Origin of the sequence: Candidatus Nitrotoga sp. BS, from assembly GCF_927797785.1 — a bacterium.
Lineage (GTDB): Bacteria > Pseudomonadota > Gammaproteobacteria > Burkholderiales > Gallionellaceae > Nitrotoga.
Genome location: NZ_CAKMLL010000069.1, coordinates 1 through 45823, shown reverse-complemented (window position 1 = coordinate 45823; position 45823 = coordinate 1). Strand labels below are relative to the sequence as shown.

Annotated in this window: 41 protein-coding genes and 1 pseudogene; 24 read left to right on the top strand and 18 right to left on the bottom strand. The window is 47.1% G+C overall.

Annotation, left to right across the window (positions count from 1 at the left end; genetic code table 11):
- Positions 1-447 precede the first annotated feature (447 nt).
- A complete protein-coding gene (locus MJ769_RS09015) occupies positions 448-1704 on the top strand; it encodes a putative Na+/H+ antiporter (protein WP_239236525.1) in 1257 nt (418 codons plus the stop codon).
- A gap of 164 nt (positions 1705-1868) precedes the next feature.
- On the opposite strand, the gene MJ769_RS09010 is transcribed toward MJ769_RS09015, so the two are convergent.
- The 3 genes from MJ769_RS09010 to MJ769_RS09000 form a co-directional block, all read right to left on the bottom strand.
- Complete coding sequence (locus MJ769_RS09010; RefSeq protein WP_445083083.1) at positions 1869-3005, bottom strand: cation:proton antiporter; 1137 nt, start codon at positions 3003-3005, stop codon at positions 1869-1871.
- Positions 3006-3500: 495 nt separating this feature from the next.
- Positions 3501-4490 (bottom strand): transposase, encoded by a 990-nt coding sequence (locus MJ769_RS09005; RefSeq protein ID WP_239236523.1) that lies wholly within the window; start codon positions 4488-4490, stop codon positions 3501-3503.
- Positions 4491-4846: 356 nt separating this feature from the next.
- Complete coding sequence (locus MJ769_RS09000; RefSeq protein ID WP_239236522.1) at positions 4847-5707, bottom strand: MBL fold metallo-hydrolase; 861 nt, start codon at positions 5705-5707, stop codon at positions 4847-4849.
- A gap of 178 nt (positions 5708-5885) precedes the next feature.
- On the opposite strand from MJ769_RS09000, the gene MJ769_RS08995 reads away from it, so the two are divergent.
- The 4 genes from MJ769_RS08995 to MJ769_RS08980 all read left to right on the top strand — a co-directional run bounded on the left by MJ769_RS08995 (position 5886) and on the right by MJ769_RS08980 (position 9722).
- Complete coding sequence (locus MJ769_RS08995) at positions 5886-6140, top strand: metalloregulator ArsR/SmtB family transcription factor (protein ID WP_320412157.1); 255 nt, start codon at positions 5886-5888, stop codon at positions 6138-6140.
- A 9-nt stretch (positions 6141-6149) separates the two neighbouring features.
- The gene (locus tag MJ769_RS08990; protein ID WP_239236518.1) at positions 6150-7751 is read left to right on the top strand and encodes a bifunctional protein tyrosine phosphatase family protein/NAD(P)/FAD-dependent oxidoreductase; all 1602 of its coding nucleotides are present in this window, start codon (positions 6150-6152) and stop codon (positions 7749-7751) included.
- A 5-nt stretch (positions 7752-7756) separates the two neighbouring features.
- Positions 7757-8569: a sulfite exporter TauE/SafE family protein gene (locus MJ769_RS08985; protein ID WP_239236516.1), complete on the top strand. Its 813-nt coding sequence runs from the start codon at positions 7757-7759 to the stop codon at positions 8567-8569.
- Between the two features lie 316 nt (positions 8570-8885).
- Positions 8886-9722: a sulfite exporter TauE/SafE family protein gene (locus MJ769_RS08980; RefSeq protein WP_239236506.1), complete on the top strand. Its 837-nt coding sequence runs from the start codon at positions 8886-8888 to the stop codon at positions 9720-9722.
- A gap of 11 nt (positions 9723-9733) precedes the next feature.
- Here MJ769_RS08980 and MJ769_RS08975 read toward each other — a convergent pair whose 3' ends face one another.
- On the bottom strand, positions 9734-9892 hold the full coding sequence (locus MJ769_RS08975) for a hypothetical protein (protein ID WP_239236504.1): 159 nt from the start codon (positions 9890-9892) through the stop codon (positions 9734-9736).
- 444 nt (positions 9893-10336) lie between these two features.
- Between MJ769_RS08975 and MJ769_RS08970 the strand changes: the two genes are divergently transcribed.
- A complete protein-coding gene (locus MJ769_RS08970; protein WP_239236502.1) occupies positions 10337-11599 on the top strand; it encodes an AI-2E family transporter in 1263 nt (420 codons plus the stop codon).
- Positions 11600-12069: 470 nt separating this feature from the next.
- On the opposite strand, the gene MJ769_RS08965 is transcribed toward MJ769_RS08970, so the two are convergent.
- Together MJ769_RS08965 and MJ769_RS08960 are read right to left on the bottom strand one after the other, a co-directional pair.
- On the bottom strand, positions 12070-12618 hold the full coding sequence (locus MJ769_RS08965; protein ID WP_239236500.1) for a cytochrome b: 549 nt from the start codon (positions 12616-12618) through the stop codon (positions 12070-12072).
- 283 nt (positions 12619-12901) lie between these two features.
- On the bottom strand, positions 12902-13807 hold the full coding sequence (locus MJ769_RS08960) for a LysR family transcriptional regulator (protein WP_239236498.1): 906 nt from the start codon (positions 13805-13807) through the stop codon (positions 12902-12904).
- A gap of 90 nt (positions 13808-13897) precedes the next feature.
- Here MJ769_RS08960 and MJ769_RS08955 point away from each other — a divergent pair, with 90 nt between their 5' ends.
- From MJ769_RS08955 to MJ769_RS08940, 4 genes and pseudogenes are all read left to right on the top strand, one after another.
- Positions 13898-14764 (top strand): pirin family protein, encoded by an 867-nt coding sequence (locus tag MJ769_RS08955; RefSeq protein ID WP_239236496.1) that lies wholly within the window; start codon positions 13898-13900, stop codon positions 14762-14764.
- Between the two features lie 33 nt (positions 14765-14797).
- A complete protein-coding gene (locus MJ769_RS08950) occupies positions 14798-15241 on the top strand; it encodes a DoxX family protein (RefSeq protein WP_239236494.1) in 444 nt (147 codons plus the stop codon).
- A 66-nt stretch (positions 15242-15307) separates the two neighbouring features.
- Positions 15308-16375 (top strand): alkene reductase, encoded by a 1068-nt coding sequence (locus MJ769_RS08945; RefSeq protein ID WP_239236492.1) that lies wholly within the window; start codon positions 15308-15310, stop codon positions 16373-16375.
- A 536-nt stretch (positions 16376-16911) separates the two neighbouring features.
- A pseudogene (locus MJ769_RS08940) lies at positions 16912-17867 on the top strand (IS1595 family transposase).
- Positions 17868-17877: 10 nt separating this feature from the next.
- Here MJ769_RS08940 and MJ769_RS08935 read toward each other — a convergent pair.
- Positions 17878-18132 carry a hypothetical protein gene (locus MJ769_RS08935; protein ID WP_239236490.1) on the bottom strand — a complete coding sequence of 85 codons (255 nt, stop codon included), beginning with the start codon at positions 18130-18132 and terminating at the stop codon, positions 17878-17880.
- Between the two features lie 282 nt (positions 18133-18414).
- The gene (locus MJ769_RS08930) at positions 18415-19053 is read right to left on the bottom strand and encodes a hypothetical protein (protein WP_239236488.1); all 639 of its coding nucleotides are present in this window, start codon (positions 19051-19053) and stop codon (positions 18415-18417) included.
- A gap of 510 nt (positions 19054-19563) precedes the next feature.
- On the opposite strand from MJ769_RS08930, the gene rmuC reads away from it, so the two are divergent.
- The 11 genes from rmuC to MJ769_RS08875 all read left to right on the top strand — a co-directional run bounded on the left by rmuC (position 19564) and on the right by MJ769_RS08875 (position 31873).
- Positions 19564-21189: a DNA recombination protein RmuC gene (rmuC, locus tag MJ769_RS08925; protein ID WP_239236486.1), complete on the top strand. Its 1626-nt coding sequence runs from the start codon at positions 19564-19566 to the stop codon at positions 21187-21189.
- A gap of 301 nt (positions 21190-21490) precedes the next feature.
- Positions 21491-21670, top strand: a complete 180-nt coding sequence (locus MJ769_RS08920; RefSeq protein ID WP_239236484.1) for a hypothetical protein — start codon at positions 21491-21493, stop codon at positions 21668-21670.
- Positions 21667-23367, top strand: coding sequence for a DUF3696 domain-containing protein (locus MJ769_RS08915; protein ID WP_239236482.1), 1701 nt, complete (start codon positions 21667-21669; stop codon positions 23365-23367). Before MJ769_RS08920 ends, MJ769_RS08915 begins: the two co-directional genes overlap by 4 nt.
- The gene (locus MJ769_RS08910; protein ID WP_239236480.1) at positions 23367-24227 is read left to right on the top strand and encodes a hypothetical protein; all 861 of its coding nucleotides are present in this window, start codon (positions 23367-23369) and stop codon (positions 24225-24227) included. Before MJ769_RS08915 ends, MJ769_RS08910 begins: the two co-directional genes overlap by 1 nt.
- 105 nt (positions 24228-24332) lie before the next feature.
- A complete protein-coding gene (locus tag MJ769_RS08905; protein WP_256445705.1) occupies positions 24333-26288 on the top strand; it encodes a bifunctional 3-phosphoshikimate 1-carboxyvinyltransferase/cytidylate kinase in 1956 nt (651 codons plus the stop codon).
- Between the two features lie 124 nt (positions 26289-26412).
- Positions 26413-28143 carry a 30S ribosomal protein S1 gene (rpsA, locus tag MJ769_RS08900; RefSeq protein ID WP_239236478.1) on the top strand — a complete coding sequence of 577 codons (1731 nt, stop codon included), beginning with the start codon at positions 26413-26415 and terminating at the stop codon, positions 28141-28143.
- Positions 28144-28155: 12 nt separating this feature from the next.
- On the top strand, positions 28156-28443 hold the full coding sequence (locus MJ769_RS08895) for an integration host factor subunit beta (RefSeq protein ID WP_239236476.1): 288 nt from the start codon (positions 28156-28158) through the stop codon (positions 28441-28443).
- Between the two features lie 139 nt (positions 28444-28582).
- Entirely contained in the window at positions 28583-28870 is a 288-nt protein-coding gene (locus tag MJ769_RS08890; RefSeq protein ID WP_239236475.1) for a LapA family protein, read from the top strand.
- 237 nt (positions 28871-29107) lie between these two features.
- On the top strand, positions 29108-30283 hold the full coding sequence (gene lapB / locus MJ769_RS08885; protein ID WP_239236473.1) for a lipopolysaccharide assembly protein LapB: 1176 nt from the start codon (positions 29108-29110) through the stop codon (positions 30281-30283).
- Complete coding sequence (gene pyrF, locus MJ769_RS08880; RefSeq protein ID WP_239236471.1) at positions 30280-30981, top strand: orotidine-5'-phosphate decarboxylase; 702 nt, start codon at positions 30280-30282, stop codon at positions 30979-30981. Before lapB ends, pyrF begins: the two co-directional genes overlap by 4 nt.
- A gap of 118 nt (positions 30982-31099) precedes the next feature.
- Entirely contained in the window at positions 31100-31873 is a 774-nt protein-coding gene (locus MJ769_RS08875) for a hypothetical protein (protein WP_239236464.1), read from the top strand.
- 101 nt (positions 31874-31974) lie between these two features.
- On the opposite strand, the gene MJ769_RS08870 is transcribed toward MJ769_RS08875, so the two are convergent.
- From MJ769_RS08870 to MJ769_RS08840, 7 genes are all read right to left on the bottom strand, one after another.
- Positions 31975-32790, bottom strand: a complete 816-nt coding sequence (locus tag MJ769_RS08870; RefSeq protein WP_239236462.1) for a ferritin-like domain-containing protein — start codon at positions 32788-32790, stop codon at positions 31975-31977.
- A 3-nt stretch (positions 32791-32793) separates the two neighbouring features.
- On the bottom strand, positions 32794-34119 hold the full coding sequence (rlmD, locus tag MJ769_RS08865) for a 23S rRNA (uracil(1939)-C(5))-methyltransferase RlmD (protein WP_239236460.1): 1326 nt from the start codon (positions 34117-34119) through the stop codon (positions 32794-32796).
- 1 nt (position 34120) lies between these two features.
- Positions 34121-34507, bottom strand: coding sequence for a VanZ family protein (locus MJ769_RS08860; protein WP_239236451.1), 387 nt, complete (start codon positions 34505-34507; stop codon positions 34121-34123).
- Between the two features lie 2 nt (positions 34508-34509).
- The gene (locus tag MJ769_RS08855) at positions 34510-35295 is read right to left on the bottom strand and encodes a 3'-5' exonuclease (protein ID WP_239236449.1); all 786 of its coding nucleotides are present in this window, start codon (positions 35293-35295) and stop codon (positions 34510-34512) included.
- A gap of 147 nt (positions 35296-35442) precedes the next feature.
- The gene (locus tag MJ769_RS08850) at positions 35443-35859 is read right to left on the bottom strand and encodes a YdbL family protein (RefSeq protein ID WP_239236447.1); all 417 of its coding nucleotides are present in this window, start codon (positions 35857-35859) and stop codon (positions 35443-35445) included.
- On the bottom strand, positions 35856-36065 hold the full coding sequence (locus MJ769_RS08845) for a hypothetical protein (RefSeq protein ID WP_239236445.1): 210 nt from the start codon (positions 36063-36065) through the stop codon (positions 35856-35858). The genes MJ769_RS08850 and MJ769_RS08845 overlap by 4 nt, the downstream gene beginning before the upstream one ends.
- A 12-nt stretch (positions 36066-36077) precedes the next feature.
- Complete coding sequence (locus tag MJ769_RS08840) at positions 36078-38093, bottom strand: hypothetical protein (protein WP_239236443.1); 2016 nt, start codon at positions 38091-38093, stop codon at positions 36078-36080.
- 75 nt (positions 38094-38168) lie between these two features.
- Here MJ769_RS08840 and MJ769_RS08835 point away from each other — a divergent pair, with 75 nt between their 5' ends.
- The gene (locus MJ769_RS08835; RefSeq protein ID WP_239236441.1) at positions 38169-38600 is read left to right on the top strand and encodes a DUF192 domain-containing protein; all 432 of its coding nucleotides are present in this window, start codon (positions 38169-38171) and stop codon (positions 38598-38600) included.
- A 60-nt stretch (positions 38601-38660) separates the two neighbouring features.
- Here the strand turns inward: MJ769_RS08835 and sodB are convergent, their stop codons facing one another.
- The 3 genes from sodB to ettA all read right to left on the bottom strand — a co-directional run bounded on the left by sodB (position 38661) and on the right by ettA (position 43390).
- Positions 38661-39239: a superoxide dismutase gene (gene sodB, locus MJ769_RS08830; RefSeq protein ID WP_239236439.1), complete on the bottom strand. Its 579-nt coding sequence runs from the start codon at positions 39237-39239 to the stop codon at positions 38661-38663.
- Between the two features lie 275 nt (positions 39240-39514).
- A complete protein-coding gene (locus tag MJ769_RS08825) occupies positions 39515-40849 on the bottom strand; it encodes a lipase family protein (RefSeq protein WP_239236438.1) in 1335 nt (444 codons plus the stop codon).
- Positions 40850-41725: 876 nt separating this feature from the next.
- Entirely contained in the window at positions 41726-43390 is a 1665-nt protein-coding gene (gene ettA / locus MJ769_RS08820; RefSeq protein WP_239236436.1) for an energy-dependent translational throttle protein EttA, read from the bottom strand.
- A gap of 603 nt (positions 43391-43993) precedes the next feature.
- Between ettA and MJ769_RS08815 the strand changes: the two genes are divergently transcribed.
- Both MJ769_RS08815 and MJ769_RS08810 read left to right on the top strand, forming a co-directional pair.
- Entirely contained in the window at positions 43994-44746 is a 753-nt protein-coding gene (locus tag MJ769_RS08815; protein ID WP_239236435.1) for a hypothetical protein, read from the top strand.
- 123 nt (positions 44747-44869) lie between these two features.
- Positions 44870-45262 (top strand): hypothetical protein, encoded by a 393-nt coding sequence (locus MJ769_RS08810; RefSeq protein ID WP_239236433.1) that lies wholly within the window; start codon positions 44870-44872, stop codon positions 45260-45262.
- The last annotated feature ends 561 nt before the right edge of the window (positions 45263-45823 follow it).

Here is a 45823-nt window from a genome sequence, read left to right as displayed (position 1 = left end):
CCGTCAATCATGGCTTCCAGCGATTTGACCATTCATTTAACCGGACAGCAGTGAAGTAAAACAGACTCTTGAGATTCTCTCTCAATATTGACATTAGGCACCTAAGACTATTTTGGAATATCTGTTTCCCGCACCTGTGTCTGGGCAGACAAGCGTGCATTTGCTGCAACATTGGCAGTATTGGACTTGTCGGCTTTAGCCAGTTACCACTCGCGGTACAAAGAAATTGGCATGATCATTATGCTGGGTCACTCACTTCCGACACTTCGCATTCCACATCGCCGCCTCCGCACTGATATTCGCATGGGAATATGCTAAGCACATTGAAAACCATAGACGCGTTAGCTGAATACTAAAACAGACTGCAATATCCTCCTTCATATTGCCGATAACAAGCCGGGTTGCTTTATGATGGTCGCACAATCGACAATGAACTAAGGGATCTACATGGAAATTAATACCATGCAAGTAATCGGGGCAGGACTTTTTGCCCTCGCGTTGCTGCATACATTTGCCGCAAAATCATTTGAACGTCTCGCCCACCGTTACCCTCGACATGCAGGCATGTACCATCTATTGGGCGAAGTTGAGGTGGTTTTCGGGTTCTGGGCATTTGTTCTGATTGTCGTGATGGCGCTGGTGTCGGGTGGCGCGGCAGCAATTGATTACGCTGAGTCACGCCAGTATACGGAACCTCTGTTTGTGTTTGTCGTGATGGTGGTTGCCGCCTCACGGCCAATATTGGAGATCGTCAGACAATTATTATTGCTAATTGCACGCCTGACACCGGTGCGTACTAGTCTTGCGTTAGCTTGGCTAGGCTTGGCTGCAGTGCCGTTGATGGGTTCGCTGATTACCGAACCCGCTGCCATGACGCTTGCCGCATTGATGCTGGCGCCACAGATTTTTCGGCAAGGGATTCCAGAATGGCTTAAATATGGAGCTCTGGGCGTGCTTTTTGTTAATATTTCAATTGGTGGCACGCTGACGTCTTACGCTGCACCACCGGTACTTATGGTTGCTTCGGCATGGAATTGGGATACTGCGTTCATGGCGTCAACTTTTGGCTGGAAGTCATGTCTTTCCGTGCTGATCAATGCGACGGGAATCATATTCTTGCTGCGTTCCCATATACACGACAAGCAGTCATCCGAAATGGATGCTCCCGCGCTCCAAGTTCCCATACTGGTCAGCGCAATCCACTTGGCATTTTTGGCCGCTGTAGTCACTTTGGCCCATCATCCTGTGTTGTTCTTGGGAATATTCCTGTTGTTTCTCGGCTATACGCAAGCATATGATCGACATCAAAGCCCACTGATTCTCAAAGAGGGATTGCTGGTCGGTTTTTTTCTGGCTGGATTGGTCGTATTGGGCGGCATGCAGCAATGGTGGCTGCAACCCATCGTCTCCAGTCTCGGGCCGACTGCCTTATTCTTTGGCGCTCTCGGACTGACCGCTATTTCAGACAATGCGGCGCTCACCTATCTGGGCTCGTTGATTGTTGGTATGTCAGATCAGGAAAAGTATATGCTGGTTGCAGGCGCAGTGGCCGGAGGTGGCCTGACCGTGATTGCCAATGCGCCTAATCCGGCTGGCGTGTCACTACTGAGACGTGGCTTTAGCGACGAATCAATTGGGGCCGTTGGTTTGCTGCTAGGCGCGTTGCCGCCGACTGCTATTGCAGCGTTATTTTTTTTGTTGTAAAAACTTAATGGTGTTTGTAAAACGCTGACGCAAACAATTTAATTGTCCAATATATTTGAAGCACGAACACTAGCAACTCCATGGAGTTGCTAGTGTTCGGTCTGAGAGAAACTGCACCCATATTGATGCAGCTTAACATTAACAATTTATTGCAGGATCAATCGTTATTCTTCTTTTTTACGCACTTCTTTACCCACTTCCCCGGAATATTTGAAAGCCCAAACTGCAATCAGTGGGCCTATGGTTTCAAATATGGCAACGGCTCCAAATACTAATGCCGATACTGTAGCAATTTCCTGTGGGAATAATTGGCCTGTAGTTTGTACCAAGCCGATTGCGAGGCCAGCCATAGGCACCAACAATAACCCTGTTGAAACCGCTGCTTGAGGCGGCATTCGATATGACTTGGCTGCAACAAATACCCCAAACCATTTAGATAACCCTCTGGCAAACGACAGTGCGATTGCAACGGGGGCATATTGCATGAGTTCATCTATATGCAAATTTGCCCCTGCAAAAACAAAAAGCACAATGAAAAAAAGTTCAAATGTTTCACCAAACTCAATGTTGGAAATAACATTTTCATGCTCAATGTTGCGAACGATAATGCCCAGCGCAAGCGGCGCAAACAAAATGGATAGCACGAGTGCATTTGCCAAACCCAGGGCAAGCATGGTGGCACCTACGACTAATGCAAGGCGATACTGTTTGGCTTTTCTTGTGGCCAGGATTAAATAGTGCAGTCCATAGGCAATAACGACTGCCAGCAGAAAAGAGCCAAGAAGTCGATAAAGCGGCTCGAATACAATCACCGTCCATGAAGCTTCTGCTTCCATATGTGCAATGGGTAATAAGGCTGAAAATACCAGAAAAGAAATGACATTATTCAAGGCCACCAATGAACCAGCGGCATCTGTCACAGGCCCCTTGGCGCCAAGCTCATGTCCGACGTGAATCAATACTGCTGGAGAGGACGAAGTGCAGATGGCAGCAACAATGGCAGCCGTTAAAGCTGAAACATCAAAAAATCGCAAAACAAAATAAACAGCCAGAAACGTTGCAACCGTCTCCAAAACCGTGGCCAGAAGCAGATATTGGCTTCTTAGGACTGCCTTGATATCAAGAGACAATCCTAACCTGTAGAGAATCAGGCCAAGTGCAATGTCAATAATAACGTGAGCCGAAGATAATGCATCCGCACTTAATACATCCATTCCGCTTGGCCCTGCGATGTAACCAAATAGCATGAAGCCCGTAATACTGGGTAACCACCGCATCGTATGAGCCAGATACCCCCCCATAGCGCCAGCAACCAGCAAAATGCTGAAAGAGGTCATCGTATTAAATTCAAGTGGCCATGTTGGCAAGAAATCCATTTAACTCCTATCTGACGTTAGGGGGCCTTTAAAAATCCAAGTTTCCAAGCAATACAAGGCACGAGTAAAAAATTTGAGCGCGGCATATATGTGATATGTAAGCGATAATTTTTTTCGAGTAACGCTGTATCGTGACGAAACGCGGTAAGCAAGCAAACCGCAACGCGGCTGCTCGGAAATTGCGATTTTTAGAGAGCCCTTTATTATTTAAATGCTGCTAGATAAAACCATTAAGCCAAAGTGACGGAGAACAGGTCTGACATCTTATATCCGCTGTGTAATTTGTAGACACACATGGCTTCTGTTCTAGCCAATAATTATTGATGTACTTTTCGCCCTTGTCGCATAAAAATATGACGACATGTTCGACCTTGTGTCGCTCGCGTAATTTTCGTGCAGCGACCAGGTGAACATAATGGATCAAGTTACTTGATTAACAATAAACTTACAGACTTCTGCGACTTCATTCGTCAATTCGATATCTTTGCTTAATTGATTTCTCACCAAACAGGTGATATGACTAACGGAGCCTGAATGTCCAAGCCCAAAGTAGTCAGCAATTGCATTTAATCGGTGATCACCTAGATGTTGACACAAATAAATAGCTATTTTCCGTTCTGTAGATTGACTATTTCGCCCCTTCTTTAATTGTCTTAGTAACGTTACTGGTTTTTGATAATAGGCGGCAGTATTTTTGACAATCTGTTCAATCGACAAGCCAAACGGGATAATTAAATTCGCTTTTTTGTTTTCTTTCAGTTTTGGTATTTTGTTCTCGCTTAACCATTTAACGAATTCTTTTTCACCAATAACCGAAGCGGTGTTACCTCGGTTATAAAATCGAGTCAGCTGCTCGTTATTACCTTGCGCAACATACCTGGCATATTCTGAATACTTTTGCTTTGAACCCAGCAAACCATATATTTCGTCACACATTAGCCAAGCAGGTTTGTCGGCTTGATTGATGTAAGCAGGAAAACTCGACCAGGGATAATCTGCCAGGTTATCAACCAGCGGTTTCTTGCCTTCAATTGGATTGAGATGGATGTAGCGCGACAATTGCAACAAATACACATCCTGGTCAACAAGGATGGATTTAAAGCGCCCCCGAAAAATTGGGCCATCAGATTTGGCGAGCTGGTTATAGCGTTGAGTGTATACGCCATTAATATGACGCATCGCACGGCTGAGATTCGCGTGAGGAGTTTGAATCAATAGATGGTAATGGTTGGTCATCAAACAATAACCATGAATCACGATTCCAAATCTTTCAGCGGCTTCTTTGAGAGTACGCAAAAATGCTTCAAAGTATTCAGGAGAGCGGAATATCTTGATTCGACCTCGGTCTTTACCACGATTCATTACGTGATAATAAGCATTTTCATATTCGATTCGTTCGGGACGGGGCATAGAAACACGATAACATATCAATCATGGCTTGATCAAGCGACTTGACCCGTTACAATAGCAGCATACCGTACTCGTACATCCAGTCTGTACGTATCCTGCACGGCAATCCCGTATAGTCATCAGTCCAAAACAGAGATGTCTCAGCTTCGCTATCATCAAGCATTTTGGCTACGCCCGCATGATTGAAAACGCTTCCCCCCAATGCCAAGTGATGTTGGGCCTCGCAAGTTCAGCGCCAACCTACGTTAGGCCAGGCTACGCTTGCTTTAGCCCACGTTACCGCGTTTGATTTTGTCAATTAATTTCAAGAATAACGAAGCTGGCTGAGCCAATACTGCTCACGGGTTATCCATCTTCTAAATTACATTAATGGGTATTTTAAAATAGGCAGTACCATTTTCTTCAGCAGGTGGCATTTCACCCGCCCGAATATTGGTCTGAATCGAAGGCAATAACAGAGTAGGGGCTTCTAACGTCTTATCACGTGCAGTACGCATCGCAACGAATTCATCTTCACTGATACCGTCATGCACATGAATATTGTACTTCCGTTGTTCTGCCACCGTACTTTCCCATTGAACCGCTCGATCGGTCGGTGGATAATCGTGGCACATCAATAATCTGGTTTCAGGCGGGAATTCAAGTAATTTGCGTATGGATTGGAACAATCGATGCGCATCACCACCCGGAAAATCTGCACGTGCAGTACCCACATCGGGCATGAACAAGGTATCGCCGATAAATATTGCATCACCAAATTGGTAAGCCAAATCTGCTGGCGTATGACCTGGCACTAAAATAGCTTTAGCACTTAATTTACCTACTTTAAACATTTCACCATCAGCTAATAAATAATCAAAATGGCTGCCATTGGGTACAAACTCATCTCCGATATTAAATAGTTTCTTAAAGGTTTTTTGTACCGTAGGAATTCCATTGCCAATGGCGATTTTTCCTCCTAATTTACTTTGGAGATAGTGCGCAGATGAAAGATGATCGGCGTGTGCATGGGTTTCAAGAATCCATTCAACTGTCAATCGTTGACTTTTTATAAATTGAATTTGTTTATCGGCAAACTGGGTACTTGTTCGACCTGATTTTGCATCGTAGTCAAGAACGGGATCTATGATGGCGCAGCTTCCACCCGCTTCATCAAAAACGACATAACTAACAGTGCTTGTAGCAGGCTCGAAAAATGTTTCTATGTTTGCTTTCATCTAAATTTTCCTTTGGTATCAAATTCTGTTGTTCATTTTCATTAACGTTGACAATAATATATTTATTAATATAATATTTGTCAATATTATATTTAATATTTAAATAACTATTATGCAAACACAATCAAATTTTCCAGACATTTCAACCATTCGTGGATCCGCCGCAATGGCGTGCAGGATGTTGAAAGTACTGGCGAATGAAGATCGACTACTCATTTTGTGCCAACTTAGCCAAGGGGATAAAAATGTAGGGGAGTTACAAGAATTGCTGGAAATGCAACAACCCACACTTTCGCAACAGCTAACGGTCTTACGTGAAGAGAGACTGGTTACTACTGAGCGCAATGGGAAATACATTACTTATAGTTTGGCAAGTAAGGAAGCCACCGAAATCATGGGAACTTTATTTCAACTTTATTGCAAAGACCACTAGGAGACAATAATGGGTATCGACGTAACTAAATTAGATGACAAATTATCGGTAACCGGTCAAATAAGTTTGAATGATCTACGTGAGATTGCGAAATCTGGCTATAAGGCGGTTATTTGTAATCGGCCTGACTATGAAGGGGGGGATGACCAGCCAACTAGCAAACAATTAGAAGAATTAGCCAAATCTCTGGGAATGGCTTTTGTGTATTTACCCGTTGAAATAGGTGCAGTGTCTACCGAACATGGCGAAAAATTCAAGGAACTCATTAACGCATTACCAGGGCCCATTCTTGCTTATTGCGGTTCAGGCAAACGTGCCACAGCCTTACATGGTTTGGCAACACAGAGGGCTTCGAATAATCAACAACCGACATCTGATGCCTGCAACTGGGGAAATGCCTTTGATGTGGTGATAGTAGGTGGTGGCTCGGCTGGCATTGGTGTTACTGCCAGCCTGTTAAAGCGACGCCCATCTTTGCGCATTGCCATCATTGAACCCAGTGACAAACATTATTATCAGCCTGCCTGGACACTTGTCGGTGGCGGTGACTATGACATTGCCGCAACTGTACGCAATATGACAGAAGTTATTCCCCCATCAGCGGAATGGATTCAAGCGTCTGCAGCCAATTTTGATCCCGGTAACAGTCGGGTGACTTTAGCCGATGGACGTGCCATTGGTTACCGGCAATTAATCGTTTGTCCAGGTATTCGCTTGGCATGGGAGAAGGTTAAGGGATTGAAAGAAACGCTAGGTAAAAATGGGGTAACCTCAAACTATGCGTATGAATTGGCGCCTTATACCTGGTCGTTAGTTAAAAACCTTAAAAAAGGAAAAGCATTATTCACACAACCACCGATGCCAATTAAATGTGCAGGTGCCCCCCAGAAAGCCATGTATCTTTCATGCGATCATTGGCAACGTAACCAGAACCTTGACAATATAGAAGTCGAGTTTAATACAGCGGGTGCGGTACTTTTTGGCGTTGCTGATTTTGTGCCGCCATTGATGGAATATGTAAAACGTTACCATGCAAAACTCGCATTCAATTCTAATCTTGTTAGCGTAGATGGTGCCAAAAAGACGGCCTGTTTTGAGATAAAAGACAGCAATGGGAATGTACAGCAGATTGAAAAGTCTTTTGATATGTTACATGTCACCCCACCACAAATGGCACCAGATTTTTTACGTAACAGTCCTTTGGCAGATGCCAGCGGTTTTTGTGAGGTTGATCAAAAAACATTACAGCATCCTCGCTATTCAAATATTTTCTCATTGGGTGACGCCTGTTCATCACCCAATGCCAAAACCGCAGCTGCCATCAGAAAGCAAGTTGTCGTGGTTGCTGAAAACATGTTGGCAAAGAAAGAAGGCCGAGATCTAACGACAATCTACGACGGTTACGGTGCCTGCCCATTAACCGTGGAAAATGGCAAGGTTATCCTGGCGGAGTTTGGTTTTGGTGGCAAGTTATTACCTTCTTTACCCCTCAAAGCCACCAACCCCAGTCGAATTGCATGGCTGTTAAAGACAAAACTCTTTCCTTGGTTATATTGGAATGGCATGTTGAAAGGGCGTGAATGGCTGGCCAGACCGGGCAAATCAAACTAATCATCATGAATATTCAAATAATCGACCTTTTTTTGGGTGCATTGACGGGATTCATACTTGCTTTGTCAGGTGCAGGCGGCGCTGTACTTGCTGTACCACTACTGATTTTTGGTTTGAATATGGAAATTTCTAAGGCCACGCCGATTGCTTTATTTGCTGTGTGCATGGCGGCGACCGTTGGTGCTATAGGTGCGCACAGGCAAGGAAAAGTGAGATACCGTGCGGCAGGCTTCCTTGCAACGGCGGGTGCACTAGCTGCACCGCTTGGAGTGTGGCTGTCACAACGCATACCGACGGCACCATTGACACTATTATTTGCCGTGGTTCTGGTTTATGTTGCCTATAATATGTTTCGCCAAAGTCAACTCACAGAAGCTTCAGCATTCAGCACCTTTTCAGGCCCCTGCATGCTTGATGTGCCAGATGGACACCTGGTTTGGACATGGACTTGTGCCAGAGTGTTGGCATTGGCAGGTTTTTTGGCAGGCACTTTATCGGGTTTACTGGGCGTCGGCGGTGGTTTCGTGATTGTGCCCGCACTTAAGAAAGTTTCCAATTTTAAAATACAATCCATTCTTGCGACATCTCTGACGGCAATCATCGTTACTTCTGGCGTTGGCGTTACCTCCGCCACATTAATGGGCGCTATGAATTGGTCTCTTGCCATTCCATTTGCTTGTGCCGCAATCGCGGGAATGATTCTTGGACGTTTGATTGCCAAACGGTTTTCAACCAAAAATTTACATCAAAACTTTGCTTTAACGGCAGCACTGGTGGCTATTGCTTTGGTTATCAAAGTGATATCAGCTGAATTATAGTAAAGGTGCAGTCAGATCAAGTCTGCTGTACTGACTGACGACCTATCAATGAACTTCTTCAGTTTCAGCCAAGCAACAGAACCCAGTCACTTGACCAGCTACGCCAACAAAATTAAATTGTATAGCTTATTGATATCACATTATTAATACAAATAAATTATTATAAATTTAAACGAAAATATGTTAATCAACAACCTGAATCGATATCCAAAATACTATTGTTCGGATAAAGGCAAAACTCATTCCTTGGTTATTTGGAATGGCATGCTGAAAGGGCGTGAATGGCTGGCCAGGCCGAGCAAATTAAACTAATCATATGGATATTCAAATAATCGAAATTCTTTTGGGTGCATTGACGGGAATCGTACTTGCGTTGACAGGTGCAGGCGGCGCTATACTTGCCGTACCGTTACTTATTTTTGGTTTGCATCTGGATATTGCTGAGGCCACGCCGATTGCTTTACTTTCGGTCTGCCTGGCGGCGACCATTGGTGCTATCAGTGCATACATACAAGGAAAAGTAAGATACCGGGCAGCAGGCTTCATTGCTATAGCGGGTGCAATTGCTGCACCGGCTGGAATGTGGCTGGCACAAAAAATACCAACTGCACCATTGACACTATTGTTTGCAATGGTTCTGGCTTACGTTGCCTATGATATGTTTCGCCAGAGTAAACACAGCGATGAAGAAGCAGAATCTTTAGCGTTACGCACTACTTCAAAACCTTGCCTGCTTGATTCACCTGGTGAACGTCTGATCTGTACATGGCGTTGTGCCAGAGCATTAATATTATCCGGTTTTTTAGCGGGCACTTTATCTGGTTTGCTGGGCGTGGGAGGAGGTTTTGTCGTTGTGCCCGCACTTAAGAGAGTTACCAATCTTGCAATGCAATCCATTTTTGCGACATCTCTGGCGGTAATCGCACTTATTTCTGGTGTTGGTGTTACCTCTGCCACATTAATGGGCGCTATGAACTGGTCTATTGCGATTCCATTTGCTTCAGGCGCAATCGCGGGAATGTTACTTGGACGTTCGGTTGCCAATCGTTTCTCAGGCCCAAGATTACAGCAAAGCTTTGCTGTAATGGCAGCACTAGTGTCTATTAGTATGGTTATCAAAGTGATATTAGCGGCAGGCTTTTTTTCAGTGTAGTAACGGTGCAGTCATTTCAAGTTGTCCCATCCCGGGTGGTCAGGCACGGCTTGCCCCTTCAACTTCTCGCCGTACCCGCTGTTGCCTGCTGGTGTCTTGAAACCATCGGCTCCTTCCAAAGAGGTCATTTCGGGACTACAGCCTTCACGGTCGGCTCCATCCGTTACCATTGCGCCTCGCCTGCAAGGCTAGAACTTGGCCCGTGGCTAGCGGTTACCAAGGCGGGATTCACACCCGCTAGATTGTGCGACATTGCCAAGCCGCAACCAAGACTTGACCAAATACTGTTCGGTTAGTGGTGAATTTCTGGTTTTTTAATGTTGTATCTTATTGATTGTATTTTATTAATTATTTTAAACTGAACAGTATTGAGACTTGACCCCGTTGATTAAGCGGAAATCGTAGCCCGTGGGTCAAAGATGCTGTATCGGTGAAAAATGACATGCGCGTGAAATAAACTCGATAAAATGGGACAGTATCAGGTGGCGTGATTGCGTCTGCATAACCTGCCGGAAAACATCTGGCATAAAAGTGCATCTGGTATATTTATTTACTTTTTTTCAGATAGTTAGATCGTAAGACAAGCGCAGTCTTTAATATAGGGAATGTATCCGATGAAATCAACTATCGCCGAAGCGCCTATCCCGGAACCTGAAACCCCAGCGCCAGCAGTGGCCGACAGCGTTATTGCAAAAGAATCTGTTGCAGACAACGCAGATGACACGGGAAATGCAGAGCATGACAAATCGGTCCCTGTGTTGCCGTCATCGCCGCTCGCTGGGCTGCTGCCGACGCCGGTCGATGCGCGCGGACTGGCATTGGCAATTTTGGCCATGTTGGCATGCATATTTGCATTGCAATGGGCACAAAAATTTCTGGTACCGGTACTTTTTGGTATCTTGATTGCCTATACACTGAATCCTCTGGTGGCTTGGCTGGAACGCAGAAAAATTCCACGCCGGATTGGTGTTAGCCTGATCATGCTGTCGATACTGGGCGGTTCAGCAGCGATTGGCAATACGCTGTATGGGGAATATCAGTCGATTCTGGAAAATTTACCGGCTGCATCTCACAAGATATCGCGCCTCCTGAGCAAGTCGGGTAAAGGTCAACCGAATGCAATTCAGAAAATGCAAACGGCTGCCACCGAAATTGAAAAAGCGACCAGTAGTGCCACCGGTGCGCCTGCGCCATCCTCGCGCAAAGTCGTGGCGCCGGAAGCGCCGGTATTTCAAGTGAAAGACTGGTTATGGGCCGGATCACGCGGCGCGGCCGGGTTTGTTATGAATGTAGTGATGGTGATCTTTCTGGTGTTCTTCTTGCTCCTCTCCGGTGATACCTTCAAACGCAAGCTGGTGCGACTGACCGGGCCGTCGATGTCGCGCAAAAAAATAACTGTCCATATTCTGGACGATATTAATAAGTCGATCCAAAGCTACATGTTCATGCTGTTGGTGACCAATGTGCTGTTGGCTATCCTGATGTGGATCGCACTGCGCCTGATCGGCATGCAAAATACCGGGGCCTGGGCCCTGGCAGCCGGCCTGTTCCATGTAATTCCGTATTTTGGCCCGCTACTGATCACGATTAGTACCGGTGTCGCAGCATTCATGCAATTTGAATCTGCTTCGATGGGTTTTTTGGTCGCTGGCGTGTCGTTGGCGATTGCGACCCTGGTGGGTACGCTGGTGACCACCTGGATGACCGGCAGAATTGCCAAAATGAATGCCCCAGCCGTCTTTATTTCATTATTGTTCTGGGGCTGGTTATGGGGAATTTGGGGGTTATTGCTCGGTATACCGATCATCTTCATCGTCAAGGTGATTTCGTCGCATGTCGAGGGATTGCTGCCGGTAGCCGAGCTGCTGAGCGAGTAATAATCTGTAGTGCCAAGCTGCGTTGAACACACTGCTAAAACTATGCTTGTCGCGCAACCGCTCATAAATTAGAACTGCTTTTGCACTCTAAGGGGGGGCAGTCATGATTGATCGCTCTATCGGTGGCGATTGCCTGATAATCGAAAGGCGGTTTTGAAACATTGAAGAAGCCTTGGAGCGTGTTCCATTCCATTGTGCTTAGAGTTCTCCTTGGATTAGTTACGCCGCGTTCCGCACGGCTGAATTATTGCTGCGATCCGCAGTTCTCCGCATTCTGTTCATTAGTCGTAATACAGCTGGGTTGGTGACCGTCTGTCAATTTCACGTGCTTCCTCAACTTGCAGCATCAGTGCACGGTTCCATATGCAATGGTTAGGCCGACGAGCAGCCTGCGCAATGCGCGCAGGCTGCTAGCTATATAGTGCTTTCGCATGCATGTACTACATAGCCAGACCCCAGCCACTAACGATTCAATCTTGGTTCGGGAGCATGCGCCGCAGCGTATTGTCGCGCACAAAGTAATGGTGATATATCGCAGCTGTGGCATGCAGGCCGATGAGGAAATAACCAATTGTGCCAACGGTTTCATGAATCTCTTCGATCCAATCTGCCAGATATTTACTTTTGCCAATAAGTGCCGGCAGATGCTGGCCGAAAAATGGTATAGGCTTACCCTCTGCGCTGAGTAACAGCCATCCTGCCAGAGGCATAACGATCATCAATGCATAGAGTGCTACATGCACTAGCTTAGCTGATTGCTTCTGCCACTTAGGTGGATCTGGATCAATGCGAGGGATGATATCGGTTAGGTGAACCACCAGGCGTATCAAGGCGAGTACAAGAATCGATAAGCCCAGCATAAAGTGCCAGGTCTTCAATGTCGCTCGAAGATCGCTTCCTTTAGGGAAAAATTCATGTAGTTCAATACATGCGTAAACCGCTACGAGCAGGAGCAGCATTAACCAATGAATCCAAATAGATAATATTCCGTAACGGTCTGTGGTATTTCGTATATTCATCGTCTTGCTCCTAAGGAATTAAGCCTAACAGCTTTTAAACGGCCTCTAATGGTTAAGAATAATGAAAAATATAGAATTATGTTTTTTGATGAGCGCGGCAGATTCAGCCTGATAGATTAGTCCCCAGTACATAATATTAGCCAGTATAGGCATAAGTGTACGGGCTAATAAAATTTGAATTTTTGGAGGAAATGCGCTCCTTATCTAAAGAATGCACTATGGCTGCACCCGGCCTTACTGGCACCAACGGCGTGCAGAATGAAAGCTTCAGTATCTTCCTTGATCACCCCCTCTCCATAAGCTGCTCAAGATGCGCGAGAAAGGCGCGCGTCTTGGCTGGCAGGTAGCGGCGCATGGGCATGACTGCCCATGCGGGAACGGCGGGTAGACACCACTTCGGTAATATCCGCACCAAACGTTTGTTGCGCACGTCTTCTGCTACGAAGCGATCCGGTAACGCACCGATACCAGCACCATCCAGCAAAAGCTGTTGGATCATGTCAGGCGAATTCAGGGTGAGACGTCCGGGCGGAACCCCTTCCCAAACAGCCTTGCCACATATTAGTTTCCAAGGAGCTGCATGTCCTCGTGCTGAAAGTAAACGAACCGCCGAATGACGCTCCAACTCATCAGGATGATTCGGTGCTGCATGAAGTGCGAGATAAATGGGGCTGGCGTAAAGGCCGAATCCAAGCTCGTTAATTTTGCGCGCCACTAATGTGGAGTCGTTGTCCAGCGCACCCATGCGAATGGCCAGGTCGAAACGTTCGCCGATCAGATCAACGCGCCTCGAAGTAAGATCGAGATCAAGTTGTATCTCGGGATAGGTTTCTATGAAGGTGGCGATGGCGCGCGAGAAATGTTGCTTGGCATAGTCACCTGGCATGGAGACGCGCAGCCGACCACGTGGCTGCACATCCTGACTGCGCACAAAATCTTGCGTGGTAGCGACTTCTTCCGCAACGCGCCGGCAATGATCAAGGAATTCCTGTCCGAAGTCAGTGAGTGTGAGGCGACGAGTAGTGCGCAACAGCAACCGCTGCCCAAGTGCTGCTTCAAGATTCGTCAAGCGGCGGGAAACAGTGGCTTTGGGCATGCCGAGATGTTCTGCTGCGCGCACCAAGCTTTCTTGTTCGACGATGGCGGCGAAAAGGATGTAGTCGTCAGCGGAGATATTTTTATGTTCCATTTATGGAACAGTTTATCTCAGTTTCGTGGCTTTATCTATTTTATTGAGCCGTCTATGATGTGTCTACTTTACTTTCATTGAGGAGCCAACATGAACACCATCAACGAAGCAATATTGCATCAATCACGCGGTGTCGACCGCATCATCGAAGGCGTTGCCACCTCGGACGGCGCGGGGGTGAAGCTGACCCGCGTGCTTACTGGCAAGCTGCAGCAGCGCCTTGATCCATTTTTGATGCTGGATGCATTCGGCAGCGATAATCCGGATGACTACATCGCGGGTTTCCCGGATCACCCGCATCGTGGTTTCGAGACGGTCACCTATATGCTGTCAGGACGGATGCGGCATCGTGATAACGCAGGACATGAGGGGCTGCTGGAAAACGGCGGTGTGCAGTGGATGACCGCTGGGCGCGGCATAATTCATTCTGAAATCCCCGAGCAAAAAGACGGCGTGATGGAAGGCTTTCAGCTATGGCTCAACCTGCCCGCGAAGCGCAAGATGACCGAGCCCTGGTATCGCGACATTGCCAGCCAGGAGATTCCAGAATACGTCACGGCAGAAAACGTTACCGTGCGTGTGATTGCCGGAGCCAGCAACGGCGTGGCGGGCGCCGTTACACGCGAAGATACCGAACCAATGTATCTGGACATTCACTTGCCTGCGGGCGCTTCGTTCTCGACGGCATTGGCTGCCACGCATAACGCATTCATCTACGTCTATCGAGGCGCGGTGAAGATTGGCGACACGCTGGTGGAATCGCATCGCATGGGTATCTTGAGCAACACAACGGAAGCCGATGGCGTAACGCTTTCAGCGGTTGAAGATGCGCGTTTGATCCTGATCGCTGGCAGACCGCTTAACGAACCAATCGTGCAGTACGGACCATTCGTGATGAACACGCAGGAAGAGATTCATCAGGCTATGGATGATTTTAGGAATGGGCGTCTTGCCTGAATCAAATAATTTTAAATTAACAAGGAGCATGACATGACTACCGAAAATATCTTTAAGCAGATCAATGTCAGTATCGTGAAATTGGTATCCATACCCGCTGTTAACGCGCCACTTGTGCTCGCCGCCAGACTTTTAGCGTCGGCAATCTTCATTAGTGCAGGATTCAGCAAGCTGGGGGCGGGTTATGCGGGAGCGCAAGGCTATATGGCATCTGTCGGCCTTTCCGGCGAACTTCTTCCCTTGGTGATTGCACTGGAAATGGGTGGGGGGCTGGCGCTTTTGCTTGGTTTTCAGGCACGCTTGGCGGCATTCGCGCTGTCAGTTTTCTGCATCGTTTCCGGTGTATTGTTTCACTCTGGCGCAGACCCGATGCAACAGATCATGTTTATGAAAAATCTCGCGATGGCAGGCGGATTGTTGGCCTTCACCTTATTCGGTGCTGGTCGTTTGAGCCTGGACGGGGAAACAAAGGCTTAGTTTTTTAACTTTAAACAAACTGCGCGTAACTTATTGAACAAAAAATACCTATTAAGGAAAATAAACATGACCACAACTTTGTTCGCCCCCACCACGCTAGGCAAGCTGCAACTGAAGAACCGTATCGTCATGGCACCACTGACGCGCTCACGCGCTATCGGCAATGTGCCGAACGAACTGATGGAAAAATATTATCGGCTGCGCGCCGGAGCCGGGCTCATCATCACTGAAGGAACATCACCATCGCCGAACGGACTCGGCTATGCGCGCATCCCCGGGATGTTTAGTGACGCGCAAGTGCAAGGTTGGAGGCGAGTGACGGACGGCGTGCATCAGGCAGGTGGCAAGATATTTATGCAATTAATGCATACTGGGCGGGTCAGCCACACCGCTAACATGCCAGCCGATGCCAGTTTGCTCGCGCCTTCCGCTATCGCCGCGCCGGGCGAAATGTGGACGGACAGCAATGGGCCGCAGCCGCATCCTATTCCCACTGCAATGAGCGAAGCCGATATTGCTCAGGCCATCGCCGAGTATGCGACTGCTGCCAAGCGGGCGATTGAAGCTGGATTCGATGGTGTAGAGTTACATGCGGCAAATGGCTATTTAATCGATCAATTTCTTAACACAGCTTCCAATCAGCGCACTGACCGCTGGGGCGGCAGTATTGAAAATCGCATCCGCTTCGCCGTGGAAGTTGCCAAGGCTGCTGCCGTTACTATCGGTGCAGAACACATCGGTATGCGCATCTCACCTTACGGTGTATTCAATGGCATGGCTCCCGATGCTGAAATGGACGCGCTGTACGAACGCTTGATCGCCGAATTAAATAGCATCGGCTTGGTGTATATCCACATCGTCGATCACAGCTCGATGGGCGCACCGGAAGTTAGCCCAGCGATCAAGGCAAAAATACGAGCCGCGTTCAAAGGCAAATATATTTTGTCAGGCGGCTATGATTTGGCTCGGGCGAACGCCGATCTCGATTTGCAGCATGGCGACCTCGTCGCATTCGGCCGCCCATTTATCTCCAATCCCGATCTGGTGGAAAAACTAGGCAATGACACCCCCTTGGTTTCACCAGAAGTTGATACCTTTTACACGCCGGGGGAAAAAGGATATACCAACTATTAATGCTATCGATAACTATGACGGAGTCATTGCTGCTAATCTTTATCCTATTTTTAGTCGCTAACTGATGGGCGCCTCTAAAAATTTAATTTTCTAGACAAGACAAGGCGCGAGTAAAAAATTTGAGCGCGGCATATAGTTGATATGTAAGCGATAATTTTTCGAGTAACGCAGTATTGCGACGAAAATTAGATTTTTAGAGGTGCCCTGATGATTCGACTCTGACCAGCATATTTTATTTGTAGGGTCACACCTAATGGAAGAACAGCAGGGAAATCGGTTATTACTACAGCAACTGGTTGTTGATGATGTTGTAGCGCTTGTAAATTGCGCGCAATTTGTTGCGAGATGGTGAGAGAATCGCAAGATTGTTAGTTTGGAGCTATGAGTGAAGGGCATCCCCCTTTTTCATAACTTGATTAGTTACATGCCTCAGCTGGGTACAATTGTTTACTTACAGGCTCATGTTTACTTACAGGCTCATGTGGTGAGCTACTGAGGGGGGTAATAATAGGCGCATCTATCCAAGGAGATGCGTTATGGCAATGAATCGAGTTCAGTTTCAAAAGGGTCTATCGATGTCTGAGTTTCTGAAGCAGTACGGGAGGGTGGAGTAGTGCCACGCGCCGCTGTTGGCGTCGCGCTGGCCAGAAGGCTTTGTCTGCCCGCATTGCGGGGAAACCCATCACAGCACCTTCATACTTGACGGCAGGCAGCACTGGCAGTGCCGAGCGTGCCGCTACCAGACGATGGTCACTGCCGGTACGATCTTCCAAGCAACGAAGCTGCCACTGACACGCTGGTTTCTGGCGATGAACTTGCTGACCCAAGCGAAAAAAATGTTGCCGCGCTGGAACTCATGCGCCATCTGGGCGTGAGCTACAAGGCCGCTTGACTGATGAAGCTCAAGCTGCTGCAAGTCATGACTGAGCGCGAATCCTCCCGTGTCCTCGAAGGGCGAGTCGAAATTGACGACGCTTATCTGGGCGGCGGGCGCCCGGGTAGGCGCGGCCGGGGCTCCGAAAACAAGGTGTCCTTCATCGCGGCTGTACAGACCACAGAGGACGGCAAGCCGGTCGTAGCTTGCTTCATCCGCATCCCGTTCACCAAGCAAGCCGTCGAAGCTTGGGCCAAGAAGGCGCTGGCGCCTGCCGCTCAAATACTGTCCGACAGACTGGGATGTGTCCGGGGCGGCACTGCCAGCGGCGCTACACATTCCGCCATTATTATGAACGGCGGCACGGGTCGGGAAGCGGCGCAACTCCCGGCATTCCGCGCCGTGAATACCGTGCTGGGCAACCTGAAAACAGCTATCAGTGGAACTTACCATGCTTTCGACTTCCGTAAATACGCAGACCGTTACCTGACCAAGGTTCAGAACCGTTTTAATCGCCGCTTCTATCTTGGCATCATCCTCAAGCGCCTCGTTCGCGCTGCGGCGATTACAAACCCATGCACTGAAGCTGTCATTCGGGCAGCTGAGGCATGTAACTAATCAGGTTTATTTATAAATCACATTCATCGATATCATTAATAACAAGCGTAAACGCGATACGGCGAATTATGTCGCCAACTGCTCGTCGAGAAAGCTTCTTCTCACCAGCAATTATCTTCTCGTATTGAGTTTGTACCCAAGTGTGGACGTCACCGACAATTTTTGGAAGAGCATCTGCTGTAAACTTGTCCAAGGTGATTATTGATTTGTAACCAGCCTTATCAATAAAAGGGAAAAGTGTTTTGTTCGTTTCGTAATTCATCATTTTCTCCAAATCCGTTCGCTGCGAAGCCCTGTGGTAATCGTACATCCATCATGAACGCTCTTCACTTTGTATGCGTTTCGCCATGTTGAAAGACGACGTACTGGCTCACGCCCCATGTCTCGCTCCATGCACCTAATGCTATTTTTGTCAAAATACAGAACTACACCCCCGTGACCGTCGTATTGTTCTTTTCCATACAGATCAAGAAGTTGATCCATCATTGGAGGAATACCGCGTTGTTGTGCTCGAATTGCTGCATGTGTGCTGAAAGAGTTGCTCATTTTAAAGTCCCTCTATAAATTCCAAATATTCTGAACTATCTTTTACGTAATGATTTGGGAGGTAACAATTCATGCCAGTCAGGTCAACATTTTTGAATATTCCCTCTGCCCATATAGTGCTATAAATGTTACTAGTGTCATCAGTGTCCTCGTTGCGCAGTCTTATCCCTTCCCTGATCACTCGAAATGGATCAATATCCGGCTCCAATGGGAAATATATATTTGGGAAAAATCCAAAATCACCAGCGTGTTTATTCCAAATACGACCCTGCCAACCTGCATCAAGCCCAAGCAATCTTTCAATATGCTCAGGTTTTAATATAAGAATTAAAAATATTCGATTAAGAATGGCATCTCGCACCATATTTTTTCTATTACAGATTTCATCCAGTCTATCAATTACATCGACTCGCAGTGAGAAGGTAACCACTTGTCGAGGAATGCCGTTCAAACTTGCAGCTATAAATTCACGAGCCTCTTCTGAATTTAATTGCATAATTTCTTGATCCATCATTTCTAACTCAATGGCTAGTATTTTGTTGATATAGGCATCGCGCCTTAAGCATCCCTGTTCCATTTTGTCGTTGAGCTTTTTAACTATTGGCTGCCAAATCTTGATGGCTACTTTTTTCACATCCATGTTCACTCACCCCTCTTTTTATTGAAGGTGCAAAGTCTAAACAATATAATTGCAAATTGCAAATATAAATGCAATTAAAATAATTGCATTTGGAACTAGATGGGCTGCTGTTCCAATACCGCTCAGCTATTTGCACTGTTTAGGATTTATAATTTGGTGCTAGCAGGCTGATGGTATGTATTGCCGACAACCAAGTTGCGCCCAAAAAACGAAAAACAGGGGTGTGATAATGCAAAAAATACTATATGTCAGGTTAAAAACCGCAAAATTCCACTTTGTATCTGGCGACTGCGACCGGGATCGGTCAAGTGTGAATGATTTAGCGTTTCCTTAGATAACTCAAGTTATATAAAATAGTTACTTTGTTATTCGCGATTTTTAATAAAACATTCAAGTTGATAGGGTGTGCATAATTCAAATGGTCGTTTTTGAAAAATTTCGTCCATCGAGTCAAGGTATTTAGTACCTGTAAGAGTCAGAACGAGGGAGTTAGTTTTAATGGATCTACCAATGTTTAGTTTGGTTTCACTGTTCATTGGGTTATTAGTCGGCGCAGGTGTTATTTGGCTGGTATTGCGTGCCCGCATTTTAGCCACTGAATTGCGGGTTAAAAGCGAAAGCCAAGTTGAAATTGCCAGGCTCAATGAGCGCCTGATCGCCTCACAGGAAGATGCAAAGCGACTCGCTACTCAACATGCTGATCTACAAAAGCAAGCTATGCTCTGGCGCGATCAGCTTGATGTAATGGGAGATGAGCGTGCGCAATTGGCTGAACGAGCGGATCGTGTTCCTAAACTTGTTTCTAATCTTGAAGTGGCAAATCAAGAAGTAAGTACACTTAAGCAATCCATCGCGGATATTCGTGAAAAAGTGGGTAGGGTTAACTCAACCATTGAGTCACAAGCCGAGCATGTTGTGCAACTTCAGCAGGAACGCGTCACTCAGAAAGAGCGTAGCGATTTGCTGACTCGGGATGTCAATCTTTTGAATATGCAGGTGTCCGAGCTCACGACGGCCTTGGAAGTTGAGCGCAAGCAGTCACAAGAAAAGTTGCAATTGTTGATTGATGCGCGCGAGCAGCTTTCAAATCAGTTCAGGTCCCTGGCCGGTGAAATTCTGGAAGATAAAAGTAAGCGTTTTACTGAGCAGAATCAAACGAATATCGGTGCGCTGCTTGGGCCATTGAAGACTCAAATTTATGAATTTAAAGCCAAGGTCGAAGATATTCACCTTAAAGATACCGAGCAACAAGCAACTTTAAAGGCCGAGCTAAATCAGTTGAAAGATTTAAACCGACAGATTACCGAGGAGGCTCATGGTTTGGCAACCGCACTTAAAGGTCAATCCAAGATGCAGGGGAATTGGGGGGAAATGGTATTGGAAAATATCCTGGATCGTTCAGGATTGAGATCCGGTAAGGAATATCGTCGCGAAGTTAGCTTTAACACCGAGACGGGCAGGAGTCGGCCAGACGTAATTATTTATCTTCCACAAGCAAAACATCTTGTCATCGATTCCAAGGTATCCCTCAATGCCTATACGCGGTATGTTAATGCAGAAGGAGAAATTGAACGGCAGTTGGCGCTGAAAGAGCACGTTGCAGCTATATCCAGTCGAATTAAGGAGCTGTCAGATCGCAACTATTTTGAATTGCCCGGCCTAAACTCTCCCGAGATGGTCTTTATGTTCATTCCCATTGAATCCGCTTTTGTGGAGGCGTTGCGCGCAGATGAAACGTTATTTCAAAAAGCAATTGAACAGAATGTGCTGGTTGCAACGCCGACTACTTTGCTTACCAGCCTTAATATCGTGCGCCAACTCTGGAGATTTGAAGAACAAAACGCTCATACCGCAGAACTTGCGGAACGTGCCGCCAAGGTATACAAAAAACTTAATACCTTTCTTGGTTCTATGGAAGGCGTCGGCAAGCAACTCGACAAGGCCAAGGACTCATTTAATCTGGCAATGAGTCAGCTCTATTCCGGGAAAGACAATTTGATAAAACAAGCCAACGATTTCAAAAAGCTTGGCGTTGCAGTGCAAGGTACTTTCCCTGAAAATCTGCTGGCCAAGGCAGAGCTTGAATTAGAGCACTTGCCTGAATTTCCCGCACACGAAAATGGTTCATTAGAATAAGCATGATTGATAACCAAGTGAAAAGTGAGATAGACCGACTCTGGCTGAGCGGTTAAAGGTTGGCCCGGTGTGTCTTTACTGCAGTCTGAAAAGCTCATTTATAGATGGGGCGATGCACTGTAGTGACAAAAGATAAGAGTTATTTGTGCAGCTCTGGAAGTGTGTTCATGCGACCAGATACACTTGTAATTGAAGCGGTTTATCTGGTGTTAACAGGTGATTTAGCTAAAACAGGTTTTGAGAGGATGCTTCGAGGCGCAGCGATGCTAAACTCGAACGAAATTTCAGTTGGAAATTTTTTATGCCAACTCCTCCAATTATTCTTCAAAAAAGTTATTTGCAAATTCATATTAAAATAGCTTCTATTAAGGAAAAACTAGTGAACGAGCTGATTCAATCAAACTTTTTTCTCAACAGGCTTGCCGCACATGCCTTTAGAGTGCCTGAGGCAGCCCGAGCAATGAGGATAAATGAAGTATGAGTGTGCCGACCACTATTAGCCAGACGGGATTAACCAAAATTCATATTGAGAATTTTAAAGGGGTTAGTTCGGAAGTTCAGATTGACCTTAAGCCTATTACTTTGCTTTTCGGTTCAAACAGCGTTGGCAAAAGCACCATAATGCAAGCACTGCAGTATGTGCGTGAGGTGTTGGTGCGTAATAACGCTAATCCCGACCGCACTTTGCACGGTGGAGATTTTGTTGATCTGGGCGGGTTTCGCAATTTAGTCCATCTGCGTGATACGGCCCGCCATATTGCCATTCAGGTCGAGCTGTCTCTAGGTGATAGAGGGCTGCCCGATTTGGTTCCGGAAGCTTTTGACGATTGGCAAACAGATGATTCCAAGGTGTGGGCTTTTTACAACTTGTTGCATGAAACACGGAATCGCGTTGAGTCGGTAAGCGTGAAATTGGTGATTGCCTGGAGTCATCTACGCGATAAAGCTGTGGTTGTAGGGTATCAAGTGGGTGCTAATGGTGAATGGCTGGCCGAAATAAACGCGACTGATGATGGTCGGGATGTCAGCGTCAGTATTAACGAAATTAATTCCATTTTTATGCGCCCGTTCACGCCGGAAGATTTGGACAATAATTTAGACTATTTTTTGCGAATGGATGCAAATTCGGTCGCATCCAGCGATTCTGTAGTGCCAAAAATTGAAACTCACTATACGATATGGCCGCACATTATCAAGACAGTAACAGATGCGGGCATGGAAATGACCGGAGAGGGTTTGCGCGAGTGGCTTTCCGGTTTTGATAGCGCGTTGCCTCGATTGGGTGAGCTACTGCATATTCCGGCACCGGATGTATTCGGAGCGGAGAATGTATATATCGCTCGAGAGTTTACCGCATTTATTTCGTCATTAATTGTCGGCCCCGGGCTGCTGATTCGCGATGAGTTAAGCAAAATGCGCTATGTTGGCCCCATTCGTCATGTGCCTGCACGTGATTTTGATGCCAGCTTGAGCAAGGATGAGGCGGGCTGGGCGGACGGTTTGGCTGGATGGGAAGCTTTGCTGACTGGACCGCAAAGCCTGATCGATGATGTTAGTCGCTGGATGGCGGACGAAGACAAGCTTAATACCGGTTATGCAGTCGAGCGCCGTTGGGTGCGAGAAGTGCGATCGGAATGGCTAGATATGATTGGTTCTGATGCATTGAATCCCCAACGTAAGCGGGAGTTGAATAAAGCAATCAAGGCACTGCCGGCCAAGCCTCGCATCGGGTTGATCGATACTAAATTCGGCTTGAAAATGCAGTCCCGAGATGTCGGGATTGGGATCTCTCAAGTGCTGCCAGTTGTGGTGGCTGCGTTGGAGCCTTCGGCAAGTTTGGTGACGATCGAGCAGCCGGAGCTTCATATTCACCCTTCGGTGCAAGTGGGCCTGGGTGACCTGTTAATTTACAGCGTTCTCCGCCACGATATGAGTTTTTTGATTGAAACGCACAGCGAGCATCTGATTCTACGCTTGCTGCGCCGAATTCGCGAAACATCAGAAGGGAATTTACCCTCTGGTTTTCCGTCTGTTTCTCCAGAAATGATAGGGGTTTATTACGTGGATCGTGGAGAAAATGGGGTTCTGATTAAATCTTTGCCTGTTAATGAAGCAGGTGAATTTACAGAAAGCTGGCCTAAAGGATTTTTTGATGAACGAGCCGGAGAATTGTTCTAATGATCAAGGAGTTTGCATTAGATCCGGATGCAATCACTTCATCTTATCGCGAGTTCTGCTACTTTACAGAGAAGTTTGGCGTGAGTCAGGGGCGAGTGATTGCCGCATTTCCAAAGAAATGGAGAAAGCTGGTTTGTGATTCGGCCTTACGCCAGCATAAGGGTAAAATTGAGTTTTCTAAAATTGTGGAGCGGCTAAATAAATTTGGAAATGATATCGTTTTTGATACGGGTCGACCGAGTGGAGAAGGTTCTCAAACGTGGATTGATCGGGCATTAGTGGAGCATGCGCGCAAACCCTTTGCCGCGATTATCTCAGCTACTGCTGTAAATCACCCGGATGTGCTGTTAAAAGATGAGGTCGATGAAGAAAGCCCGCGCTTTAAGGCCGCTAGACAGTGTGCTATACCTCGAACAGCGCAAGCTTTGATAGGCTGCGCAGAATTTTTGATTAGGCACTCAAAAATAATTAAGCTCGTTGATCCGCATTTTGACCCTACTAAGCCTCGCTACCAGAGACCATTAGAGCAGATATGTTCTTTATTGCCTGGCAGCAAAGCCATTGTGGAAATACATCGCAGCGATGAGGTTGCAAACGACGAACTGATTAGACGTTTCAAGCAGTGTGTTTCCATGTTGCCTTCAGGAGTGAGGATGCAATTACATATTTACGAGAAAGCACAAATGCATAACCGCTTTATCATTACCGAGAGTGGTGGACTGATTTATGGGGTTGGCCTTAGTGATAATGAGGACGGTGGTGGTGCGCCGGATGAAGAGGTCACCTTGATGGAAACAGCAGTTAAAAATACTCGCTGGAATGACTACAGCAAAACTTCGCCTGTAGCTATATGGCCATAATTACAATATCTATGCAGGTAAGTTCAGTTGAAAAAATTGAATATACGTTGCCTATTGACTAACACTACTAACGCCATTCAACGGTTTACTTTGTTACTTTAAGAAATGACATATCAAAAATTTATCACTCTTCCTCCCATGTTGAGCGCCCAAGGTACTGTGCGTCTTCCCGGTTCAAAAAGTATTTCCAATCGCATGCTGTTGCTCTCTGCATTGTCTGATGGGGTAACAGAAATCCGTGATCTTTTGCATTCGGATGACACAGAGCACATGCTGACAGGATTGCGTACTTTGGGCGTAACAGTCGATGCATTGGGATGCAATGCTTATCGTGTGCACGGGTGTGCTGGCAATTTTCCGGTTAAGAATGCCGAGCTGTTTCTTGGGAATGCGGGCACAGCTTTTCGCCCTTTGACAGCTGCGCTGGCATTGGCAGGAGGGCATTATCGATTGTCTGGCGTTCAGCGCATGCACGAGCGACCTATCGCTGATTTAGTGGATGCCTTGCGTGGGTTGGGTGCGGATATTCGATATCTGGGTATGGAAGGTTTTCCGCCGCTCGAAATACATCCTGCTACGGTGCTTAACGGCAACCGCATCGCGGTGCGTGGCGATGTTTCCAGCCAGTTTCTCAGCGCTTTACTGATGGCACTGCCATTGGTGCGAAGTGCAACCACGGTGGAGGTGAAAGGCGAGCTCATTTCCAAGCCCTATGTCGAAATTACACTGGCAATGATGGCGCGGTTTGGTGTGCAGGTTGTACGAGACGGCTGGAGTTCGTTTACGATTCCTGCTGATAGCAAGTATGTCGCGCCGGGTCTAATTTATGTCGAGGGCGATGCCTCATCCGCTTCGTATTTTTTAGCTGCGGGCGCCATTGGTGGTGGCCCAGTGCGCGTTGAGGGTGTGGGTCATGATAGCATTCAGGGCGATGTGCGTTTTGTCGAAGCATTACAGCTAATGGGCGCGCGCATCGCAATTGGGCCGGACTGGATGGAAGCACGTACACCGGAAAGCGGCAGAATGAAAGGTATAGACCTGGATTGCAATCACATCCCCGATGCGGCGATGACGCTGGCGGTGTGCGCATTGTTCGCCGACGGTGTAACCACGCTGCGGAATATCGCTAGCTGGCGTGTAAAGGAAACCGATCGCATTGCAGCGATGGCCGCTGAATTGCGTAAATTTGGCGCAACGGTGGAGGAGGGCGCAGATTTCATTCGCATCATCCCTCCTCAAACCTCGATCTTAGCGTCTCAAAGCTCGATCGATACCTACGATGATCATCGCATGGCAATGTGTTTCTCACTTGCCGCATTTAGTCAGACGGGCGCGAGTATCAACGACCCACAATGTGTCGCCAAGACCTTTCCGGATTACTTTGAATGTTTTGCCAGGGTGGTTAAGGCAGTGCCAGTCATTGCCATTGATGGCCCTTCTGCTTCCGGCAAAGGTACCGTTGCTCAGCTGGTTGCAGTGCAGCTTGGATTTCATTATCTTGATAGCGGTGCCTTGTATCGCCTGTTGGCGCTAGCTGCAAAACAGCATGGAGTGGCGTTGGATGCGGAAGAGCAATTGGCGGATCTGGCGGCGCGCATGGATATACGTTTTGAGGGAATGGATTCCTGGCTGGATGGCGTGAAAGTGAATGATGAGTTGCGTTCCGAGCAATCAGCAGTTGCGGCGTCCAGAGTGGCAATTTTGCCATCGGTGCGTACTGCATTATTGGATAGGCAACATACTTTCCGGCGGGCACCAGGATTGGTTGCAGATGGACGCGATATGGCGTCAGTGGTGTTTCCTGATGCAATTTTGAAAATATTTCTGACCGCTAGTGCAGAGGTTCGCGCTGAGCGGCGTTATAAACAGTTGATGGAAAAAGGAATGGGTGCTAGTATTTCAAACCTTTTAGAAAATATTAATGCGCGCGACGAGAGAGATAGCCAGCGTAGCGTGGCTCCATTGCAACAGATGTCCGGAGCACGTTTGCTTGATACTACCAATTTAACTATTGAGCAGGCGGTGCAGGAAGTGCTGGCTAGTTACTATTCCATGCATTGAGTTCCGCGCATGTGTTCGATATGGAAGTTGTTTGAATGTACGTTTGATAGCCCCGCAATGAATCATCGTTCGGGTTTTTTAACCAGCCCCGCCAGAAGCGGGTTTGTCTTGGGTATCTTTATAAATGAATGCTAACGCTGCTGTAGTTGAAAACGATCTGGAAAGTTTTGCCTCCCTGTTTGAAGAAAGTCTGACGCGCAAGGAAATGCGCGCGGGCGAGTTGGTCACTGCGCATGTTGTGCGCATCGATCATAATGTGGTGGTGGTGAATGCCGGTCTGAAGTCCGAAAGTTTTATCCCCGTCGAGGAATTTTTCAATGCTGCAGGCGAGATTGAAGTAAAAGCTGGCGATTTCGTCACTGTGGCGATTGAATCGCTGGAAAATGGTTACGGTGAAACCAAACTGTCACGCGAGAAGGCCAAGCGCCTCGCTGCTTGGATTGAGTTGGAAGAAGCGATGAAAGAAGGCAGAATCGTAGAAGGTTATGTCAGCGGTAAAGTTAAAGGTGGTCTGACTGCTATGGTGAATGGTATACGCGCATTCTTGCCTGGCTCACTGGTGGATATCCGTCCAGTCAAGGACACCGCACCTTATGAAAACAAGACGATGGATCTCAAGATTATCAAGCTTGATCGTAAGCGTAATAATGTGGTTGTTTCGCGCCGTGCGGTGCTGGAAGCAAGCCATGGAGCAGACCGTCAGGCAATGATGGAAAACTTGAAGGAAGGCGCGATCGTCAAAGGTATTGTAAAGAATATTACCGATTATGGCGCGTTTGTAGATCTGGGTGGTATTGATGGCCTGCTTCATATTACCGATTTGGCTTGGCGTCGTGTCAAACATCCTTCAGAAGTGCTGGCGGTAGGCGATGAAGTGGAAGCAAAAATACTTAAGTTCGACCAAGAGAAGAACCGTGTTTCTCTCGGTATCAAGCAGATGGGCGATGACCCTTGGACCGGTTTGGAACGCCGTTATCCACAAGGTACTCGGCTGTTTGGCAAGGTGACTAACCTGACTGACTATGGCGCGTTCGTAGAAATCGAACAGGGGATTGAGGGCTTGGTGCACGTGTCCGAGATGGATTGGACAAACAAGAACGTACATCCCTCCAAGGTGGTGCAACTGGGGGATGAAGTTGAGGTTATCATTCTGGAAATAGATGAGCAGAGACGACGTATCTCTCTTGGTATGAAACAGTGTAAATCTAACCCTTGGGACGATTTTGCTCTGAATCAGAAAAAAGGCGATAAAGTAAAAGGCCAGATCAAGTCGATTACAGATTTTGGTATTTTCATCGGCTTGGAAGGTGGAATTGATGGTTTGGTACATTTGTCTGACCTTTCTTGGTCTGTGCCTGGCGAAGAAGCTGTGCGCAATTACAAAAAAGGTGACGAACTTGAGGCCGTGGTGCTGGCAATTGATGTAGAGCGTGAGCGCATTTCGTTAGGCGTCAAACAAATGGATGGCGACCTCTTTAATGGTTATATCGCAACTCATGACAAAGGCAGTGTAGTAAACGGTGTGATTAAGGCAATTGATGCCAAAGGCGCTACCGTTACCTTGGATGGTGATGTTGAAGGCTTCCTTAAGGCTTCAGAGGTGTCTGCTGACCGTGTCGAGGATATGCGTAATCATTTGAAAGAAGGCGATGCAGTGAAGGCTTTGATTATTAACGTGGATCGCAAGAATCGCGGCATTAATTTGTCAATCAAGGCGTTGGACAAGGCTGATGAAATGGCAGTAACGCAGAAATTTACTGCACCTGCTGCTGACAATTCATCTATAGCTGGAACGACCAATTTGGGTGCCTTGCTTAAGGCTAAGATGGATACAAGCAAGATTGACGCAGAATAAGGAGTGATAAGAATGACCCGATCTGATCTTATCGCTAAGTTGGCGGAGCGTTATCCGCAACTATTGGCCAAGGATGCCGATCTGGCTGTTAAAGTGATCCTTGATGCTATGGCAGGAACCTTGGCGAGGGGCGGGCGCATTGAAATCCGCGGCTTCGGCAGCTTTGCACTAAACTATCGCCCACCGCGGATAGGACGCAATCCAAAATCAGGTGATAAGGTGCAAGTTCCGGCCAAGTATGTGCCGCATTTCAAGGCAGGGAAAGAGTTACGTGAGCGGGTTGACTACACTTCCTCCTGAGTTTTATTTGAGACATAAGGTCAGTTTAGTCGTAAATATTATTTTGCAGTAATAAAATTGGCGGCCTGTCGCAAGATAGTGCCGTCAATTTTTTGCTCATTTTTGCTATTGTCGTAACGAAAAATATTGTAGGTAGATTATGCGCTATATGATTTGGTTGTTGCGTGCAGTATTGTTTCTCATTCTTCTTGGTTTTGCCATGAAGAATGACCAGCCTGTGGTGTTCCACTATTTTTTTGGTTATGAATGGAAAACTTCACTGATACTCATTCTGTTTCTTTTTTTTGCAGTGGGCATGAGCGTAGGTGTGCTCGCCGTGCTGGGCAATATTTTCCGGCAGCGTAAGGAAATCGCCATTCTAAAGCGAGAGTTGCGTCTGAAAAACAAACTTGTCAGTGTTGCCAATATTAACTTGGATATTCCATGAACTGATGTACGCTGAGACAGTTTTACATGGACTATCATTTGATAGTGGATTGCGCAGTTTTAATGATTGATGACTTTTGTAGACGATGCAAGACTAAGGTTCCCCTCGGGCGAGGCATACATTGCCCCTCTCTTCTAAACGTTCCTGGCAAATAAAATTCTGTGTAACTATCACTCTATTTATGAAATGCTTAGGTTGACTAATTGCATATACCCTTTGTAACCTGATCTATCGATTATGGAATTTGAGCTGTGGATGCTGCTGGTTTTTCCGCTATTTTTCGGGATGGGCTGGATGGCAGCGCGCATAGATATCAAGCAAATGTTGTTTGAATCGAGTGCTCTGCCGCGCTCCTATTTTCAAGGGCTGAACTTCTTGCTCAATGAGCAACAGGATAAAGCTATTGAGGCATTTATTGAGGTGGTCAAGGTTGATCCACAGACGATTGAACTGCACTTTGCGTTAGGTAGTTTATTCCGCCGCCGCGGCGAGGTAGACCGCGCCATTCGTATGCATCTGAATTTGATAGAGCGCGCCGACCTGGAAGAAGACAAGAAGCAACAGGCGCTATTTGAGCTGGCGCAAGATTACCTTAATGCCGGAATATTAAATCGAGCCGAGGAGTTGTTTCTTAAATTACAAGCTACATCCTATGCTAATGCAGCGCTAAACTTTTTACTCGAGTTGTATCAAAAGGAAAAGGACTGGTTCAAGGCGATTGACGTGACACAGCGTCTGACAGTGTTATGCGGTCAACCTCAAGGTAAAGAAGCTGCATTTTTCTATTGCGAACTGGCTGCCGCTGAATTGACTCAGCAACGAATCGAGGCCGCGCGCATCCATCTGGAGCAGGCTCTGGAAGCAAATCCTCAGTCGGTGCGTGCCACCATTATGCTGGGCGATATCGAAAATGCGGCGCAGCATTTTCTAGGCGCCATTGAAATCTGGCAGCGCATCGAACAACAGAACCCGCAGTATCTGCCCTTGGTGGCTGAACGTCTGCTACGGGCTTATCGTCAAGCTAGGCGTGTAGATGCTGGCATAGACATGTTGCAGGGTTATCTGATCAAATACCCGTCATTAGATTTGATGAACGTGCTGTTTGATGCCGTACTACAGCGTGATGGTGCTGAAGCGGGATATAGGCTGGTGCGTGATGAACTGCAGCGCAACCCTACATTACTTGGTTTGGATAAATTGCTGGAGGCACGGTTACTGGGAGTATCAATCGAACACCGCGCTGATGTTGAAATGGTGAAAAATTTGGTGCATCAACGCACGCGCACACTGGCAATGTACCGTTGTGCCAATTGTGGCTTTAAGGCGCGTCAGTTTTACTGGCATTGTCCGGCATGTCATGGGTGGGAAACCTATTCCCCTCGCAGAAGCGAAGAAAATGGACTAATAATATGAACGACCCTAAAATAATTGTCGCGCTTGATTATTCTGATGCACAACCTGCACTGGAATTGGTAGCACGATTGGAGCCTGGGTTATGTCGCCTCAAGGTGGGAATAGAATTGTTCAACACAGCAAAGCCTCAATTGATCGAACTGCTAATGCAGCGTGGTTTTGAAATATTCCTTGATCTGAAATTTCATGATATTCCGAATACGACGGCTCAGGCATGTAAAGCTGCAGCTGAATTAGGAGTATGGATGGTTAATGTGCATGCACTGGGTGGACGCAAGATGATGGAAGCGGCGCGTGACGTAATGAGCCGGTATACCAACTCGCCTAAGCTGATTGCCGTGACATTACTTACCAGTATGGCGCAGGGAGATTTTGCCGATCTGGGGATTGCAGCTACTCCCGCCGATATGGTGTTGCGTTTGGCTAGGCTTGCCCGCGATAGCGGGCTAGACGGTGTTGTATGTTCTGCGCAGGAGGCTGCTTTGCTGCGCCAGCATTGTGGAAACGAATTCTGTTTAGTTACGCCTGGCATTCGTTCAGCCGATGCTGTTGCGGATGATCAATCGCGCGTTATGACGCCATGTGCCGCACTGGATCAAGGAGCGAACTATCTGGTCATTGGCCGCCCTATCACCCGCGCCGCTGATCCGTTACAGGCATTGCAGAATATTATTAAACAGATCGAGAAGACAGAATGAATTTTTCCTTCCCATTATTCTTACACGCGTAGCCGTTAGCTGTTCATAATACATTTATGATTTTGCTTGTCATTCTGCTGGCTGGAACTGGTGTGACGTGTAACTATATACAAGCTGTATGACGAAAAAAAAAGAAAAATCAGAAACGAATCCTTATGAAGGAACAGATGAACGCGTAATTTTGTGTATGAAATGGGGTGTTAAGTACGGCCCTGAATACGTTAACAGGTTATATGCGATGGTGACACGGCATTTGCGTGGACCGTTTCGCTTTGTCTGTTTGACTGATCGAAATGAAGGCGTACGTGCCGAAGTGCAGTGCCTGCCCATTCCTGATTTGGCTTTGCCAGATGGAATTCCCGAGCGTGGTTGGAAAAAGCTAACTACCTTCGAGGCCGACCTGCACGGATTACAGGGCACCGCGTTGTTTCTGGATCTTGATGTGGTGATCGTTGATGATATTGACTGCTTTTTCGAGCCACCGGGCGAATTTCTTATTATTCATGATTGGAAACGACGTTGGCGCATCACAGGCAACTCATCGGTTTACCGCTTTCGCCTCGGCGCGCATGCTGGCTTGTTGACCGAGTTCAGGGCAAAACAGGCTGATATCCGACGTAACTTCCGGCATGAGCAGGCATTTCTCTCTGACTGGTTGCATCGCCAGGGTAAGCTGAACTATTGGCCCGATGCTTGGTGCCGCAGCTTTAAATATCATTGTATTCCGCGTTGGCCATGCAACTACTGGTGTGCCCCAACAATTCCAGAGGGCGCGCGCATCCTGATTTTTCATGGCGAAGTCAACCCACCCGATGCGTTGGCCGGACGGCGTAACCGAAGGTTCCGCTACGTGCAAGCCGCACCTTGGGTATCTAAGTACTGGACCGAATAAATTCCCACAACAAAATGAGCAGGCTTTTTTCATGAGCGTGAAGCTGCGTCCATTACGCTCTATTTCCTCATGATATTCTGGATAAATTTACTGAGTAGCCGTCATTTAACAGCCATCAAAGCTATCAGTTCGCCTTCACTAAATCCCGCCGCCCGCCTTGCTTCAATATTAAACGGCCCACGTAGTGTCGGTGCCTTGTAAATTTCTGCAAGCGAGGCATAGGTCGACACGGGCTCTAGGCCGCGTGTTTCGCAAACCCAGTTATACCAGCGGTTGCCAATTAATACGTGACCAATCTCATCTGCAAGAATAATGTCAATAATTTTAGCTGCCGCAATTTCGCCTGCTTGCGCAAGCTTGGCTCGCAGAGGTGGGGAGGCATCCAGGCCGCGTGCCTCCATAGTGCGCGGAACCAGTGCCATACGGGCGAGGATATCACCAGTGGTTTTTTCGACCATCTCCCAAAGACCGTTGTGTGCTGCAAAGTCGCCGTAGGCATAACCTTTCGTACCCAGATGGGCAGAAAGTAAAGAGAAATGTCGAGCTTCTTCAGCCGCCACCTTGAGCCAGTCGATATAATATTCGCGCGGCATTTTCGGGAAGCGCCAGATAGCGTCCAAGGCCAGGTTGATAGCATTAAATTCGATATGTGTCAGCGCATGAATCAGCGCAGCACGACCTTCTTCAGTGTGCATAGACCTGCGTGGCACTTCCAGGTATGAAACAAGCTCAGGAAGTAACGGGTGGCCGGGGATGAGGCGCAGTGTGGTCAGGGGTGCGTCAGTCTCCAGAATGATTTCGTCTTTCTTCCATGCTTGAGCTAACGCAATGACGCCCGCAGATTTTAGAACATGATCTGTCTCGGCCAGCCAATGAAGTGCTGCCAAGCGCAGTTCTTTAGGAACATCAAAAAGCATGTGTTAAGCCTGCATTTTTTCAAACAGCGCAATGGATTCGACATGAGAGGTATGCGGGAACATATTCATCACGCCTGCTGCCTTTAGTACATAACCCTTCTGATGCACTAATATTTCGGCATCACGCGCCAGTGTTGCGGGGTTGCATGAGACATACACAATGCGACTCGGCGCATCAGTGCCCAGCGCCTTGACCAGTTCAAACGCGCCGTCGCGAGGCGGGTCAATTAACATTTTGTCGAAATGACCTAACTGTGCCAATGCTGCTTCATCTATCTCAAACAAATTCATTGCGCTGAATTGGGTGTTGTCCACCAAGCCATTTAACGCGGCATTCTGTGCGGCACGCTGTACCAGCGTCGCGCTACCTTCGATGCCCACTACCTGAGCACCACTGCGCGCAATGGGCAGTGTGAAGTTGCCCAGTCCGCAGAATAAATCCGCGATGCGTTCGTTCGGTTGAGGGTTAAGTAAACGGACGGCACGGCTCACCATGACGCGATTCATATCCGCATTGACCTGGGTAAACTCAGTCGGTGCGAATGGCATGGTAATTCCGAACTCTGGCAGGCTGTATGTCAGTGGTGGTGCGTCCAGGGGATAAAATGGCACCGCAGTTTCCGGTCCTTTGGTTTGCAGCCAAAACTGTACCGCATGGGTATCGGCGAACTGTTTGATGGCCTCTTCGTCAGTTGGCGAAAGTGCTTGTAAAATGCGCAGCACCAGCACTGACACATGCTCGCCGACAGCCACTTCGATTTGCGGCAATGCGTCGCGAGTTGTAAATTTTTCATTCAACTGTCCCAGCAGTGGCAAAAGCTTGGCAATTTTAGGCGACAGGATTTCGCAATGCTGCATGTCCGCCACATAGCCGCCACGCTTTTCGCGAAAGCCTACCAGTGTCTTGCCCTTCTTCAATACATGGCGCACCGAAAGCCGCGCCCGCTGCCGGTAGCCCCATGACTGACCGTAGATCGGCTGCAAAATAGTCTGGGCCTTGACCTTGCCGATGTGCCACAGATTGTCTTCCAGTATGCGCTGCTTGGCGGCAACCTGAGCACGGGCATCCATATGCTGCATGGAACAGCCCCCACATACGCCGAAATGCTTGCATTTAGGCTGGACGCGCATGAAAGTTGGCTTAATTACTTGGCCGAGTTGCGCTATCTCGAAGCTGGTTTTTTTACGATATGACGAATAGGTGACGCGCTCACCTGTCAGCGCGCCTTCGATAAAAATTACTTTACCATCCGCATGCGCAATGCCGCGACTTTCGTAATCAAGCGATTCAACAACAACGCTGTTTGCGTGTACGGATCTATCAGTCATCTCATTCTGCAATTTTAAAAAATTTAGTTTCCAGCATGACACCGATCCGATCCAAGCCTAAACTTATAAAAAACAAGCTTAAAAGCACACCAGCACTATTTGCCAGCATGTCGGCATAATCAAAAATTCGGTAAGCGGTCATGCGCTGTAAATATTCTATTCCGACACCCGTAGCGACCAGCAGAGTCGCTATAAGAATACGGGGCGTCCGTTGTTGGTAAACCTGACAGAACCACAACATCAGAAAACTATATGCCAGTGCGTGTTCCAGCTTGTCAGCATGTAAAAAATGCAGCGGTTCTGGAGGGTGGGGCGTAAGAGAAAGATACATGGTCATGGCAACCCATACTGCCCCCAGCGCAAGCCAGATACGACGAAGCTTGTGCATGGTTATATTTTTACGATTGGCCAAGCAGCGAGATATTCCATCCAGTGAGATTCGGGAGATTTGCTCAAGGTACTCCGCACCAGTTCACATTCCTGCTCGTAACGAGCAGGCGTGAATTGACCACGCATCAACTGAAAGCGCGCATAGACCAAATAAGTATTGACCACATCGGTCTCACAGTAATTTCGGATTTCACTCAGCTTGCCCTGCTGATAAGCATCCCACACCTTGCTACCGTCCATACCCAGTTTGCCGGGAAAACCGATTAATTTGGCCAGGTCATCCAGCGGGGCATTGGCACGGCCTGTATACAGTGCAAGCAAATCCATCAAATCAAGATGTCGTAAATGATAACGGCTGATATAGTTATTCCATTTGAAATTCTTGTCATCCTCTCCCATATCCCAATAATTTGCGCATTGAACACCGTGGATCAGGCCGCGATAGTGCAGCACCGGCAGGTCAAAACCACCACCATTCCAAGACACTAATTGCGGGGTATATTTGTCGATGCCGTCAAAGAAACGTTGAATGAGGGCGCTCTCACCGTCTTCCAGTCCGCCCAGTGACCACACGCGGAAATTGTCGCCCTCGCGCAATGCGCACGAAATAGCCACTACGCGATGCAGATGATGTTGCAAGAAATCACTACCTGTCTTCTGGCGGCGTATCTGAAAGGCCATCTCTGCCACATCCCCATCGTTGACTTGTTCGTCAAGTTCATACAGGGTACGAATCCCGGCAATGTCGGGAATAGTTTCGATATCAAAAACAAGAACAGGGGTCATCAACACCAATGGTATTGCAAAGTTGGAGTGAATGAAAACATTAACAAGATCCCATAGAATTATAAAGTGATTGAGTATTTACAAGGAAAATTGACTCCTGATACTCAACTTACTAGTGAGTTGGGTATCAGTTTTATAGTTTGCCAGTTACTTTCTTGACCAAGTGCCGCCGCTCTGTACCCACCAACCCGCTTGGGCACGCTGTATCCAGCGTTGTGCGAACGTACTGCGGATGTCACCTTCCCACTCGGGATGCGCGTTAGCGCGAGCAATCTCGGCATACAACGCCTTACGGTCCTGATTCTCCGCTGCAACCAGCCCATTGACCTTCTGACGGGCGGCCAGTGGAACGGCGTTGGCATCGCGTAAGGCAACCATGCCATCAGAAGTTATCCCGACCGCGCCGCTGGCATAAAACGCTGCCAACTCTGTATGGCGTTGTTGCATTGACTGCTTCAAAGCAACAACGCCAGGCGTATTGATTTCGATGTTTACCTGTGCCGATGCAGCGGTAGAAACACACAGAGCAAACAGTGCAAAACAAAACTTAATTAAGTTGTTCATATTGCTTTCTCCTTTTTAGTTTCAGGTGCAACAGATGCAGGCTTGTCAGATTTGGGAGCCGTAACAGATTTCTCGGTTTGCCAAATTTCGTCGATTATTTTGTCAGCTGCCTTTTCCGCTTCTGCGGCGGGGAAATAAATATTGATGGTGACGCAGGCGCTCATTGCTATGCCTGCCAAAGGTAGTATGGTCCAAATTTTTTTCATAGTGCCCATCCTTTATTTGATCACAGCTTTATTGTCCTGCAAGACCCTCTTTAAGCGGGTTATTAGTTCACTCCAGTCTACCTTGCGATTGTAGCCCATCACAGTGATGGCGGGAATACCGCCACCTTTTACTATCGTGAAAGCGTTGCCTCGATCTTCAGTCCCTGCCATCGTACATATGTTATTGCGCAGCGCACAACTCAACCCGATGCTGTCATAGCCAAAACTCTTAAAAATTCGCAGAAAGCTGCGTTGCAAGGCAGCTCCTCCACCTGCGCCTCCCAACGAAGAAATATTCTCTACTGCCTTTTGACTGATTCTCTTGCGATATTTTCCAGGACTGCTCCCCAACTTCGCATCAAAACGTACTGGATGCCAGCTCACCAGTTCGAGATTGTGCACTCCTAAGTCAATACGTCCCTGAATATTGCCGAAAGAAAAGGTGCGCGTTAGGAGGTCTAGATCCAGTCCTTGCATATCTAAATTACCAGATAGGCGAGGTGCGAGGCCAAAAGGATCAAATAACTTCAAGTTATTTGCCAATACCTCCCCATCAAATACTTTAAACAACAAGGTGCCATCTACCTTTAACAATTTGTGCTGGTAACTCACTTTGGGAATAGAGCCTGAAAGTGAGCCATGCATCTCAGGCCAATGTAATGCAGCACTGAGCTTCTGCATGGAAATTGAAGTAAGTTTACTAGCAAAATCCCACTCCCACACTTCATTTACGCTTTGCAAATGGAAGTCGCTCACTTCTAACTTACCGTCAAGTAGGGGCAGTGTGGCGGTTGGCAGAATGAAACTCTTCCCGCGCATCTGTATTTGCCATTGCGTTGCACCCAGTGGCAACCCCATCAATTCGCCGTCGGCAAAGGCCATATGCGCTTCACTTTGCTGTTGGGCATGCCATGGAATGTCCGCATTAATGCCGTGCAGTGCAAAGCGTTTCTTACTATCCACTATCGCCACATCATGCAGCTTAACGTGCAAGGCCTGGGTGGCACCATTGCGATATTGCCAGTCCACATCAGCACGCCCTTTCGGCTCTGCCGCCGTCACAGCATCCTTTACCATAAATGGTTTGGCGTAATCACTAAAGGCATTTGCTAGCGACAGATTTTTGCCAACTACACGGGCTTCCAATAAATTACTTTTTTTAACATCCCACAGTGCGTTCAACTCAACCTTGCCTACCTCTGGAAGATTAGCCACAGCCTGTGTCACGTTTAGTTGTGCACCATCCCACTGGCCAGAGGCTTGAAGCGTATGCCCGCCGCGCAAATACAACGGTTGCCAGAACAGCTCACCACTCTGCCAATCGAGTGCGCCACGCCAATTCCATTTTTGGCTTGTGTGAGTAGCATCTACATGCAGTTTGCCTGTCAATTTTTCGGCAGCATGCAAACCACTCGCATCCGCAGCAGCTATACCAGCTAAATGCACATCAGCATTGATCTGCCTTACTCCCGCTTTATCACCACTCACCACCAAGGTGCCAATGAGGGTGCCCTGAGTAGGCAATGGGCCATCGGGTGGAAGCCAGTCAGCCAAGCGCTTAACTTGAGCATTGCGTAACTGTACAGTTGCACGCCACGGCTGCGCGCGGAAATCAGCGCTTACCTGCCACAACTCATTTGCTTTAGCGGAAAATCGTAAATCCAATCGTTGCGCGGCAAACTCGTAACTAAATGTGAATGGCATGTCTGGAATTGCGTCCAGCTTACCTTTATGGCATGTCACGCGATCTGAACTAAGTATAAATTCTGCACAATGCACGTGTACCTTGTGCCATGTATTGTCTGCCATATGCAATTTATCTATGCTAAATTCTGCCGAACCCTTTTGCGCCAATACCACTTTAATTCCGCGTGCGGTAAAGCTTGATGCAGTAACGTCCGCCACGTTTAATGTAATTTGTACAGCATAGAGGGGAACAGGCAAAAAAAACAGACAAAAACTCAATAAGCCGGATAGGCGGCAACTTGGCAGGCGGAATGTGGTATAAATAATTATCTTGTTTAACATGTGGCTGCTCAATTCCATGATACCAAACCAGGCTTGATGTCAGTTAAACCAGTCATATAAATTTACGGTACCAATATGAGATTTTTTTTCGCGCTATCGGCGTTATTCTTTTTTGCCTTGCAACCAGCCTGGGGTGAAAAAATTTCACTGAAGATTGGTAAAAACAATATTTTTGCTGAAACAGCCAACACCCCGCAAAGCCGTAACCAGGGACTTATGCAGCGCAGTTTTCTGTGCCCTAATTGTGGAATGTTATTTATCTTTAAAAAGGCTGACAGACATGGCTTCTGGATGAAGAACACGTTACTGCCTTTAAGTATTGCTTTCATCGCTGCAGATGGCTCTATTCTCAACATTGAAAAAATGCAGCCTAACACCTTAGATCCACACCACGCTCAAGGTGATGCATTGTATGCGCTGGAAATGAATAGCGGCTGGTTTGCCCGAAATGGCATCAAGCAAGGAATAAGAGTTCAAGGATTAAGGCAGGCTCCCGTAGGCCAATAACCTCTCTGAATTAAAAAATCCCGGCGAGTCCCGGGATTTTTTTCGTTCAAGCTTTAGAAATTAAGCGTGGTTCTTCGCTACAAAATCCCAGTTAACCAAGCCCCAGAAGCTTTCAACATACTTGACGCGGGCGTTGCGATAATCAATATAGTAGGCGTGTTCCCACACGTCACAAGTCAATAATGGCTTGTCAGCACCGGACAAAGGTGTAGCGGCATTACTGGTGTTAACGATGTCCAGCGAGCCATCGGCCTTCTTCACCAGCCATGTCCAGCCAGAGCCAAAGTTACCCAGGCAAGAAGCAGAAAATGCTTTTTTAAAATCTTCGAAACTGCCCCATTTTTTGTTGATACCGTCCGCCAACGCTCCAGCCGGCTCACCGCCACCGTTAGGCTTCATGCCATTCCAGTAAAAAGTATGGTTCCAAACTTGGGCGGCATTGTTGAAAATTCCACCACTAGCTTTTTTAACTATCTCTTCCAGTGTGGCGTTCTCAAATTCAGTGCCTTTAATCAAGTTGTTGAGATTTGTCACATAGGTTTGGTGATGTTTACCATAGTGATACTCCAGCGTTTCCTTGGAAATATGCGGTGCTAGTGCGTCCATCGCGTAAGGTAGTGCAGGTAAAGTATGTTCCATCTGGTTCTCCTCAATTTAAGTTTCAAGTGGTTCAAAATTACAGCCGAATAACAACCCTTAGGGCTTGAAAATCGACATCAAGATAAAGGCTAGTTGGTTTTCTCCCATTCTAACAGCCTGCCAGACATAGAGACTCAAAAACTGATTCTTAAAGACGGGGCTGCTTAAAAACGGTCTATAGCCTTGAATCACGTTTTTGCTGGTGGCATTCGGCTTCGACCTCTTCATGTAATGATACCTAAACTAAGTATCGTGTCCCCAGAACGCTTACTGATTTAGCGCATATCCTGTCTCAGTTTTTGTACAAAACCAATGGTCAGTAGCACAATCAGCCCGTAACCGACGGGTCGAATCTCCGGGGTTAAAAATGTTATCGACCAAAGCATCGCCACAAAAAACCCCAGCAGCATCGCTAAGGCCAAGATGCATACTACGGTCAGCCGCAACGTCCATCCTTTTGTTCTCTCCTTCGGGAATTCATCACGCGTCGGAACGGGTTGCGCAAACGTCATAAACGACGGTAGCGGTAGCGTGCTGCGAGGAGGGTCGTTTGGCCGTGGATCCTGAATGGCATCCAGTACGGCGTCGTGCCGGGCAATAGCGTCGCGAAACGACAATGCACCGCCAAATGCATTCTGATACCCGATCATTCGGTGACTGAGTCCGCCTTGCTTAATTTTCTCGGCCCCGTAGAAAAACACCTTCAGGTACGGAATCCAGCCTGAAAGGGTATTGATCAGTGTTTCCACCACGCCTGGGTTCGTTGCAGGACCGAGCATGTAGTTGGGTGTACTGAAGTGCCGCAATGGTTTGTCGGAGCCTGTTTTCAGCTCGCTCGCATCTTGTCCGCAATGTCTGAACCCCATCCAGTTCGGACACACCTTTGGGACGATGTCATCCTTGATCCGCGTTTGCCAGGTGACATCGCGCAGACTAACTGTGCCTTGCTCCCCTTGAATGTTGGCGGGCAGGGCGTTGTAATATTCTACAAATCGCTTTGACCCCACCTTCGGTGCGCCAAAGGTCAAAACGGCTTCGATTCCGATCGCGCCTCTTTGAGAGATAGAACGAGCCGCCAGCACGCCAATGGCACCACCCAGTGAATGTCCGGTGACGACCAGAGCGGGGACTACACCCGCAATCTCATCAAGCCAGGGACTGACAACATGCGACAAGCCGTCCCAACAACGCGAGAACCCAAAATGAATGTCATCCCTGGTTTTTGAGAAACGAAAATTGGCATCCCAGTCCAGACTGTCGTCCGATCCACGAAACACCAGCCACGCTCTGCCATCGAGTACAAAACCCAGCGCAATTTTCGAGTTGTCCCATATGCCGTGTGAAAACGGATCGTGCCAGGACGGATTGAACCCCCGGATGTGCGTCGCATTTTCTAACTCCAGGATTTTCTGCAATCCCCTGAGGCTATAACAGTAGATAAGTGCAGACAGGCCGGCCGCCATGCACCGCAATTCGCCCATCATCTGTTTGTTGTCTACTGTACCGGAGGATGGCCGTGAGGCTGCCAAACCGCCAAATCGCAGGGGTCTTCTTTGAACAGTCGCGGAATTGGCTGCGGTGAGCCTGGGCGCTGTAGTCATAAATTCCATGATGAATACATTCTAATTCAGCGCGATACCCGGTGTAAATTTAAGGGTGCCTCTAAAAATTCAATTTTCTAGACAAGACAAGGCGCGAGTAAAAAATTTGAGCGCGGCATATAGTTGATATGTAAGCGATAATTTTTTTCGAGTAACGCAGTATTGTGACGAAAATTGGATTTTTAGAGTTGCCCTTAAGCCTCGTCCGATTATCTGTTCTGCCTACGTTAATAAAATTGTCACTTGCTAACGGTCTGCCTGTATTCAAAATGACTTTCAAATAGTTTGTCCAGTACTCGTTGCGACTGCTTTCAATAGAACGTCTGAAAGAGCTAGAGTCCGTATAACGATTAAGTTTACTAGATTAGTTACATGCCTCAGCTGGGTACAATTTTTACTTGCAGGCTCATGTGATGAGCTACTGAGGGGGTAATAATAGGTGTCGAGTCCGGTTTGAATATGTTACCAAAGAGAGCATTGCTGGTACTTCAACAAGCACACCTACAACATTTGCCAAGGGGGTAAGCAGACATTTCACCGCAAGGTGGAAGCTCGCAAAATCCCCCCGCGCTCAGCTAAATTTTAGCTACAACTCTGAGCTTCTTGCAAAACTATTTTTGCTAAAAATGCTTAAAAAATCAGCAATTTTTTGATGTTACTTGATGAAAGTTGCAGTTTTATAGCCGGGTAAACGGTTGCTAAAAGTGCGCAATAAATCACAAATCCTCCCAATCGCGTCAAATGGGCTTTTGGTGAGTTTTTGACTATTTTGACCACAAGTTGACGATGACACCGTTTTAGCGCATGCAAGGCTGGTTATAAAAATTACGACTACTTTTGCAAGAGGCTCCTCTTTAAGACCGACAGGCTATTAGCCAACAAAACTTATCGACTAATCGGTTTATAGCGAATCCGCTTAGGCTTCGCACCTTCCTCACCCAAGCGCTTCCTTTTATCAGCTTCATACTCCTGATAATTACCATCGAAAAATGTGACCTGCGAGTCGCCTTCAAAGGCGAGAATATGAGTCGCTATGCGATCCAAAAACCAGCGATCATGCGAGATAACCAGCACGCAACCGGCGAATTCCAGCAGTGCGTCTTCAAGTGCACGCAGGGTTTCCACGTCGAGGTCATTGGAAGGTTCATCCAGCAACAGGACATTGCCTCCCGAGATAAGGGTTTTCGCCAAGTGTAGACGACCCCGTTCGCCACCTGAAAGATTACCGACCAGCTTTTGCTGATCTCCACCCTTGAAGTTGAAGCGGCCGATGTAGGCGCGCGATGGCGTCTCAAATTTACCCACGGTTAGGATGTCATTACCGCCGGAAATTACATCGAACACAGTCTTATCGTTCTCCAGCACATCGCGCGATTGATCTACATGAGAAATTTTAACTGTTGAGCCGATTTTTATATCGCCTGAATCCGGCGTTTCTTTTCCCGTCAGCATGCGAAACAGCGTTGATTTACCCGCGCCGTTGGGCCCAATAATACCAACGATAGCGCCGGGCGGAATCTTGAGGCTGAGATTGTCAATCAGCAGTCGGTCGCCATATGCTTTAGAAACATTATCAAACTCGATAACTTCATTACCCAACCTGTCCGCCACGGGAATAAAGATTTCCTGGGTCTCATTGCGCTTTTGATATTCCTGCGAATTTAATTCTTCAAAGCGGGCAATACGCGACTTTGATTTAGCCTGCCGTCCCTTGGGATTCTGACGCACCCATTCCAGCTCCTTGCTCAGCGCCTTCTGGCGTGCGGACTCAGAGGACTCTTCTTGCTTGAGCCTCTCTCCTTTCTGCTCCAACCAACTTGAATAATTTCCCTTCCACGGAATGCCGTGGCCACGATCAAGCTCCAAAATCCACTCAGCGGCATTATCAAGGAAGTAGCGGTCATGCGTCACCGCAACTACGGTGCCGGGAAAGCGCAAAAGAAATTGCTCAAGCCATTCTACCGATTCAGCATCCAAATGGTTGGTCGGCTCATCCAGCAACAGCATATCTGGTTTGGACAAGAGTAACTTGCACAACGCTACACGACGCTTCTCACCACCCGAGAGATTCTTGACAACAGCATCCCACTCGGGCAAACGTAACGCATCGGCAGCAATTTCCATTTGTTGATCCGCGTTGCCGTCACTGGCAGCGATGATGGCTTCGAGTCGCGCCTGCTCGGTGGCCAACGCATCAAAGTCAGCATCGGGATCAGCATAAGCGGCATACACATCATCCAATTGTTTTTGCGCACTGAATACTTCGCCCAACCCTTCCTGAACAGCTGCACGCACGGTATCTTCCGGATTGAGTTGCGGCTCTTGTGGCAGATAGCCGATATTCAAGTTCGGCATTGGAGTAGCTTCGCCTTCGAAATCCTTGTCTACCCCGGCCATGATCTTCAGCACAGTAGATTTGCCCGAGCCATTCAGTCCAAGTAGACCGATTTTGGCACCGGGGAAGAAACTGAGGGAAATATTCTTGAGAATTTGGCGTTTGGGCGGAACGACCTTACCCACGCGATTCATGGTAAAAACGTATTGGGCCATAGTGTCTGTTTTGTATTGGATAATTAATTTAGATGTGTAAGCTTAACCCAATGGCCCAAATTTTGGGAGTCTGTTAAGTGACGGGGAGGTAAATGCAAATAGGTAACTCCGACTGATCATCTGGCAACGAGTGGAGACCATGCTGCCAGTTTCTTATCATTCTGAAAGTTAGTGCAGTCCTTCATGAGCGAGTTGGCGATCTGCATCTGGGGTAGTGTTGGAATGTGGGAACTGACCCGAATGGCACTTACTTAAGCCAAGTACATTGAAAAAAGAGTAACTTGCAGATAATAATGACCGGAAAATCACCTAAGAAGCCAGCGATTTATTGCCGTATAACTCAGTTCTAAATTGTACCAAGTGTTTTTTGTCCAGTTCTTTAATTACGTAACTTACTGTTTTATTTATGTATCAATCCTTAAGTAAGTGCCATTCGGAACTGACCCCGTGTGTTTTGAATGCACGATGGATTATCGCATTCACAAAATCAGATTGCACAGCAACCTTTTACTGGTAACGTTGCACAAATAGGCGGTTATCTGGGGTAGTATGCCAATTTTGTTGGAATCGCTTCGAGTAAATTTGGGTGGACAAGGGGACAGCATGAGAACTATAGCAAGCCTAACGACGCACATTATTATTCCGTTCCGTTTGTGGTTGGTGAATCAAGACGGAAAGTATGTCGGTGCAGGTTCGCTGAAAGATTTCGAAGAGCGCTTGGAAAATTCCCAATGGGATTCAAAAAATAACGCCGTTAAACATAATCCCAACGATGAAGATAATCCCAGCGATGAAGATCTTTATCGTGATAGCCACGATTATCAGGCGTACAACTATTTCCATCCCTTCGTCCGGCGTTTTTGGTATGACAAAAATAAGGTGGCTCGCTTCCAGCGCACCGACATCAAGAAACTTCATGTTCGTCTGTCTGGTTTTGGTATGCCCAGTGATCCGATTGAATTCGAGGTAAAGCAATGTGAACTAATCCGGTTTGACCCACATATTGGCCTATTGCATATTTCGCTTAAATCAACTGGAAAACTTCCTCTTAGTATTGTGCAAGCTAGTCTGGATCAGATAAGAAGAATTTACCCGCCGTACTTTGACAGTGACAGAAATAACAAAAAAGAAGAAATTTGGAAAGGTGGTCATTACCCGCTTGAGGTGCGCTTAATTGGTAAGAAAGGTGAACTGGTTACCAGTTCGTTTCCGGACAATGAACAAGACAGTAAGGCAGAACGCAATAAGTTGCTTGAAACCGCGCAATCGTTCCGTAAAAAACGTAATGAGGTGAACAGTTATGAACCTCAATCTTACCTTTGGGCAGAACACTGGCGCTATTTAACGGTGGAATAAGCCCAAATGAATCAGAGCGAAGATACAAATTAAGCTACAAAATTGTGGCCAATTTTACTTGACCACTACATGAGAAATCTTTATAAGCATTTTATGACTTCTACAATAAAGAGATATGCACAAATGAACAAAAATCACTTAATAGCACTTTTATTGTTTTCATTGCTAGGGTGTTCATCAAACGCCAAAAAAGATGATAATAAATACTACTTCAATACTCATATTACACAAAACAACGTTAAAGAATTTTCAATTTCTAAAGAGTTTAAAGAACGAAACGAGCAAAAATCTTCTAGTCGTGAAGGTAGAAGGGGTGGTGGGCGTGGAGAACGAAATCAAAATAGTGACCGGACAGGAACAGATAAAAACAGTAAATTTTATATTCAATTAGAAGTAGCATTAGAAAAAGAATTAGCAATCAGCAATTATTGTACTTCAGGTTATACAGAAATTGAACGACACAGTAGCCAAGGTTTTTATTCAATTCGCGGACAATGCAACGAATTAAACGAATGAATGGGTAAACAGGGATAATAATTTAAGCTCGTCAGAGATTAAATTAAGAGCTGATGTTAAACGCTTTCATGCACTTAGTGGTGGCTCTGCGGGTGCTAGAAGCCTATCTGATATGGTGACGAACATTTGGGGTCAGAGTAGTATTAATTGGCACTGTCTGTCTTCTTTTGTGGTCGCCCTGCCTTTCTTGGCGTTACTCGTCTATTCGTTAATGTTTCTATCTGCGATTTAAAACCAAAAGCACGGGGTCACCCATTAGCCTCCCCTAAGTCAAGAGCACAAAAAAATACTCGCAAACAACCGCGATAAAAATTTACTGCTCTGGCCATCACCTTTATTTTGCAAAACGGTTTCGCGCCCTTTGCTTCATCGTGTGGTTGCGTGAATCGCACCAGTCACCCATGTGGATCAAGCGAAAGTGGTGTTGCTCGTTTCGCCCTGACAGTCAAACTGTCCCAGAAGCATCTCGGTACCGTCTCGCGTCCAATCAAAAGCGCGGGGTCAGTTCTCTTAAGAAACAATTTTAACATATTGATTTAATTTTGTTTTAATTCTGCACTT

Coding starts and splice junctions, on each gene's coding strand:
- MJ769_RS09015 (WP_239236525.1), top strand. CDS start 448: ATGGAAATTAATACCATGCAAGTAATCGGGGCAGGACTTTTTGCCCTC.
- MJ769_RS09010 (WP_445083083.1), bottom strand. CDS start 3,005: ATGGGGGGGTATCTGGCTCATACGATGCGGTGGTTACCCAGTATTACG.
- MJ769_RS09005 (WP_239236523.1), bottom strand. CDS start 4,490: ATGCCCCGTCCCGAACGAATCGAATATGAAAATGCTTATTATCACGTA.
- MJ769_RS09000 (WP_239236522.1), bottom strand. CDS start 5,707: ATGAAAGCAAACATAGAAACATTTTTCGAGCCTGCTACAAGCACTGTT.
- MJ769_RS08995 (WP_320412157.1), top strand. CDS start 5,886: ATGTTGAAAGTACTGGCGAATGAAGATCGACTACTCATTTTGTGCCAA.
- MJ769_RS08990 (WP_239236518.1), top strand. CDS start 6,150: ATGGGTATCGACGTAACTAAATTAGATGACAAATTATCGGTAACCGGT.
- MJ769_RS08985 (WP_239236516.1), top strand. CDS start 7,757: ATGAATATTCAAATAATCGACCTTTTTTTGGGTGCATTGACGGGATTC.
- MJ769_RS08980 (WP_239236506.1), top strand. CDS start 8,886: ATGGATATTCAAATAATCGAAATTCTTTTGGGTGCATTGACGGGAATC.
- MJ769_RS08975 (WP_239236504.1), bottom strand. CDS start 9,892: ATGGTAACGGATGGAGCCGACCGTGAAGGCTGTAGTCCCGAAATGACC.
- MJ769_RS08970 (WP_239236502.1), top strand. CDS start 10,337: ATGAAATCAACTATCGCCGAAGCGCCTATCCCGGAACCTGAAACCCCA.
- MJ769_RS08965 (WP_239236500.1), bottom strand. CDS start 12,618: ATGAATATACGAAATACCACAGACCGTTACGGAATATTATCTATTTGG.
- MJ769_RS08960 (WP_239236498.1), bottom strand. CDS start 13,807: ATGGAACATAAAAATATCTCCGCTGACGACTACATCCTTTTCGCCGCC.
- MJ769_RS08955 (WP_239236496.1), top strand. CDS start 13,898: ATGAACACCATCAACGAAGCAATATTGCATCAATCACGCGGTGTCGAC.
- MJ769_RS08950 (WP_239236494.1), top strand. CDS start 14,798: ATGACTACCGAAAATATCTTTAAGCAGATCAATGTCAGTATCGTGAAA.
- MJ769_RS08945 (WP_239236492.1), top strand. CDS start 15,308: ATGACCACAACTTTGTTCGCCCCCACCACGCTAGGCAAGCTGCAACTG.
- MJ769_RS08935 (WP_239236490.1), bottom strand. CDS start 18,132: ATGATGAATTACGAAACGAACAAAACACTTTTCCCTTTTATTGATAAG.
- MJ769_RS08930 (WP_239236488.1), bottom strand. CDS start 19,053: ATGGATGTGAAAAAAGTAGCCATCAAGATTTGGCAGCCAATAGTTAAA.
- rmuC (WP_239236486.1), top strand. CDS start 19,564: ATGTTTAGTTTGGTTTCACTGTTCATTGGGTTATTAGTCGGCGCAGGT.
- MJ769_RS08920 (WP_239236484.1), top strand. CDS start 21,491: ATGCCAACTCCTCCAATTATTCTTCAAAAAAGTTATTTGCAAATTCAT.
- MJ769_RS08915 (WP_239236482.1), top strand. CDS start 21,667: ATGAGTGTGCCGACCACTATTAGCCAGACGGGATTAACCAAAATTCAT.
- MJ769_RS08910 (WP_239236480.1), top strand. CDS start 23,367: ATGATCAAGGAGTTTGCATTAGATCCGGATGCAATCACTTCATCTTAT.
- MJ769_RS08905 (WP_256445705.1), top strand. CDS start 24,333: ATGACATATCAAAAATTTATCACTCTTCCTCCCATGTTGAGCGCCCAA.
- rpsA (WP_239236478.1), top strand. CDS start 26,413: ATGAATGCTAACGCTGCTGTAGTTGAAAACGATCTGGAAAGTTTTGCC.
- MJ769_RS08895 (WP_239236476.1), top strand. CDS start 28,156: ATGACCCGATCTGATCTTATCGCTAAGTTGGCGGAGCGTTATCCGCAA.
- MJ769_RS08890 (WP_239236475.1), top strand. CDS start 28,583: ATGCGCTATATGATTTGGTTGTTGCGTGCAGTATTGTTTCTCATTCTT.
- lapB (WP_239236473.1), top strand. CDS start 29,108: ATGGAATTTGAGCTGTGGATGCTGCTGGTTTTTCCGCTATTTTTCGGG.
- pyrF (WP_239236471.1), top strand. CDS start 30,280: ATGAACGACCCTAAAATAATTGTCGCGCTTGATTATTCTGATGCACAA.
- MJ769_RS08875 (WP_239236464.1), top strand. CDS start 31,100: ATGACGAAAAAAAAAGAAAAATCAGAAACGAATCCTTATGAAGGAACA.
- MJ769_RS08870 (WP_239236462.1), bottom strand. CDS start 32,790: ATGCTTTTTGATGTTCCTAAAGAACTGCGCTTGGCAGCACTTCATTGG.
- rlmD (WP_239236460.1), bottom strand. CDS start 34,119: ATGACTGATAGATCCGTACACGCAAACAGCGTTGTTGTTGAATCGCTT.
- MJ769_RS08860 (WP_239236451.1), bottom strand. CDS start 34,507: ATGCACAAGCTTCGTCGTATCTGGCTTGCGCTGGGGGCAGTATGGGTT.
- MJ769_RS08855 (WP_239236449.1), bottom strand. CDS start 35,295: ATGACCCCTGTTCTTGTTTTTGATATCGAAACTATTCCCGACATTGCC.
- MJ769_RS08850 (WP_239236447.1), bottom strand. CDS start 35,859: ATGAACAACTTAATTAAGTTTTGTTTTGCACTGTTTGCTCTGTGTGTT.
- MJ769_RS08845 (WP_239236445.1), bottom strand. CDS start 36,065: ATGAAAAAAATTTGGACCATACTACCTTTGGCAGGCATAGCAATGAGC.
- MJ769_RS08840 (WP_239236443.1), bottom strand. CDS start 38,093: ATGTTAAACAAGATAATTATTTATACCACATTCCGCCTGCCAAGTTGC.
- MJ769_RS08835 (WP_239236441.1), top strand. CDS start 38,169: ATGAGATTTTTTTTCGCGCTATCGGCGTTATTCTTTTTTGCCTTGCAA.
- sodB (WP_239236439.1), bottom strand. CDS start 39,239: ATGGAACATACTTTACCTGCACTACCTTACGCGATGGACGCACTAGCA.
- MJ769_RS08825 (WP_239236438.1), bottom strand. CDS start 40,849: ATGGAATTTATGACTACAGCGCCCAGGCTCACCGCAGCCAATTCCGCG.
- ettA (WP_239236436.1), bottom strand. CDS start 43,390: ATGGCCCAATACGTTTTTACCATGAATCGCGTGGGTAAGGTCGTTCCG.
- MJ769_RS08815 (WP_239236435.1), top strand. CDS start 43,994: ATGAGAACTATAGCAAGCCTAACGACGCACATTATTATTCCGTTCCGT.
- MJ769_RS08810 (WP_239236433.1), top strand. CDS start 44,870: ATGAACAAAAATCACTTAATAGCACTTTTATTGTTTTCATTGCTAGGG.